The following is a 56483-nucleotide window of genomic DNA, read 5'->3' on the forward strand; positions in this document are numbered from 1 at the left end:
TGCTGCGCGGGGGCCGGGCGGGTGGCGGGGGCGGCGGGCGGCCGGCGGGGGGCGGGCGGGGGGCGCGGGGCGCGCGGGGGGGGGCCCCCCGCGCGCCGGGGGGGGCGGGGGGGCCCCCACGGCGCGGACGACGGCCGGGGTCAGCCGGCCAGCACGTCCGCGAGGGCGCGGAAGACGAGGGCGGTGGACGTGGCCCCCGGGTCCTGGTGGCCGGTGCTGCGTTCGCCCAGGTAGGAGGCCCGGCCCTTGCGGGCCCGGAGCGGGACGGTGTCGAGGGCGCCCCGCTCGGCGGCGTCGGCGGCCGCGGCGGCGGCCACGGGCAGGGCGGCACCGGTGGCGGCCGAGTCGCGGAACGCGGCGACGGCCGGGGTCCAGGCGTCCACGATGGTCTTGTCCCCGGGCTCGGCCTTGCCGAGGGCGCGGACGGCGTCCAGGCCGGCCGCCAGGGCCTCGGCGACCTCGGCCGGGCCGGCCGGACCGGGCAGGGCGGCGCCGATCGCGCGGAAGGCCTTGCCGTACAGCGGGCCGGAGGCGCCGCCGACCTTGGAGATCAGGGTGGTGCCGGTCTTGGTGAGGACGGCGCCGGGGCCGGCCTGCGGGAGGCCGTCGAGGGCGGTGAGGACGGCCGTGAAGCCGCGCCGCAGGTTGCTGCCGTGGTCGCCGTCGCCGATCGCGGAGTCCAGCTCGGTGAGCCGGGGCTCCTCCTTCCCGACGGCCGCCGCGACCGCGCGGATCCAGGCCTCGGCCAGCGGGGCGTCCAACAGCGGGGTGCCGGTCGGCGGGGTCCCGGTCGGCGCGGCGCCGGTCGGCTGGGTGTCGGAGTCCATCGCGATTCCTCCTCAGGCCCGCTTGAGGGCGGGGGTGTCGACCGGGGCGTCCCAGAGTTCCAGCAGCTGCGTGTCGGCCTTGGTGAGGGTGAGCGAGAAGCCCGCCATGTCGAGACTGGTGACGTAGTTGCCGACCAGGCTGCGGGCCACCGTGATGCCGCGCTCGGCGAGCCGGGCGGCGACCTCGCCGTAGACCACGTACAGCTCCAGCAGCGGGGTCGCGCCCAGGCCGTTGAGCAGGGCGATCACCTCGTCGCCCGGGGTCAGGTGGTGGTCGGTCAGGATGGTGTCGACCACCTCGGCGGCCAGCTCGCGGGCCGGACGGAGCTTCTCGCGGCGCCGGCCCGGCTCGCCGTGGATGCCGACGCCGACCTCGATCTCGTCCTCGGGAAGGTCGAAGCCGGGCTTTCCGGCGGCCGGGACGGTGGCGGCGGTGAGCGCGATCGCGAAGGAGCGGGAGGCGGCGTTGACCCGCTCGCCCAGCGCGGCCACCTCGTCCAGCGGGGCGCCGCGCTCGGCCAGCGCGCCGGCGGTCTTCTCGACCAGGACGGTCGCGCCGGTGCCCCGGCGGCCGGCCGTCCAGGTGGAGTCCTCGACCGCGACGTCGTCGTTGACCAGGACGGTGCGGACCTCCAGGCCCTCCTCGGCCGCGAGTTCGGCGGCGAGCTCGAAGTTCATCACGTCGCCGGTGTAGTTCTTCACGACGAAGACGACGCCGGCGCCGCTCTCCACGGCCTTGGCGGCGGCCAGCATCTGGTCCGGCACGGGCGAGGTGAACACCTCGCCGGGGCAGGCGGCGTCGAGCATGCCGGGGCCCACGAACCCGCCGTGCAGCGGCTCGTGACCGGACCCTCCACCGGAGATCAGCGCGACCTTGGGGCCGGCCGGGCGGACGGCCCGGGCGATCACCCGGTTGGGGATGTCCACCGTCAGCTCGGGGTGGGCGGCGGCGACTCCGGCCAGGGCGTCCTCCAGGACGCTCTCCGGGGTGTTGATCAGCTTCTTCAACGCTCTTCGCTCCCTTGGTGGCCCGGACGGGGACGCTGCGGCCGCGGAGGCCGCCGGACCCGACGCTACGCCAGACGGGGGTGCCCGGCACGGGGTGCGACACGCGCGATTCCGGTCACTCTCCCGGAGTAGTGGGACGGGACCGTAGGGTCGTCGGCATGAGCGGAAACGTGGGCATTGTTCTGGTCTCGCACAGCGCCCGGCTCGCCGAGGGGCTGCGCGAGCTGCTCGGCGAACTCGCCTCGGACGGCGTGCGAGTGGTGGTCGCGGCCGGGACGGAGGACGGCGGGCTCGGCACCAGCTACGACCTGATCGCCGGGGCGGTCGCGCGGGCGGACGGCGGGGCGGGCGTCGTGGTGCTGCCGGACCTCGGCAGCTCGGTGCTGACCGCCGTCACGGTGCTGGAGGACGAGCCGCGCCCGGGCGTGCGGCTGGTGGACGCGCCGTTCGTCGAGGGCGCGGTGGCCGCCGCCGTCACCGCCTCGACCGGGGCGGGCCTGGCCGAGGTGGTCGCGGCGGCCGAGGACGCGCGCTCCTTCCGGAAGCTGTAGGGCCCGTCGTCGCCCCGCAGGCGCGAGTTTGACGACGGGCCCCCGGAGCCCCGCCGTCACTTGGCGTCGCCGTAGCAGTCCACCACCGCCGTGGTGAGCGGGAAGCGCACCGGGGTGTCGCCGAAGACCAGCCGGCGGGCCTCGTCGGCGGCCTCGGTGACGGCGGCGGCCACCTCGTCGGCGAGGTTGGCCGGGGTGTGCACCACCACCTCGTCGTGCTGGAAGAACACCAGGTGCGGGCGGTCCGCCGGGCCCGCCGCGGGCAGCTCGGCGAGCCGCCGGCGCAGCGCCGCGAGCAGGGCGAGGGCCCAGTCGGCGGCGCTGGCCTGGATGACGAAGTTGCGGGTGAAGCGGCCGCGGGCGCGGGCGGTGCGCCCGCCGGCCTCGCCCGCCGTGTCGGCCTCGGTGAGGTCGAGGAAGTCGGCGGAGGCCGGCGGGCAGACCCGGCCGAGCCGGGAGGCGACCAGGCCGCCGTCCTCGCCGGTGCGGGCGGCGGCCTCGACGTAGCCCATCGCGGCCGGGTACTGGCGGCGCAGGGTGTTCAGCAGCGGGAGGATGTCGCCGCTGGTCTGCCCGTACATGGCGCCGAGCAGGCCGAGCTTGGCCTTCTCCCGGTCCCCCTGGAAGGCGCTGGCGGCGAGCGCCTCGTACAGGTCGCCGCCCGCCGCGGTGCGGGCCAGTCCGGCGTCCTGGGAGAGCGCGGCGAGCACCCGGGGCTCCAGCTGGGCGGCGTCGGCGACCACCAGCAGCCAGCCCGGGTCGGCGACGACGGCGCGGCGCAGGATGCGCGGGATCTGCAGGGCGCCGCCGCCGCGGCTGGCCCAGCGGCCGGAGACCACGCCGCCGACCACGTACTCGGGCCGGAACCGGCCGCCGCGGGCCCAGGCGTCCTGCCAGGCCCAGCCGTGCGCGACGTGGATCCGGGCGAGCTCCTTGTAGCGGATCAGCAGCCGGGCGGCCGGGTGGTCGATGCCCTTGAGCTCCCAGGAGCGGGTGGAGGCGAGCTGGATGCCCGCCTCGGAGAAGGCGCGCAGCACCTGGGTGTGCGAGTCGGGGTTGAACGGCTTGGCGCCGAGGGCCTGCTGGAGCTCGACCGAGAGCTCGGCGAGCAGCCGGGGCTGGGTGCCGGGGACGGCCGGGCGGGGGCCGAGCAGCTCGGTCAGCAGCCGGTCGTGGATGTCGGCGCGCCAGGGCAGGCCGTCGTGCGCCATCTCGGCGGCGGCCAGGGCGCCGGCCGACTCGGCGGCGACCAGCAGCCGGAACCGCTGCCGGGCGGCCGGGTCGGCGATGGCGGCGATCCGGCGCTGCTGCTCGGCGTGGACGGCGACCACGGCGGCCAGCGGGTCGGCGCCGGGCGGCAGTTGCAGCCGGTCGGGGGCGAAGAGGGTGTCCTGGCCGCCGTCGGCCTCGGCCAGGCCGGGCTCGGCCAGGTCCGCCGGGACGGGCAGGCCGTGCAGCCGGGCCCAGGCGGCGCCGAGCGAGCGCGGGGCGCCGAACCGGCCCTCGTGCGTCAGCAGCAGCGCCTCGACCAGCCGCAGGTCGTGGCAGCGGGCGAGCCGCTCGGGCAGGCGCGGCAGCAGCGGGGCGTACCCGGAGTCGGCGGCGGCCCACACCCAGCGCGGCCCGGGCGCGCTGCCGCTCCCGGCGGCCTCCCGGGCGGCGACGGCGGCGGCGAGGTCGCGGACGGCCTCGGGCGGGCCGAGCGGTGCTCCGGCGTCGTCCAGCGGCTGGAGCCGGCCGCCGGGGCCGTGCGGGTCGGGCGCGAGGGCCGTCCTGGGTGCCACGGGGGCTGCTCCTCTCCGGCGCGCGGTCGGGCGTGCGGGGTCGGGCACGGATGTGCGGGCTTACGGGTGTGCTGACCCGACGGTAACGGGTGGGTACGACAACGGGTGGAGGGGCGCATGGGCAGGGTGGGTGGCACGGCGTAGGGTCGGCGAAATGACCGACAACCCGTTCTTCCGGGCCAGCACACTGGCCTACGAACTTCCCCCCTTCGCCGAGATCCGGGAAGAGCACTACCTGCCCGCCTACCTGCGCGGCACGGCCGAGCAGTTGGCCGAGATCGCGGCGATCACCGCGGACCGGGGTGTGCCGACCTTCGAGAACACCCTGGTCGCGCTGGAGCGCTCCGGGGAGTTGCTGGGCCGGGTGGACGCGGTGTTCCGCAACCAGTCCTCGTCGGACACCACGGACCTGCTGGACGCGGTGGAGGCCGAGGTGAGCCCGCTGCTCGCCGCCCACCACGACGCGATCCACCTGGACCGCGCGCTGTTCGCCCGGATCGAGGAGCTGTACGGGCGCCGCGACGAGCTCGGCCTGGACCCGGAGTCGCTGCGGCTGCTGGAGCGCCGGTACCGGAACTTCGAGCGCTCCGGCGCCCGGCTGGGCGATGCCGAGCAGGCCCGGCTGCGCGAGCTGAACGCCGAACTCGCCGCGCTCGGCACCACGTTCCAGCAGAACGTGAACGCCGCCACCCGGGCCGCCGCGCTGGTCGTGGACTCCGCGGCGGAGCTGGCCGGGCTGTCCGAGGGCGCGATCGCCGGCGCCGCGGAGAACGCCCGGGTGCTCGGTCACGACGGCAGGTACGTGCTGAGCCTGAAGAGCCCCTCCGGGCAGCCCGAACTGGCCCAGCTCGCCGACCGCTCGGTCCGCGAGCGGCTGCTGGCCGCCTCGCTCGGCCGGGGCATCGCGGACAACGGTCCGCTGGCGATCCGGATGGCCGCGCTGCGCGCCGAGCGGGCCGAGCTGCTGGGGCACCCGAGCCACGCCGCGTACGTGGTGGCGGACGAGACGGCCGGCACGGTCGGGGCGGTCTCCGCGCTGCTGGCCCGCCTGGTGGAGCCGGCCGTGGCCAACGCCCGCCGGGAGGCCGCCGAACTGGCCAGGGCGGCGGCCGAGGACGGGATCGCGGAGATCGCCGCGCACGACTGGGCGTACTACTCGGAGCGGGTCCGGCAGAGCTCGTTCCAGGTGGACGCGGCGGTGCTGCGCCCGTACTTCGAACTGGAGCGGGTGCTGCGCGACGGCGTGTTCTTCGCGGCCGGGCTGGCGTACGGGGTGACCTTCACCGAGCGGCCGGACCTCACGGCCCACCACCCGGACGCGCGGGTCTTCGAGGTGTTCGAGGAGGACGGCACCCCGCTGGGCCTGTTCATCGGCGACTTCCACGCCCGGGCGTCCAAGCGCGGCGGCGCCTGGATGGACGCGCTGGTCCCGCAGTCCGGGCTGGCCGGGCGGCGGCCGGTGGTGCTGAACAACCTCAACATCCCGCGCCCGGCGCCCGGCGAGCCGGTGCTGATGTCCTGGGACGAGGTGCGCACGCTCTTCCACGAGTTCGGGCACGCGCTGCACGGGCTGTTCTCGGACGTGCGCTACCCGCTGTTCTCGGGCACCTCGGTGCCGCGCGACTTCGTCGAGTTCCCCTCGCAGGTCAACGAGATGTGGATGGTCCGCCCCGAGGTGCTGGCCAACTACGCCCGCCACCACGAGACCGGGGAGGCGCTGCCGGCCGCGCTGGTCGAGCGGATGACGGCGGCCGAGGGCTTCGGGCAGGGCTTCCGCACCGTGGAGTACCTGGCGGCCACGCTGCTGGACTGGGCCTGGCACACCCTGCCGAGGGGCGAGGAGGTCGCGGACGCCGAGGAGTTCGAGGCGCGGGCGCTCGCCGCGGCCGGGATCGCGGTGGACGCGGTCCCGCCGCGCTACCGGACGGCGTACTTCCAGCACATCTTCGCCAGCGGCTACAGCGCGGCGTACTACGCCTACATCTGGTCCGAGGTGCTGGACGCCGACACCGTGCAGTGGTTCGAGGGCAACGGGCGCTCGGTGCGGGAGAGCGGCGAGGTGTTCCGGCGCGAGCTGCTGGCGCGCGGCTTCAGCCGTGACCCGCTGGAGTCGTTCCGCGCGGTCGTCGGCCGGGCTCCGGAGACCGGGCCGCTGCTGGCCCGCCGGGGGCTGGCCTGACCGGGGTCACCGCGGGCCGAGGGTGACCGTCACCGGGGTGCCCGGGCGGGCGTGCGGGAGCCGGACGCCGACGGTTCCGGCCCGCCCGTCCGCCGGCTGCTCGACCTCGACGCGGGCCCCGGCGGGGGAGACGGTGACCCGGACGCCGTGCGGGAACGCGGCCGGGGGGAGCAGGACCTCGCTGCTGTGCCCGGTGCCGTCGGCGGTCCAGCGGACGGTGCCGCCGCCGTCGGCGCGGACCTCGGTGCGCACGCCGGTGCCGGCGACGGCGGCCGGGTACGGGCCGAAGGCGGGCTCGGCGCCGGGGGCGGGGTGCCCGGCCGGGTCGAGCGCGCAGTAGCCGCCGGTGCCCCGGCACCAGTACCACATGGTCCAGCCCTCGGCGAAGCCGTCCATCGCGGCGACCTGCCGGCGGACCAGCTGCCGGTTGCCCGGCCTGCGGGAGTCCGGCGGGCCCCACTCGCCGACCAGGACCGGCAGCCGGTGGGCGGCCGGGTAGGCGGTGATCGCGGCGGCGTACCGCTCGACGAACCCGCCGGACGGGTCCCAGTCGGCGCCGTTCTCCACGGCGGTGTCGTAGAAGTGCGGCGCGTACCCGAGCCGGGGCGCGCCGGGGCGGGGGTCGGCGAAGCCGGGCAGCCGGGTCGGCACGCCCTGGCCGACCAGGACGGTGGGCTCCACGAACAGCCAGGACCGGGAGTCGGCCCGGCGCACGGCCGCGATCAGGCGGCGGTACATGTCGGCGAGCCTGCCCTGTTCCAGGGCGGCGGAGGCGGCGGCCAGCACGGCCGGGTCGCTCGGGTCGCCGTCCACCGGGCCGAACGGCTCGTTGAACAGGTCGTAGCCCAGCAGTGAGCGGTGGCCGCGTAGTTCGCGGGCGAGCCGGGTGTAGAAGTCGGCCTGCCAGGCGCGCAGGTCGGGGTCGTCGTAGAGGTGGCGGAAGGCGGCCTGCACGGCGGGCTGGAAGTAGCCGGCGAACCAGTCGGCCGGGTCGGGGGTGAAGGGCAGCCCGTCGTCCCGGGTGGCCCAGGGCGGGATGCCGTTGGTGCCGCCGCCGAACCGCGGCCCGTAGACGTCCTGGTGGAAGTCGACCAGGACGAGCAGGCCCAGCCGGTCGGCCCGGTCCAGGAGCCCTCGCAGGCGGCCCAGTTCGGCGGGGTCGAGGCGGCCGCGTTCGGGCTCCAGCCTGGTCCAGGAGACCGGCAGCCGGACGAGCGTGAAGCCCTGGGCGGCGACGGACGTGAGGTCGGCCCCGGTGGCCTCGGCGTACTTGTCGAGGTTGAAGCCGCGCAGCCCGAGGCGGCGGCCCTGGGCGTCGGTGAGGGCGGTGCGGCCGTCCGGGCCGGTGGCCGTGCCGGTGGGGAAGCGGTCGGTGGCGGGGCGGTCGCCGGCGGGGCGCGCGGCGGGGTCGCCGTGGGCCGGGGCGGCGGTCAGCGCGGCGGTGGCGGCGAGCAGCAGGGCAACGGCGGTGCGGCGCAGGCGCATCGGGGACCTCGCACGGCGGGGGGTGGGGGCCCGATGATGCCCGGGCAGCCGCCCGCCGCACAAGGGTCGTGCGCGGAAGGGGAGTTCGGCCCGCCCGGGGCCGGCTGGGGGTGGTGCCGGCCGGGGATGCTCGGGGCCGGCCGGGGGCGGCTCCGGCCGGGGAGGTGTCAGCCGGCCGCCGGGGCCGGGGGCTCGGCGGGGGCGGTCGCCGTCGCGGCGGTCGGCAGGTCGGCGGCGGCGGCCAGCCGGCCCCAGAGCAGGTCGGCCAGGGCCTGCACCATCCGGGTGCGCGAGCAGGGCCTGGTCTCCAGCCACCAGTCCCCGGCGGCCAGCACCATGCCGGTGATGCCCCGCCCCCAGGCCTCAGCGAGCAGGTCGCGGTCGGCGCCGAGGTCGACCTGGCTCTGTACGGCGCGGGTGATCTCCTCGGCGATCTGCCGCAGCGCGGGGGCGAGCGCGTTGCCGGCGCCGCCCGGGTCGCCCGGTTCGGGGTGGGTGAGCAGCCGGTAGACCTGGGGGCGGGCCTCGATGCCGGCGAGGTAGGTGTCGAGTACGTGCTCGACCCGGTCGCGACGTTCCAGCGGTTCGGCGAGGGCGGCCCGGACGGCGGCGAGCAGCCCGCCGGTGTGGCGTTCGGTGAGGGCGCCGATGAGGCCGTTCCGGTCGCCGAAGTGCCGGTAGAGGATCGGCTTGGTGATGCCGGCCTCGGCGGCGATGGCGTTCATGCTGGCGCCCGGGCCCTCGCGCTGGATGACCCGGTCGGCGGCGTTGAGCAGCTGCTCGCGGCGGGGCTCTCGGGACATGCGCTGCTCCTCGGATCCTGGGGGCGGTCTGGGTGCCGGCGCCGTTCGGGGCGTTGACACCGGTTACCAATCAGTAGCAGACTCCGACGATGTTACCCGAGGTAACACCCCGGTCGGCCCCACACGTCTTCGGAGGCAAGCACCCATGAGCAGCACGTTCTCGCTGGACCCGGGCGCGGACCAGCTCGCCGTACGCGACTGGCTGCACGGCTTCGCCGCCGACGTGATGCGCCCGGCCGCCGCCGAGTGGGACGAGCGCGAGGAGACCCCCTGGCCGATCATCCAGGAGGCCGCCAAACTGGGCATCTACTCCCTGGACTTCTACGCCCAGCAGTACTTCGACCCCTCCGGCGTCGGCATCCCGATCGCCATGGAGGAACTGTTCTGGGGCGACGCGGGCCTCGGTCTGGCGATCGTCGGCACCACCCTGGCCGCCGTCGCGGTGCTCGCCAACGGCACCGACGAGCAGATCGGCACCTGGACCCCGCAGATGTTCGGCACCCCGGACGACCTCAAGGTGGCGGCCTTCTGCTCCTCCGAGCCCGACGCCGGCTCCGACGTCTCCGCGCTGCGCACCCGGGCGGTGTACGACGCGGCCAAGGACGAGTGGGTGCTCACCGGCACCAAGACCTGGGCCACCAACGGCGGGATCGCCGCCGTCCACGTCGTGGTCGCCACCGTCGACCCGGAGCTGGGGGCGAAGGGGCAGGCCTCCTTCGTCGTCCCGCCGGGCACGCCCGGGCTCAGCCAGGGCCAGAAGTTCAAGAAGCACGGCATCCGGGCCTCGCACACCGCCGAGGTGGTGCTGGACGGCGTCCGGGTGCCCGGCAGCTGCCTGCTCGGCGGCAAGGAGAAGCTGGACGAGCGGCTGGCCCGCGCCCGCGAGGGCGTCAAGCGCCCGGGCGGCCGGGGCAACGCGGCGATGGCCACCTTCGAGGCCTCCCGCCCGGCCGTCGGCGCGCAGGCGATCGGCATCGCCCGGGCCGCGTACGAGGTGGCGCTGGACTACGCGCGGACGCGCGAGCAGTTCGGCCGCCCGATCATCGACAACCAGGGCGTGGCCTTCCAGCTCGCCGACATGCGGACCCGGATCGACGCGGCCCGGCTGCTGGTGTGGCGGGCGTCCTGGATGGCGGTCAACAACCGGCCGTTCACGGCGGCCGAGGGCTCGATGTCCAAGCTGTACGCGGGTGAGACGGCGAAGTACGTCACCGCGCAGGCGATGCAGATCCTCGGCGGCAACGGCTTCACCCGGGAGTACCCGGTGGAGCGGATGCACCGGGACAGCGCGATCTACTCGATCTTCGAGGGGACCAGCGAGATCCAGCGGCTGGTGATCGCCCGGGCGATCTCGGGGGTGCCGATCCGCTGACGGTCCGCCGGCGGTCCGGGCCGGGAAGGCCGCCCGTGCGGTCGGCCGATCGTACCGGCGCCGGGCTCAGAACCGCGCCGGGCGTCCCGCCAGGAAGGCGGCCAGGCCCTCGTGGACGTCCGGGGCCTCCCGGGAGCGGCGCTCCCAGGGGGCCAGCGCCTCCGCCGTCCGCTCGGGAGGGACGGCCAGGGCGGCCTTCACGGCGCCGATGGTCTGCGGTGAGCGGCGGGTCAGCACCCGGGCGAAGTCCAGGGCGGCGGCGTCCAGTTCGGCGTCCGGCAGGACCCGTTCGGCGAGCCCCAGCGGCAGCGCGTCCCGGCCGGGCACCAACTCGCCCGAGAACAGCAGGTACTTGGCGCGGGCCGGGCCGACCAGCCGGGCCAGCCGCAGGGTCGGCACCGCCGGGTAGACCACGCCGAGCTTGGCCGGGGTGATCCCCAGCCGGGCGTCCTCGGCGACGAAGCGCAGGTCGCAGGCGACGGCCAGCTGGCAGCCGCCGCCGACGCAGGCGCCGTGCACCACCGCGATCGTCGGGTGCGGGAAGGCCGCCAGCGCCTCCTCGGCGGCGACGTTGACCGCGTGGTAGGCGTCCGCGCGCTCCGGATCGCCGTAGACCTCGGCGAGTTCGGCGATGTCCGCGCCCGCGCTGAAGGTGTTCCCGGCGCCGGTGAGCAGTAGGGCGCGAACGCCCTCGTGCCCGGCGAGCAGCTCCAGCACCTCGGGCAGCGCCTGCCAGATCGCCAGGGTCACCGCGTTGCGGCGGTGCGGGCGGTCGAACTCCAGCACCGCGACGCCGTCCCCGCCGACGTACGCGTGGAGGCCGTCGACCCGCGGGGGCAGGGCGGAGCGGTCCCGTGTGAGCAGCGGTCGGTCCATGCGCACCTCCGGTCGTGGTGCGCACACTCTCTCAGGCGGCGTCGCCGCAGTAGTCCCCGAGGCCCCGTTCGACCAGGGCGAAGGCGCGGCGGGCGGCGTCGAGCGCGGAGGGCAGGGCGTCCTCGGCGCGTTCGCCGGACAGCATCCGGCGGTGGTTTCCGGCGATCAGCGTCAGCCGGACGGACAGCAGTTGGGCGGCGGCGACCTCGGCGGTCAGTCCGTCGTGGGCCGGGTCCTGGGCGAGCAGTTCGGCGGCCAGCAGGGGTTGTGCCTGCTGGTCGAAGCCGGCGGCGGCGCGCAGTGCCAGCGCCGGGGTGCGGTGGATCAGCCGGATCACGTCGAGGATCACCGGGTCGTCGTTCAGGCCGGTGGCCGGGTCGTGGCCGTGCAGCGCCAGGAGGAACTGCTCGCGCAGCGCGGTCACCGCCGAGGTGCCGGCGGGGCGCTCGCGGACGATCCGGGCCGGTTCGTCGAGGTGCTGCTCCATCGGGCCCATGACCAGGTCTTCCTTGCTGGGGAAGTAGTTGAAGACGGTCATCTTGGAGACCTCGGAGGCAGCCGCGATCTCGGCCACCGACACCTGGTCGAAGCCCCGTTCGGCGAACAGGCCGATGGCGGTGCGCCAGATCCGGCCGCCGGTCCGGATCTTCTTGCGCTCGCGCAGCGGGAGCGCGTCGAGGTCGACGTCGGGGCCGAAGTCCGGAAGGGGGTGCATCGCCATGGAGGGACTGTACCAGGATCAAAGGTTGACCGGGCTGAAAGATATGCCGGGATGAAGAATTGACCGAGTCTAAAAATCCTGCCATGGTGAGGACGTGCCGCCGGACGCCCCGCTCCGGTGCGAACTCCACCGACCCTGGGGGGAATTGACGATGGAACGCGCCACCCCGACCGCACCCGCAGCCGTACCCGAACCCGCAGCCGTACCCGCACCCGCTCCCGTGCCCGAAGCCCCGACCGCCCCCGACGGGGCGCTGATGACGCAGGCCCAGCGCGGGCTGGCGATGCTGCTCTGCCTGGTCACGATCGTGCTGGCGGTGCTCGACTCCAACATCGTCTCGGCGGCCACCGTGCCGATCGTCCGCGACCTCGACCCCGTGCACGGCGTCGACCGGTTGCCCTGGCTGATCAGCGCCTTCGCCCTGGCCGCCACCGCGCTGCTGCCGCTCTACGGCAGGCTCTGCGACCTGTACGGCGCCAAGCGGGTGCTGCTCGGCGCCCTCGGCGCCTTCCTGCTCGGCTCGGGGCTGTGCGGTGCCGCGCAGTCGATGGGGCAGCTGATCGCCTTCCGGGCCGTCCAGGGCATCGGCGGCGGCGGGCTGATGAGCGTCACCCTGGTGGTCATCGCCCACCTCAGGGACCCGGAGCCCGGCGGAAAGGGCGGCGGCAAGGGCGGTGGCAGGGGCGGTGGCAAGGGCGGCGCGGTGGGCGGGATCGTCGCGGGCCTCGGCATGGCGGTCGGCCCGCTGGTCGGGGCGCTGTTCACCGACCACCTGGGCTGGCGCTGGATCTTCTACGTCAACCTGCCGTTCGGCCTGCTGGTGCTGGCCGGCATCGCCCTGGTGGTCAAGCTGCCCCCGGCGGCCGGGCGCCGGAGCCTGGACTTCCCCGGCGCGGCCCTGGCCGCCGCCTTCGCCACCGCTCTGCTGCTGCTCACCGAGTGGGGCGGCAAGGACTACGCCTGGACCTCCCCGGTGATCCTCGGGCTCGGCTCCGCCGTCCTGGCCTCGCTCGGCCTCTTCCTGTGGCGCCAGGCCACCGCCGCCGAACCGATCCTGCCGCTGTCGCTGTTCCGGATCCCGGTGGTGCGGCTCGGCTTCGCCATCCAGGGCCTGGTCGGGATGGCCATGACCGGCTCGATCGTCTACGTGATGCTCTACCTCCAGATCGCCCGTGGGATCGCCCCGACCACGGCCGGCCTCTACCTGGTCCCGATGGCCGCCGGGATGACCGCGGCCGGCCTGCTGGTCGGCCGGCTGGCCGAGCGCGGCCACCCGGTCCGGACCTTCCTGGTGGCCGGCGCCGGCTGCGCCGCGCTCGCCCTCGTCCTGCTCGGGCTCGGCGGGCCGGACACCGGGCTGTGGGCGGTGGCGGCCGAACTCGCCCTGCTGGGCTGCGGACTGGGCCAGCTGATCGGGCAGCTGATCACCGCCGTGCAGGAGGCCGCGCCCCGGCACCAGCTCGGTGTCGCGACCACCGGGGCGCGGTTCTTCCAGACCCTCGGCGGCGCGCTCGGCGCGGCCCTGTTCGGCACCGTCCTCGCCCGGGTCTACGAGGCGGCCGAGCCGGGACGGGCGCTCGGCGCGGTGCGCACGCTCACCGGCGCGGCCCGCGAGCACGCGCTGGGCAGCTTCACCGACGCGGTGGACGTGGTGTTCCTGGCGGCCGGCGGGGTGCTGGCACTGGTCCTGCTGCTCGCGCTGCGGCTGCGGCCGGCCGGGGACGGCCCGGCCGGACCGGCGGAGGAGCAACAGGTGGGCGAGCGGCCGGCGGAGGGTCAGCCGGTGCTCGCGGCCTGAACGCCCGGCGGCGCGGGGTCCGGCGGACCGTGGGGGAGTCCACCGGGCACCGCGCCGTCCGGAGCCCTCGCCGCCGGGCGCCGGCCCCGCGCCGTCCGGGCATCGGCCCCGCGCCGTCGGGGGCCGGTGCCGCCGGGGCCTCAGGCCTCGGCGCTCCAGTCGTGGGCCAGGATCGCCCAGATCTCCTTGTCGTAGCGGACCCCGTTGTAGAGGTACCACTCGCGCAGCACACCGTCCCGCGTCATGCCGACCCGCTCGGCGACGGCGCGGCTGCGGGCGTTGACGGAGGTGCACCACCACTCGGCGCGGTGCAGGCCCCGGGTGACGAAGGCGTAGTCGAGCAGCCGCTGCACGGCGGCGGTGATCAGGCCGCCGCCCTCGCCGGCCGGCTCGGTCCAGGCGCCGATCTCGCAGACGCCGGACACGGTGTCGAAGCTCACGAACATCACGCCGCCGACCAGCGTGCCGTCCAGCCAGATGCCGTAGATCCGCTTCCGGTCGGCGGCCTGGCCGTCGTTGTAGCGCTGGAGGGTGGCGCGGGCGGAGTCCAGGTCGGTGGAGAAGGTGGCCCACGGGATCCACGGGTCGGTGTGGGCGCGGGCGCGGTCGATGTGGGCCAGGAACTCGGGGGCCTGCCAGGGCTCCAGCGGGCGCAGTTCGGCGTGGTCGGTGAGCGGTACGGCAAACACGGGCGGGCCTTTCACGGAGGGTGCGCTGGCTGGTCGGACTCATTCATAACAAACGTTTGGTATGTACGATAGCCCCATGACGCCGGCCCGTGGAGACCATGACGCCCGCCGCTCGGACGTGTCCGAGGGGGTGTGGCGGGTGCTCTCCAGTCGGGGCTTCGAGGGGCTGACCCTGCGCGCGGTGGCCGCCGAACTTGGCGCCTCCACCGGGATGTTGACGCACTACTTCCCGAACAAGCGGGCGTTGCTGAGCCATGCCCTGGAGGAGTTGGACCGCCGCTCGGTCGCCCGGCCCCGGCGCACCGAGCCCGCCGACGGCAGTCCGCCGCCGCCCGCCGGGCTGCCCAGGCTGCGGGCGGTGCTGCTCGACGTCCTGCCGCTGGACGGGGAGGCCGCCGCCGACAACCGGATCTGGGTCGGCTCCTGGGACCACGCCCTGGCCGATCCGGAGCTCTCGGCCGCGCACGCGGGCCGCTACGCCCGCTCGCGGGTGGCGCTCACGGAGCTCGTCGCGGACGCCCAGCGGCTCGGGCAGCTCCCGGCGCAGTCCGATCCGGCCGAACTCGCGGCCGGGGCGCAGGCCTTCGTGCTCGGACTGGTGGTGCAGGCGCTGTTCGCCCCGGAGGAGTTCCCGCCGGATCGGCAGGTCGCACTGCTGGACGCCCATCTGGCCGGGCTGGCGGGCTGACCGGACGCCGGAAGACCGCCGGAATGGTCCCGGGTGGGGGATTCGCCCGGGATTTCCGTTGATCGGGCCGCCTGGCGGAATTGTCCGGAGCCGCGCGATTGCCGGAACCCGGCGGCAATGGCCGGGGCGGCTATTCGCAGCGGTCATGACACGCATTGTCACGGGATATGCGCGGTGGGTGTTTGGCATTACCCGGTGGACCGGTGCGACTACGCATGGTGGCGATTGCCGCGGTGGCCTGCGCGAATTGCAGGGAGGTGCCCCCAGCAGGATTCGAACCTGCGACCTACCGCTTAGAAGGCGGGTGCTCTATCCGCTGAGCTATGGGGGCGGGACGGGCGGCGCCCGGATGGGCGTGACCGTGGCCGGGATCGGGCGACGAGCGCCGGGGCGCGCGTTGTCCGGCCCCGTACCTGAGGGTGGGGGTGGGGGTCGGTGGGCCCTGGCCCTGTCGGGGACAGGATAAGGGTGTCCAGTTCCCCGGTCGGGTGTGACGACACCGTCGTTGGTGTGTCGGTTCGGTGGAGCGGTCCGATAATCGCAGGTGAAGGCCGTGCGTGCAGCGGTCTGGGAGTGTTCGGCGCCGGACGTTGTGCAGTCGTTACGGGGCTGCCTCCTCACCCGTTATGGATTCGACACGGAGAATGTGCCGCCGACGGCGCGGGTGGGGGGCGGTAATCGCGCTTGCGCCGGTCGGATGACGTGCGCGGACGGTCCCCGCGGAGTGTTCCGGCGCGCGCCGGCGAGGGCGCCGATCAGCGGGTTTGTTGTCATGCCCGCGAAGAGAGCGGGGCGAAGTGCTCCCGGAAGGCCGAAATTCACCCCTGCGAGTGACAACTCTTCCACCGGCCCGAGTTATCCACAGGATTTCGGAAGTCGCCGGCCCGGATTTCTCCGGAAGTGCACACTCCAGTCGCACCGCTCGATTCCGTACGGTGCATCGGCGAGAACGGAGGGTGTGCCGTGAACGAGTCGTACGTGACGGTGGTCGGCAATGTCGCGACGGAGGTGGGCTACCGGGAAACCGCCGGCGGGGTGCCGATGGCGGACTTCCGACTCGGCTGCACCGAGCGGCGCTACGACCGGCAGCGCGAGTGCTGGGTGGACGGCGGGACGCAGTGGGTGACGGTGACGGCCTGGCGGGCGCTGGCGGTGAACCTGATCGGTTCGCTGTCCAAGGGCGATCCGGTGCTGGTGAGCGGTCGGCTGCGGGTGCGGGAGTGGTTGGACGGCGAGGTGCGGCGCAGCCGGGCCGAGATCGACGCCCGATCGGTCGGACACGACCTCACCCGTGGTACCTCGGCCTTCCGTTGGGCGGCGGGGGTGCGCGGGCGGTCGCCGGGCGGTCCGGGGCCGGCCGGGGCGGAGGCCGGTGGCGAGGCCGGCGGGGAGACGGTGCCGGAGTGGATCGTGAGCGCGCTGGAGGCGCGCAGGGCTGTCGCGGCGGCCCCGGCGGCCCCGGCGGCGCTCCCCGTGCCGGCCGCGGCGCCCGGTCCGCGGGCGCTGCCGCCGGGTGCGCGGCCGGTGGCGGGCGGTCCGGGCGGGCCCGGCGAGATGGCCGGGAGCGGACGGGGAGGTGACGGGCCGGAAGCGCTCGGTTGATCGGTCGGTGTCCTTCTCTGTCGACAAATATGTTGATCGAGAACGTTGTTGCACCCGCACGTGCAATCCCGGCCTGATAACGGAAAAGATACGGCGGGTTTCTGGCCCACCGTCAGCTTGTGTGGAACCTGAGGGGGTTGATAACGATCCAGATACGGAATCGTCCTGATTTCGCATGGGGGTTTCGGGGCCTCTGGGGGTCAATAGGATTCGTCTGGTTCATACCCGCAGCAGTGCCATCAGGGGGCACGCGCGGCACAGCAAGTCGGCGGGCTGCCCATCGGTGCGGCCTGACCCGGAGGGATCCCAGATGTTCCAGAGGCAGGGGCGGAATCTGTCCCGGATAACCACTGTCATGCTCACGACCGGCTTGACGCTGGGCGGAGGCCTGTTCGCGGCCGGTGCGGCGGTCGCGGCGGACACCCCGGGTGCGGGTGTGACCGCTGTGGTGCAGCCCACCATGCTCGGCGAGAAGATCGAGGTCGACGGGGGCACCGTCGACGGCGGCCTCTTCACCCTCAAGACCGCCGACGGCGAGCTCCAGACGTACTGCATCGACTTCGGCTTCCCGGTCGACATCCGGAAGAAGATCCAGTACCAGGAGTCCGACTGGGCCTCCAGCTCCCTCGGCGACAAGAACAAGGTCGAGGCGGCCGCCAAGATCCGCTGGATCCTGGAGAACTCCTACCCCCAGGTCAAGGACCTCGCGGCGCTCGCCAAGACCGCCGGCGCGGGCAGCCTGACGGCGGAGGACGCCGCCGCGGGCACCCAGGCCGCGATCTGGAAGTTCTCGGACAACAAGAACGCCGTCCCGCACAGCGACAGCGCCAAGAAGCTGCGCGACTACCTGACGGGCGCCGCCAACAAGGGCATCGCCGCCGAGCCCAAGCCGTCGCTGAGCCTCAGCCCGGACTCGGTCTCCGGCAAGTCCGGTGCCAAGCTCGGCCCGTTCACCCTCAACTCCAGCGCCTCCGAGGTGAAGCTCGCCGTCAGCGGCGACGCCGCCGACAAGGTCAAGCTGCTGGACAAGGACGGCAAGCCGGTCGGCGCGAGCCTGGCCGGTCCGATCGCCAAGGACACCCCGCTGTTCCTGGACGTCCCGGCCGGCACCCCGGACGGTTCGGTCGCCCTCAACGCCAGCGCCAGCACCGTGGTGCCCAGCGGCCGGGTCTTCCTCAGCAAGGGCTACACCCGCGACGAGCACAGCCAGACCATGATCCTGGCCGGCTCCACCAAGCTCAACGTCGCCGCGGCGGCCAAGGCCACCTGGAAGCAGGGCAAGGGCGCGCTGATCGACAGCACCGCCAAGGTCGAGTGCGCCAGCGGCGGCGTGCGCGTCTCCGTCACCAACGGTGGCGACGAGGCCGGCGCCGTCACGGTCGGCAAGCAGCAGCTGACCGTCCAGCCGGGCAAGACCGAGAGCGTGCTGGTGCAGGTCGCCGAGAAGACCGGTTACAAGATCACCGTGACCGGCCCGAACGGCTACAGCCGTGACTTCGAGGGCGTGCTGGACTGCAAGACCGGCACCGGCACCCCGACCTCGGGCCCGACCACCCCGGCCGCGACCACCCCCGCGACCGGCACCCCGTCGGGCACCCCCTCGGGCACCCCGAGCGCCGGCGCCGGCCAGCCGACCCCGAGCAGCACCAGCGCCGCCCCCGGCACCGGTGGCCTGGCCCAGACCGGTGCCAATGACTCGACCCCGATCCTCGCCGCCGTCGCCGGTGGCCTGGTCGTGGCCGGTGGCGCCGCCGTCTTCGTCCTGCGCCGCCGCGGCCGCCACGGCCGCACCACCGCCTGACCCGTCTGAGCACCGGGCCGGGAGGCGCTGACCTCCTGAGACCCTGAGCCAGCGGAACCGGCCCGGTTCCCCGCACCAGCTGCGGGGGCCGGGCCGTCGCTGCTTCCCGGGCGCGGCCGTCCCGGATACCCCGGTGGGGGTCGCCGGGCGGTTCGGGACCCCCGGCCGGGTGCGGCACAATGGAAGGCTGAAACCCGAATTACTCCCGACGACGCCGGAGCGATCTCACGTGGCGGAATACATCTACACGATGCGCAAGGTGCGCAAGGCTCACGGAGACAAGGTCATCCTTGACGACGTGACGCTCAGCTTCCTCCCCGGAGCGAAGATCGGCGTCGTGGGCCCCAACGGCGCCGGTAAGTCCACCGTGCTGAAGATGATGGCCGGCCTGGAGCACCCCTCCAACGGCGACGCCTTCCTCTCGCCCGGCTTCACCGTCGGCATGCTCCTCCAGGAGCCGCCGCTGGACGAGACCAAGACGGTCCTGGAGAACGTCCAGGACGGCGTCAAGGAGATCAAGGGCAAGCTCGACCGCTTCAACGAGATCGCCGAGCTGATGGCGACCGACTACTCGGACGCGCTGCTCGACGAGATGGGCAAGCTCCAGGAGGAGCTGGACCACGCCGAGGCCTGGGACCTGGACGCCCAGCTGGAGCAGGCCATGGACGCCCTGGGCTGCCCGCCCGGCGACTGGGCCGTCACCAAGCTCTCCGGTGGCGAGAAGCGCCGCGTCGCGCTCTGCAAGCTGCTGCTGGAGGCCCCCGACCTGCTGCTGCTCGACGAGCCCACCAACCACCTGGACGCCGAGTCGGTGAACTGGCTGGAGCAGCACCTGGCCAAGTACAAGGGCACCGTCGTGGCCGTCACCCACGACCGGTACTTCCTGGACAACGTGGCCGGCTGGATCCTGGAGCTCGACCGCGGCCGCGCCATCGGCTACGAGGGCAACTACTCCACGTACCTGGAGAGCAAGCAGTCCCGCCTCAAGGTCGAGGGCCAGAAGGACGCCAAGCGCGCCAAGCGCCTCCGGGAAGAGCTGGAGTGGGTCCGCTCCAACGCCAAGGGCCGCCAGGCGAAGTCCAAGGCGCGTCTGGCCCGCTACGAGGAGATGGCGGCCGAGGCCGACAAGATGCGGAAGCTGGACTTCGAGGAGATCCAGATCCCGCCGGGCCCGCGTCTGGGCAGCGTCGTCATCGAGGTCGAGAACCTCAACAAGGCCTTCGGCGAGAAGGTCCTGATCGACGACCTCAGCTTCACCCTGCCGCGCAACGGCATCGTCGGCATCATCGGCCCGAACGGCGCCGGCAAGACCACCCTGTTCAAGATGCTCCAGGACCTGGAGACCCCGGACAGCGGCGTGGTCAAGGTCGGCGAGACGGTCAAGATCAGCTACGTCGACCAGAGCCGCGCCAACATCGACCCGAAGAAGACCCTCTGGGAGGTCGTCTCCGACGGTCTGGACTGGATCAACGTCGGCCAGGTCGAGATGCCGTCCCGCGCCTACGTGTCGGCGTTCGGCTTCAAGGGCCCGGACCAGCAGAAGCCGGCCGGCGTGCTCTCCGGCGGTGAGCGCAACCGCCTGAACCTGGCGCTGACCCTCAAGCAGGGCGGCAACCTGCTGCTCCTCGACGAGCCCACCAACGACCTCGACGTCGAGACGCTCTCCTCGCTGGAGAACGCCCTGCTGGAGTTCCCCGGCTGCGCCGTGGTCATCTCCCACGACCGCTGGTTCCTGGACCGGGTGGCCACCCACATCCTCGCCTACGAGGGCGAGAGCAAGTGGTTCTGGTTCGAGGGCAACTTCGAGTCCTACGAGAAGAACAAGATCGAGCGGCTGGGCGCCGACGCCGCCCGTCCGCACCGGGCCACCTACAAGAAGCTGACCCGAGGCTGACATCCAGCCGTCACAACGGCCCGGCAGACTGCCCTCCGGGGCGGTCCGCCGGGCCGCGGCCCGTCGCCACCACCCGTCGCCACCGCCCGCCGGCCCCGAGGCCGGGGAGCGGTACGGCGGGGCGGGGTGACCGGACACCGAGGAGAACACCCGTGGCTCGCCACATCTACGCCTGCCCGCTGCGCTGGTCCGACATGGACGCCTTCGGGCACGTCAACAACGTGGTCTTCCTGCGCTACCTGGAGGAGGCCCGGATCGACTTCATGTTCACCCAGGCCGCCGCGGCCGGCGCCGGGGAGTTCGCGGGCGGCTCGGTGGTGGCGCGCCACGAGATCGACTACAAGCGCCCGCTGGTGCACCGCCCGGAGCCGGTCACCATCGAGACCTGGGTGACGAAGATCGGCGGCGCCTCGCTGACCGTCTCGTACGAGATCAAGGACGTCGCCCCGGACGGCGGCGACATCGTGTACGTCCGGGCGTCCACCGTGGTCGTCCCCTACGACCTGGCCGAGGGCCGGCCGCGCCGGATCTCGCCGGTGGAGCGGGAGTTCCTGGGCCGCTTCATGGACGAGGAGCCCGTGGCCGTCGCCGTCTGAGCGCGCCCCGGCCCCACGAGGCCCCGGCCCCCACGAGGCCCCGGCGACCCGATGGCCCCGACCACCCGATGTGACCCGATGATTCGAGCTGAGCTGCGTTGACCGTCACCGCCCGTCTCGCCCTGACCGACGCCGGGGAGGCCGCCGACCTCTCCGCCTTCCTGCTGCGCCTGCTGCGCTTCGACAAGGCGGCGGCCGTCCGGTTGCAGGCGGTGGGCCCGGGGCCGGAGGACGGCGTGCTGGCGGTCTTCGGACGGCTGCCGCTGGGCGGTTCGGGCGCGCTGGCGGTGCGGACCGCGCGGCTGGGCGGCCTGGACGAGCCGGTGGACCTGACCGTCTCGGCGGGTCAGCTGCTGGACGGCGTGGACGCCGGGGCGGGCACCGTCGGGCTGCCCGCGCCGGTGACCGGTCCGGCCTGGGCCGGGCTGCTGCCGCCGCGCACCGGCTGGCGGCCGGCCGGGGCCCCGCCGGTGGCCGAGGTGTACCCCGAACTCATGGCCGGGGTGCGGGAGTTCCGCGAGCGCAGCGAGGCCGTCCCGGCCCACCACCGGACCCGTGCGGTGCTGGACGCGCTGGCGGACGAGATCTGGTCCCGGCCGGTGTCCGCGCTGCCCGGGCTGCCGCTGCGCGCGGTGCACGCCGCGTACGTGATGGGCTTCCTGAAGCCCGGCGCCCCGCTGACCGTGCACCGGGCGGGCGGCTGGCTGCGGTTGAGCGCCCCGGCGGGCTCGGTGGCGGTGCGGACCTCGGCCGCGCCCGGCGCGGGGCTCGGGCTCAGCCCGCTGGGGTAGCCGGGCCCGGGCCGGGGCGCCTCAGGCCCCCGGCGCCGGTCAGCCCTCGGTGTTGATCATCGAGGCGGCGGCGTACACCAGGTAGTCCAGCAGCTGCCGCTCGTGGTCGGCCGGCAGCTCCAGGCTCGCGACGGCCGCCCGCATGTGCGTCAGCCAGGCGTCGTGGGCCGCGCGGTCGACCTTGAACGGCGCGTGCCGCATCCGCAGCCGCGGGTGGCCGCGCCGGTCGCTGTAGGTGCGCGGGCCGCCCCAGTACTGCATCAGGAACAGCGCCATGCGCTCCTCGGCCGGGCCGAGGTCCTCCTCGGGGTACATCGGCCGCAGCAACTCGTCCTCGGCGATGCCCTCGTAGAACCGGTGGGCCAGGCGCCGGAAGGTCGTCTCACCGCCGACCTGGTCGTAGAAGGTCTCCTCGCTCAACGTGCCCCGCCGGATCTCTCTCACCCGACCATGGTCGCAGACGCCGACGGGGTCGTACACCGGGACCAAAGGCGTACGACCCCGGGGGATCGGTCGACGGCGGGACCGGCCGTCGGCGGTGGGAGGTCAGGAACCCTCCCGCCGGACGGTCAGGCGTCCTCCCACTTGAACAGCCGCCAGGAGATCCCGGTCAGCACGGCCGCGAACAGCAGCAGGCCGCCCATGGTCGGCAGCGCGTCCATGACGCCGCCGCCGCGGGTGAGCACCGACTGGGCGGAGCTGACCAGGTAGTGCAGCGGCATGACCTCGGAGACGGTCTTCAGCCAGCCCGGAGCGCCGTCCAGCGGGAAGAACGAGCCGGACAGGAAGGACATCGGCAGCACGATGATCTGCGAGATGCCGTTGGCCGCCTCCTCGGTCTTGGCGACCGAGCCGGCCAGCAGGCCGATCGACATGAAGGCGAGCGTCGCGCAGGCCACCAGCGGGATGATCAGCCACCAGTCGCCGGTGAGCTTGAGCCCGAAGAAGCCCGTGGCGACCACCAGGAAGACGGTGGTCTGGAGCAGCGCGGTCAGCAGCGAGACGACGATCCTGGAACTGACCACCGCGCCCGCGCTGATCGGCGCCAGCCGTAGCCGGCGCAGCACCTTGGACTTGCGCCAGTTGACCAGGGTCAGCGCGGCGCCGAACACCGCGCCGGTGGCGACCGCCCAGCCGAGCAGGCCGGGGGTGAGGAACTGGATCGGCTTGAGCGACTTGTCCTCGACCTGCTGGGCGTCCAGCACGTAGGCCGGCTTCTGGCCGGTGGCCGCCTGGTTGGCGCCCTGGACCACCGAGTCGAGGATGCCCTGGAGCGCGCCGGCGCGGACCGCGTCGGCGGCCGTGTAGCGCAGCTCGACGGTGCCGTCCGGGCCCTGCTTGATCAGCGCGTCGAAGTCGCCCTTGCGGACCTTCTCCAGGGTGGCGGCCTCGTCGTCGGTCCTGGTGATGGTGAGGACCTTGTCCAGTCCGGCCCGCTGGTCGCCCTGGATCGAGTCGAACAGCTTCACCGCGCCGACCTGCGCCACCTTGGCGTGCGGGCTTCCGGAGCCCTTGGTGACGCTGCCGAAGAAGACCAGGAACACCAGCGGGAAGAGCAGGATGAAGAAGGTCGCGGTGCGGTCCCGCTTCATGCCGAGCAGCATCGCGCGCGACAGGCTCCAGAACGCGCTGACCCGCTCCCGTTCGCCGGTGGCGCCGGCCGGGCCGCCCCGCCGGGCGGGCCCCTTCGGCTCGGTGGGGGTGGTGGCGGTCATGCGCGGAACTCCCGTCCGGTCAGCTGGAGGAAGACGTCCTCCAGGGTGGCGCCGCGCACTTCGAGGCCGCGCAGCGCGTTCTGCTCGGCCAGGACGCTGAGCACCGGGGCCGGAAGGCGGGTGGAGACGGAGAGCGAGACGGTGTCGTCCTCCAGGTTGGCGATGTCGGCGCCGGCCGCGGTCAGCAGCTCGCGGGCCCGGTCGAGCGGCAGCTGGCCGGAGGCCACGCTGATCCGGACGGTGTCGTCGATCTCGCGGATCAGCGCCGCCGGGGCGCCGGTGTGCAGGATCTTGCCGTGGTCCATGATCGAGACCCGGTCGCAGAGCACCTCGGCCTCGTCCAGGTAGTGCGTGGTGAGCACGACCGTGCGGCCCTCGGCGTTGATGTCGCGCAGGAGGTCCCAGAGGTTGCGCCGGGCCTGCGGGTCGAGGCCGGTGGTGGGTTCGTCCAGGAAGACGAGCTCCGGGTCGTGGGCCAGGGCGCAGGCGATCGACAGGCGCTGGGCCTGGCCGCCGGACATCTGGTCGGTCAGGGTGGCGGCCTTGTCGGCCAGGCCGACCCGCTCCAGCATCGCGTCGGCCCGCTTGGGGCCGACCCCGTAGAACGACGCGAAGGTGCGGATGGTCTCCCGGGCCGTCAGTTTCCGGAAGAAAGCGGAGGCCTGGAACTGCACGCCGATTCGCGGCAGCAGTTTCGGATTGCGCGGCCAGGGTGCCATCCCCAGCAGCTCGACCCGGCCCTCGTCCGGTTTCCGGACGCCTTCCAGGATCTCCATGGTGGTGGTCTTCCCGGCGCCGTTGGGGCCCAGGATCCCGTAGAACTCGCCGGCCTCGACGGTGAGGGACACCCCGTCGACGGCCTGCACATCCCCGTACCGCTGACGGATGCCGTCGGCGGATATAGCTGCAGTCATGTGCCCTGAGCCTAGGGCTTCAAGGGGGCCCCTGTGTACGCCCGGGACCGGAATTTGCAGCTTCTTTGAGGATTCCGGCACAAGGGCCGGGCCGGGCGAAAGTCGAATTCCGCCCGGCCCGGCCCGAGTTGTCCGTCAATCGGCGACGACGCCCGTTCCGGGAATCGTCCGACGCTTTTTCAGGAACCTCACGCCCGGTGCACCGTGATGGTCGTCCAGGCGCCGACGTGGATCCGGTCGCCGTCGTTCAGCGGCACCGCGGTGTGCGGGGCGATCGGCTCCGCGCCGCCGTTCACGGTGGTGCCGTTGGTCGAGTCCTGGTCCACCAGCACCCAGCTGCCGTCGGCCTGTTCGGCGAGCAGCGCGTGCTGGTGCGAGGCGCCCGGGTCCTCCGGCGGGACGGACAGGTCGATCTCCGGCACGGTGCCGCGGTGCTGGCTGCGCCGCCCGATCCGCAGCTGGCCGCGGCCGGTCAGCGGGATCCGGCGCTCGGGGCAGTACGGCGGGAAGAACAGGCCGGCCGCCTCGGGGCCGCTGCGGGCCATCATGTCGGTGAAGTAGTCCCGGTCGGCCGCGACCACGGCGATCCAGTTGGTCCGCACCGGCTCGGCCGGGGCGGCCTGCTGCGGCGGTTGCTGCTGCTGCGGCGGGGCGAGGTGGAAGGAGGTGCCGAAGTCGCCGCCGCGGTTGTTCGGACCGGGGCCGGCCGGCTGGGCGTACACCGGGCCGGAGTCCTCGCGCACCGGGGCCTCGGGGAACGCCGCCTCGGAGGCGGGCGCGTCGGGCCCGTTGCCGGTCGCGGCGGGCGGGTAGCCGTAGGTGTGCGGCTGCGCCGGGGCCTGTTGTTGCTGCGGGACGGGCGGCGCGACGGCCTGCCGGGCGGCCGGGGGCTGCTCGGCGGGCGCCTGGCCGTACGGGCCCGGCTGGGGGTGGCCCTGCTGCGGTGCCTGGTGCTGGGGCGCCTGGTACTGGGGGTCCGAGTGCTGCGGTGCCTGGTGCTGGGGCGCCTGGTGCTGCGGTGCCGAGTGCTGGGGCACCTGCTGCTGCGGGGTGCCGCCGTACGCCGCCGGGATGTTCAGCGGCTGCGCCGGGGCCTGGCGCCGCGAGGGGGTGGAGAGGTCGTAGTCGTAGCCGCACTCCTCGCAGAACCGTCCGGTCTGCGGGCTGCGGCAGATCGGGCAGACGGCCAGGCCCTCGGTGAGGCCCTGCTGCGCCCCGGGCGGCGGGAAGGCCCCCGGCGGGGGGACGGCGCCGGGCGGGGGCGGGTAGGCCCCCGGCGGCGGGTAGCCGGCGCCCGGCGGCATCGGCGGCGGGGGCGGCGGCGAGCCGAAGTGCGCGCCGCCGTGCTCCGGGTACCCGGCGGGTGCGCCGTGCGCGGGGCCGCCGGGCGCGCCCGGGTAGCCCCCGTGCGCGCCGGGGGCCGGGGCCGGCGGGGTCATCGGGAAGCCGCAGAAGTCGCACCAGTCCTCGGCCTGCGACTCGTGGCCCCTCGGGCAGATCGGCATCAGGTCCCCCTCGTTTCGGGCCGGCTCGGTGCGGTGTCGGGCCGGGGTGCCGGCCCGGTCACGTCTTCAGCGGTCACTTCTTCACACGTACCGTCTTGGTCGACCGGGTCTCGAGGGTCATCGAGTCGGCCTCGCTCACGTTCTTACGGAACCGAACCGTACCCTCCTTCGGGTCCACCACGTCCACCACCTTCTGCAGCAGCTTGTAGGTGCCGTCGTTCCCGGTCGCGTGCGCGATCCGGACGGCGGCGCCCAGCTTGGCGGTGGCGGTGTCGAGGTCCCCGGCGCGGTGGGCCTCCAGGCCCTCCTGGATGGAGGAGGCGAGCTCGGCCTGCCCGGTGTAGTGGGCGACCTGGGGGCTGATCCGGGTGGAGGAGGCCAGGTCGTCGGTCCAGACGGCCTTCACCAGGCCCTGGGTGAGGACCTCCGGGGTGCCGCCGCCGACCTGCGGGGGCAGCACCAGGCTGATCCGGGCGGCGAGCATCTCGCTGCCGATGGAGGCGGACGGGACCTCGACGCAGACGTGGTAGTCGCGGCTCTCGTCGCCCCAGGAGCCGGTGGGGTAGTCGCCGGCCCGGGGCCCGGCCTCGGCCCGGCGGCCGCTCAGGTCCTCGACCGCGGGGGCGACCTGCTTGACGAACTTCACGGTGGCGTTGGCCGGGGTCCAGATCCGCAGCGCGACGTCGGCGACCTGCTTGCCCATGGCGCCGGTCATCATCGTGCGGAAGTCCTCGGCCAGGCCGGAGGGTTCGGCGACGATGTCGACGGTGCCGAGCAGCGCGGAGGAGATCGTGCGCAGCTCGTCGATCCGCCAGTCGGTGCCGACGCCCCGGCAGTCGGCGGTGAAGTGGCCGGTGACCCGTTCGATGTTGCGGGCCAGGTCCTCCGCCGACTCGTGCTCGTTGTTGCCGTCGGTGAGCAGGATGGTGTGCCGGATGGCGATGTCGCGGCGGGTGAGGAAGAGCTTGTCGGCCTTGGCCAGCCAGGTGCCCATCGCGGTGCCGCCGGCCGCGGTGAGGCGGCGCAGCGAGTCCTTGGCCCGTTCGCGGGTGGCGGCGGAGGCGGTGGCGAGGGTGCCGTCGCCGGGGTAGATGTCGCGGGCCTCGTGGGTGCCGGCGACGACGGCGAAGGCGGTGCCGTCGCGCAGCGCGTCGATGGCGGCGGCGGTGGCCTCCCGGGCGCCGTTGATCTTGGTCTTGGGGTAGTCCATCGAGCCCGAGCAGTCCACCAGGATCACCACGGCCGCGGCGGACTCGGCCCCGGTGGACCCGGCGTCGGCGATCCCGAGCGGTCGGCCGCCGGAGGTGCCGCCGCCGGTCGCGGTGACGGTGACGATGGCGTTGACCTCGCGGGCGCCGTCGGCCAGGAACTCGTTCTGGAAGATATCCACGTCGAACCTGGGCAGGTTCGGCTTCGCCAGTGTTGCCATGGGGCGGTCGGCTCCCGTCGGGTGAGGGGGTGGATGCGGTCAGGGGCGGTCCGCCGGCCGGGCCGGCGGACCGTGGCGCACCGGCGTCCGGTGGGCGCCCGGTCGTCCCGGGCGCCGGACCGGTCGGGCCGGTCAGGACGGTCGGGACGGTCGGGCCGGTCAGGACGTCGGCGGGTGCGGCGGCTGCGGCGGGACGGGCGGTGCGGGCGGTGCGGTCGGCGGGACGGCCGGGGGCGCGGGCGGGGCCGGCGGGGCGGGGGGCAGCGGGGCGGCGGCGGAGCCGATCACCGGGAGGTCCGGCAGGGTCGGCTCGTAGTCCTCGTCGTCCTCCGGGGCCGGCCGGGCGGCCGGGGCCCGCCGTTCCAGGACCCGCAGGTCCAGGGCGGTGGGCGTCTGGTCGGGGTCGTCGGCCGGGACGGCCGGCGGCGGGTCGATCGGCAGCACGGCGACGGTGATGTTGTCGTGGCCGCCGGCGGCGACCGCGAACTTCACCAGGGTCTGCGCGGTGGCGAGCGGCTCGGTGCGGGCGTCCGGCCGGACGTAGTACGCCAGGTCGGTGGCCGCCTCGGCGTAGTTCCACAGGCCGTCGGTGCAGACCAGCAGGACGCCGGGGACGTGCGGGGTGAAGTCGAGGGTGTGCGGCACGACCTCCTCGGCGTCGGCACCGAGCCAGCCGGTGATCGCGTGGGCGCGCGGGTCGGCGTACGCCTCGGCCTCGCTCATCAGCCCGGCCTCGACCATCCGGGCCGCCCAGGAGTCGTCCTGGGTGAGCCGGAAGGGTTCGGCGCCGGCCCGGTCGTCCGGGATCCAGTACGCGCGGGTGTCGCCGACCCAGCCGATGGTGACCCGGCCGCCCGCCGCTATCGCGCTGACGAAGGTGCAGGCGGGCGCGTTGAGGTCGGGCCGGGCGGGGCCGGCGCCGTCGGTGGCGAGGCGGGCGACGGCCTCGGCGGCGTCGGCGATGGCCCGGCGCATCGCCTGCCCGTGGTCCCGGCCGGCCTCCAGGGAGGTCAGCAGGGACTCGGAGGCGGCGTCGACGGCGGTCTCCGAGGCCTCGTCCGGGCGCTCGGAGGAGGAGACGCCGTCGCAGACCACGGCGACCACGACCGGTTCGCCGCCGGGCAGCGAGGTCGCGGCGACGGTGAAGCAGTCCTCGTTGCGGTGGTGGCGCACGCCGCGGTCACTGACCCCGGCGACGCCCGCGAGCGCCTTCTCCATGTGGTCGCGCGGGCGCGGCTGGGCGCCGCCGCAGCCCTCGCAGTAGCCGTCCGGGGTGACCTGCGGCTGCCCGCAGTGCACGCAGACCGGCCCGCGCTGCGGCGGTACGGCCCCGCCCCGGGCGGCGGCCCAGCCGGTGGGCATCGCGCCGGGGGCGGCCCGGCCGTCCCGGCCGGCCCCGCAGGAGCCGCAGTAGGCGTCCTCCGGTTCCATCGGCTCGGCACAGTTCGGGCACTCGGTCTGCTGCGGCATCGGTTACACCCACGTCCTGGGACGGGCGCGGTTGGCCCGTTCCACCATCTCGATCCTGGTCTCGGCCCGGTCGGCCAACCGGGCGAGTACCCGGTAGGACTGTTCCAGGGCGAAGCGCAGTTCCCGCTCCTGTGCGGGACGTCCGAGGACCACCAGGTCGGCGGTGTGCCCGGAGCCGGCCCGTCCGGCGCCGACCCAGCCGAGGGCCGCGCCGAGCACCTCGACGGAGAGCTCCTCGCGGCGGCGGTCGTCCAGCTTGAGCGCGGTCAGCTGCGCGGAGCCGGCGCCGAGGTCGGCGGCCAGTTCGTCGGTGGCGGGCCGCTCGCGCAGCCGGGCGCGGACGGCGGCGATCCGGGCGGCGGTGTACTGGCTGGAGGTGGCCGGGACGGACTCCAGGACGCGGACCGCGCCGGCCCGGTCGTCCTCGGCCAGCCGGACCCGGGCCAGCCCGAAGGCGGCGCTCAGGTAGGCCTGGTCGGTGGCCCACACCAGCCGGTAGAACTCGGCCGCGTCGCCGCCGTCGCCGATCAGTTCGGCGCAGGCGGCCAGGGCCAGCTTGGGCGCGGCCTCGCCGGGGAAGGCGTCGTAGACGGCGTCGAAGGACTCGGCGGCGGCGCGCAGGGAGGCTACTCGCCCGCTCGCCTCCGGGCGCGCGGGGGCCGACCCGCTCCCTTCGGCTCGGGGAGCGCCCCCGGAGCCGTTGTCGGAGGCCCCGACGAGGGCGGTCAGGCCTCGGTACCAGACCACCCGCCAGTCGTCGGGGTGGTCCTGCTCCAGTTCGTCGAGGCGGGTCACGGCCTCGCGGTGGCGGCCGAGTTCGAGCAGGGCGCGCAGTTCGCGCAGCCGGCTCTCGGTCGAGGCGGCGGGGGCGCCGCCGAGCGCGACGAGCGCCTCCTCGGGGTCCGGGGAGAGCAGGGTGGCGAGGAAGCCGGCGTTGGGGTCGCCCGGGTCCACCCGGGGGATGGGCAGGGCGAGCGCGGCGGCGGCCGGGTCCAGGTCGGTCACCCGGAGCTGCCCGGCCTGTTCGGTGGGCAGGACCAGTTCGGTGTCCACGACGCGCAGCTCGGGCCCGAAGAGGGTGGAGGGCGCGGGGTAGGGCCGGTCGTTGCGCAGGGCCAGGATCTCCCGCAGTACGCCGGTGAGCTGGTCGGCCATCTCCTCGGCGGAGGCGAAGCGGCGGGCCGGGTCCGGGTCGGTGGCGCGGACCAGCAGGCGGTAGTACGACTCGTACCGGGCGAAGACCTCGACGTCCTCCGGGCCGGGCAGCGAGTCGCGGTAGGTGGTGCTGTAGCCCTGGAAGTCGAAGGTGAGCACCGCGAGGGTGCGGGCCACGGTGTACAGGTCGGAGGCGGGGGAGGGGCCGTCGGTGGCGATCTCCGGGGCCTGGTAGCCGACGGTGCCGTAGATCGGGCCGTCGTCGTCGAGGCGGCGGACGGCGCCCATGTCGATGATCTTGAGCGTGTCGCCGCTCTGGATCGCGTTGTCGATCTTGAAGTCGCAGTACACCAGGCCGCGGCCGTGCAGGTAGCCCAGGGCCGGCAGCGCCTCCAGCGCGTACGCGATCGCCTGCTCGACCGGCAGCGGCTCGCGCCGGCCGTCCGGGGTGCGGCGCTCGTTGGCGATGTCCTTGAGCGACTTGCCGCCGACGTACTCCATCACGATGTAGCCGTCGGTGGCGCCGGTGCGCAGGTCCGGGTGCTCGGCGAAGTTGATGATCCGGACGATGCTCGGGTGGTCCACCTCGGCCAGGAAGCGCCGCTCGGCGACGGCCACCGCCAGCGCGTCCTCGTCCCCGGTGTCCAGCAGGCCCTTGAGCACCACCCACTTGTCGTCGAGCCGCCGGTCCACCGCCAGGTAGATCCAGCCCAGCCCGCCGTGCGCCAGGCAGCCCACCACCTCGTACTGCCCGCCGACCAGGTCCCCCCGGCGCAGCTTGGGCGTGAACGAGTACGGCGTGCCGCACTTGGTGCAGAAGCCGTCCGGGCGGCCCGGCCGGCCGTTCTTCTCCCGGCCCACCGGGGTCTCGCACTTGGAGCAGAACCGCTTGCGCTCGGGCACCTCGGGGTTGTCCAGCACCGCCTGGGCCGGGTCGGCCGTCTCGACGGTCGGCACGGTGACCAGGCCCGCGCCCAGCCGGTTGCGGGTGCCGGCGCTGGAGCTGCCCCGGGTGGAGCGCGCCGAGACGGAGCGGCTGCTGCCGGTGCGGGTCGAGCGGTGCGAGCGGGAGCGGCCGGACATCGAGCGGGCCGAGCCGGTGCGGGTCGAGCGGACCGAGCCGCTGCGGCCGGAGTCCGGGACGGCCCGGGCGGAGGGCAGGTAGGGCTGGGTGGTGCCGGTGTCGCCGCCGGGCGGGGTCAGGCCGCACTCGTCGCAGTAGCCGTCCGCGTCGACGGTGCCGGTGCAGTCGCGCGGGCAGGGCGAGCCCGGACCGGCGGCGGCCGGTGCCGCCGTGGCGCCCGCCGTGCCTGCCGCCCCCGTCGTGCCCGTCGCCCCCGTCGTGCCCGTCGTGGGCGGTGCGGCGGCGGCCGGGGCGAGCCCGCACTCGTCGCAGTAGCCGTCCGCGTCGATCCTGCCGTCGCCGGAGCACTCCGGCCGTACGCACGTCCCGCCCATCAACCTCAGCCCCCCTGAACCTGTCCGTCGACCGGCGTCTGGCCGGTCGTCTCCTGCCCCTGCGCGGCCTCGGTCTGGGCCGGCCGCAGCGACTGCTGGAACCGGGCCACCGCGGCGGCCGCCGCCCGCAGGTCGCACGGCGCGCTCCACAGCAGCCAGCGCGCCTTCTCGTACCGCTCGATCACTTCCGGGTCCTCGGAGACCCGCAGCCGGGCCGCCATCGCCTTGTAGGCGTCCAGCCGGCCGCGCAGCTCGGCCCGGACGGCCAGCGGCTGGGTCACCTCGGTGAGCGACTGCCGGGCCCGGGTCAGCTCCTTGGCGGCGGCGTCCTCCAGCGTCTCCAGCAGCGGCGCCAGCCGGCCCCACTGCCCGCTCTGGCGCAGGTCCAGCGCCGCGACGATCCGCTCGCGCAGCGCCGAGGCGGGCCCCGGCACCGCCGGGACGTCGCTGGACGCTATCTTCGCCAGCACCTCGCCGCGGGCCCGGCGGGCCTCGGCCAGCGTGGCGTCGGCCCGCTGGAGCAGGTCGCCGACGCCCTGGAGGCGCTCCTCGGCCTCGTCGCGCAGCCGCAGCAGGTCCTCCAGCTCCAGCCGGACGCCGTCCAGCGCCCGCCCGGCCCGGTCGAACCGCTCGGTGTCCACCACCCCGGCCGGCCCGGCGAAGGCCGAGCCCTCCGGCACCGTGCCGCGCTGGGCGGGCACCCGGGCCGGGCGCCACAGCGCCAGCGGGTCCCCGTGCACCTCGGTGCGCAGCCCGGTGAGGTCCTGCTCGATCCCGGCCAGGTCGTCGTCCAGCGGGTGGCTGCCGGGGCGCACGCCGAGCGAGCCGGCCAGCGTCCGCACCCGGTGCAGTTCGGCCAGCAGCAGGTCGATCCGGGCGGGCAGCGCCGACCAGACCGCGTCGGCGGCGCTGACCACCTCCAGCACGGTGGCGTACCAGGAGTTCATCCGGGCCATCAGCGCGTCCAGGCTGATCCGCTCGACCAGCTTGGCGGGCGCGCCGAGCAGTTGCGGCCCGTCCGGCACCGCGCCGCCCGGGACGGTCACCGCGTCGCCGGTCAACAGCTCGCTCAGCTCGGCGAGTTCGGGCCCGCCGGGCTTGGCCTTGCGGGCCCGTACGGCGCGCGCCGAGGCCAGCGCCTCGGAGTAGCGGTCGAACAGCGCCCAGAGCAGCGGCAGTCCCTTCCCGGCGACCGACCAGCGCTCCAGGGTGCGGCCGGCCAGCTCGGCGCCGTCCAGCAGCCGCAGGCCCGGATGGTCCTGCAGCGCGAGCAGCGCCGACTCGACCGCGTCCCGCTCGGCGCCGAGGCGCGCGAGGGCGCGGTCCACCTCCTCCCGGCTCAGTACCGGGCCAGCCGATGCCGCCACCGCGGTGTCCTTCCTTCCTCGCGTGCGATCCCGACGTCCGTGACGCGCGATCCCACGACATCCCCCGTGTCCACCACCGGTCTCCCCGCGGTGATCGTCCCGAACCCTAGCCGGTGGCCCTCCGGGCGCGACGGGCGCGGGGCGTCAAGACGCCGTCAACGGCCCGTCGGCGGTCCGGCCCCCGCCCCCCGGCGGGCGCCGGCGCCGTCACTCGGCGGGCCAGTACAGGGCGGGGTCCTTGGAGCCGTCCGGCAGGAACGGCTGGACCCACTGCTCGAAGGAGTGCTCCCAGCCCGCGTTCTTGTCCCGGTAGAAGTCGCCGATCACCTGGTTGACCCGGGCGATCAGGTCGGGGCGGTCCTGCCGCATCGCGACGCCGACCTCCTCGGGCTGCTCGAAGCCGTCCACCAGCCGGACCGTCTGGTCCTGGGCGCTCTGCCCGGCCGCCAGCTCGTCGTCGGTCATGGTCGCGTCGACCTGGCCGAGCTGCATCCGGACCAGGCAGTCCAGCTGGTTGTCGACCCGGAGGATCTGCTGGCCCGGCCGCTTGGACAGCACGGTCTCGGCCACCGAGCCGGTCGCGGCGCACACCGTCTTGCCGGTGAGCGCGCCGCCGATGTCGGTGGCCTGGGAGGAGTGCGGCACCAGGACCCGCTGCTTGATGTTGAAGTACCCGTGCGAGAAGGCGATGCTCGGCTGGTCGCAGCGGACCGTCATGGTGCGGATGACCAGGTCGACCCCGCTGCCGTCGGTGGCGGTGAGCGCCGGGATCCGGTCGGCGGTCGCCACCGGCTTGAGCTTCACCTTCTTGTCGTCGCCCATGATGTCCCGGCCGATCCGCCGGGCGAGGTCGATGTCGAAGCCTTCGAGTTCGCCGGTCCTCGGGTTGCGGGCGCCCCAGCGGTAGCTGTTCTGGTCCACCCCGATGATCAGGGTGCCCTTGGCCTTGATGGCCTTCACCGAGGCGCCGTCCACGGTGCTCGGCGCCACCGGGGTCGGCTTGCAGGCGCCGTCCTGCTCCTGCCCGGCCGCGGCGGCGGCCTGCGGGAGGCCGGTGACGGCCTGCGCGGCGCCGGCGGCGGGCGCGGCGCCCGACGGGCCGCTGCCGCCGAGTACGGCGGCCGCGGCGGTCAGCAGGGCCAGTGCCGCGGCGGGCCTGGTACGGGCGGTTCTCCTGCGCATCTGTCCGTTCCCCCTCACCGGTACTCGGCCAGTCGCCGGCCCAGGCCGCCCAGTGCGGCGGCCGCGGCCGCCAGACCGAGCAGCGCGGCGCCGACGGCGGTGTTCCGGAGGTCGTTGTGGGTGCCGCGGGCGGCCTTCAGGAAGGTGTCCTGCTCGATCCCGGCGGCCTGGGCGAGCGCCTGGTCGACGGCGTGGAAGGTGGCGTCGGAGGTCGGCGCGCCGCCGTCGGCCGACACCGTCGCGTCCAGCGCGCCCTGGTAGTCGGAGTCCTTGACCTCCTTGGCCCGGGCGGCGTCGTGCTGCCCGTGCCAGACGTCGTACTGCCGGGCGGCCTGGAGGAGCGAGGGCCGGGCCGCCGAGGGGGCGGCCGTGAGGGCTGTCGGCAGCGAGCCCGTCCGCCGCTCCATCGGAGCGCCGGTGTCGTCCTTGCCGACCAGGCTCGTGGTGGTGTCGTCCCACTGCTTGACGTACTTGGCGGTCGAGCCGCGCGCGACGTAGTGCAGGTTCTCGGCCAGCCGGGCCTTCAGCACGTCCACCCGGGCGGTGTTGAGGGCCCGCAGCGGGGCACCGCCCTCCTTGTCGGCGCGCACCAGCGCGGCCGAGGTGGTCAGCCCGGTGACGGCGAGCCAGAGCCCGCCGGCCAGGACGGCGGCGGTGGCGCCGAGCAGGCCGGGGTTGAACACCCGGTTGGTGCGGCGGAACAGGGTCACCTGCACCCAGACCAGGGCGGCGAGGGTGACCGCCGCCAGGCCGTAGGCCGCCCAGGGGGTGGACTTGGCGTCGGCGTAGTCCTTGGCCAGCGCCTCGTTCTCGATCCGGGTCAGTTCGACGGCGGCCGGCAGCAGGCCGTTCTGCATCTGCTCGGAGGCGTACCGCAGGTAGGCGCCGCCGAGCGGGATGCCCAGCCGGTCGTTCGCCCGGGCGGTGTCCACCAGGCCGGCGTAGACCGGGAGTTGCTGGTTCAGTTTGCCGAGCTGCGTCCGGGCGGCGGGCGAGGTGGTCCGGGCGGAGGCCTCGGTGATCAGCTGGGCGGCCGTCTTCAGGTCGTCCGTGTAGTCGGTGCGGACCTTCTGCGGCTCGTTCCCGGCGAGCAGGAACCCGGTCGTCGCGGTGGTGGCGGCGTCGGCCAGGCGGCGGTGGATCTCGGCGGCGTCCCGGCTGAGCGGCTGGCCGTACGACACCACCCGGTCGGCGGCCTGCGCCCTGGCCGTCAACTGCCAGGCGGTGAGCGCGCCGAACGCCACCGTCAGCACCGCGAGCACCACGCCGGCCAGCCGCAGCCGGCCGGGCGCCGTCCGGGTGGCCTGCGCGAGCCGGCCCCGGACCCCGCCGACGACAGCGACGGCGCCGGCCCGGGGGCGCCGGGCGGGCACCCCGCCGGGCCCGGCCGCCGGGGGCGCGGCCGGGCGCGGGAGCACCGCCGTGCCGGGTGCCCCCGGTGCTTTCTGTGCTCCCGGTGTTCCCGGTGCGGCCGGCACGGCCGGTGCTCCCGGCGGCTGGTTCGGCCGTGCCGGGACCGCGGCGCCCGGTGCGCCGTTGCCTACTGGTCTTGCCACCCGCCTCATCCTCCCCTGGGGCCGGACCCGTCCCGGGCCCGGCCGATGGCAGCAGTATGGCCGCGACTCCCCCCGGCCACACCCGACTTGCGCCGGTCTTGAGCATGTCGTGCACGGTTCCCGTCCGCCCCCGTACGGCCGGGGCGCGCGGCGCGGTGCCGGGCGCGGGCGCGCGGTCCGCACCCCCCGTGCCGCCGTTCGTGCCGTCGCCCGTTCCGCCGTTCGCACCGCCGCCCGTACAGCAGGGGCGGTGAACCGTCCGACGCGGGCCGCACCCTACGCGGTTCCGCCGACAATGCGGAGCGCGGGGGTCCGTTCGTGGGCGCGCGCTCCCGGGTGCGGCACCCCCTCCCTCCGTACGATGGACACATGCGCCTGCTTGGAACGATCTCGCCCGACCGTCCGCTGCTCGTCGTCGCCGTCCGCGAGGAGGCGGCCCACCTGGACGACCGACTGCCCGTGCTGCTCACCGGGATAGGGAAGGTCAACGCGGCCGCCGCCCTGGCCGCCGTCCTCGCCCAGGGCGAGAAGCCCTCCGAGGTGGTCAACCTGGGGACGGCCGGTGCGCTGCGCCCCGGCTGGGAGGGCACCCACCACGTGGTCCAGGTGATCCAGCACGACCTCGACACCGCCGCCTTGCAGGCGCTCACCGGGCGGCAGTACGGCGCCCCGCTGGTGATCGGCAAGGGCGACGGCCCGGTGCTCGCCACCGGTGACCTGTTCGTCTCCGACGCGGACGCCCGCGACCGGCTCGCCCGGCACGCCGACCTGGTCGACATGGAGGGCTACGCCGTGGCCACCGTCGCCCACCGGGCCGGGGTGCCGGTGCGGCTGGTCAAGCACGTCAGCGACGAGGCCGGCGACGGCGCGGGGCACACCTGGCGGGAGTCGGTCGACGACTGCGCCCGGCACCTCGCCGACTGGGTGCTCGCACAGGGCTGGTGAGCGGCCGTCAGGGGCGGAAAACCGGCAGGCCGGCGACGGCCGGCGACGGCCGGCGACGGCTAGGGTGGCGCGGTGACCGAGAACACCGACAGCAAGCTCACCGACACCCGCCCGCCGACCCTCAACGCGGACGAGCCGACCACCCTGCTCGCCTTCCTCGGCTACCTGCGCTCGGCGGTGATCGCCAAGGTGGAGGGGCTCTCCGACGAGGACGCCCGGCGCCCCGGCGTGCCCTCCGGCACCAGCCTCCTGTGGCTGGTGCGGCACCTGACCGTGGTCGAGCACAACTGGTTCGAGTGGGCGTACGGGGGAGTGGGCGAGCGGCCGCGCTCGACGGACGACGACCTGGACGGCGCGACCGTCGCCGCCGAGGTCGCCGCGTACCGGGAGGCGATCGTCCGGTCCGACGCGGTGGCGGCGGACGCCCCGGACCTCGACCGGCCGGGCGCGCGCTCGCTGCGGCCGGACGCCGTCGAGGGCCCGTCGCTGCGCTGGGTGCTGGTCCACATGATCGAGGAGACCGGGCGGCACGCCGGTCACGCGGACATCATCCGCGAGCAGCTGGACGGCGCGGTCGGGCGCTGACCGCCCGGGCCGGGACGCGTGACCCGCCGGGTCACGCGTCCCCGCCGGGCCACGCGGTCACGTCGGCGTACGGGTCATGCGTCCCGGAAGTCCGAGAGGTCCAGCGCGGCCAGCCGCTCGGGGTCGGTGAGCACGTCGATCGAGACGATCGCGCCGTCCACGACCGCGAACGCCATGACCGACAGCGCGCGGCCGTTGTCGCCGATGACCACGGCGCCGGCCGTGCCGTTGACCAGCGCCGGGCGGGCGAACGGCGACAGCGTGCCCCACAGGACGGCCTGGCCGGCCACCACGGAGGCGCCCGAGAGCACCACGGTGTGCCGCGCCATCGCCGTCCCGCCGTCCGAGCGCAGCACCACGTCCGGGTCGAGCACCGCGACCAGCGCGTCCAGGTCGCCGTTGCGGGCGGCGGCGAAGAAGGCGTCCACGACCAGGCGCCGGCGGCCGGGGTCGGGGTCCGGCGCGGGCGCCTGCTTCTGCACCTTGCGGCGGGCCCGGCTGGCCAGCTGGCGGGTCGCGGCGGCCGTCCGTTCGATCAGCGGGGCGATCTCGTCGAACGGCACCGAGAACAGGTCGTGCAGCACGAAGGCGACCCGCTCGCCCGGCGACAGCGACTCCATCACCACCATCAGCGCCAGCCCGACCGAGTCCGCGAGCAGGACCTCCTGCTCCGGGTCCGCCACGTCCTCGCGCCGCAGCAGCGGGTCCGGTATGCGCGGCGGGCGCGGCTCGTCGCCCGGCCCGGCGGGCTCCAGCGGTTCGTCGCGGCGCAGGGCGCGGGCGCGCAGCAGGTTCAGGCAGAGCCGGGAGACCACCGTGGTGAGCCAGCCGCCGAGGTTCTCCACCCGCGCGGTGTCGGCGCGGTCGTACCGCAGCCAGGCCTCCTGGACGGCGTCCTCGGCCTCGCTGAGCGAGCCGAGCATCCGGTAGGCGACCGCGCGCAGGTGCGGGCGGTGCTCCTCGAAGAGCGCGGTCCGGGCAGATTTGTCGTCCACCGTGTCGTCCACGTGTCACATTCCTTCGTCGCCGGGGGTCAGGGCTGCAGGAGCCACCCAACAACGGCTGCGGCGGGGAGATCAACTCCCCGCCCGGGACGCATCGGAGACGACCGTGACCAAGAACCCCGCGACCGGGAAGCCCGCCACCCCGAGGCCGGCCACCGCGAACCCCGTGACGGAGGACGCCGCCGCCGACGACCCCGCCGCCGGGAGCCCCGTCCTGGTGACCGGCGGCACCGGCACCCTCGGCCGGCAGGTCGTGCCGCTGCTGCGCGCGGTCGGGCGGCCGGTGCGGGTCCTGAGCCGGCGGGAACGCGCCGCCGCCGACGGCGTGGAGTACGTGCGCGGCGACCTGCTCGGCGACCCGGCCGAGGCCGCCGCCCGGCTGGACGCGGCCCTGGCCGGCGTGGACACCGTGCTGCACCTCGCGGGCGGCCCCAAGGGCGACGACGCCGCCACCCGGCTGCTGGTCGCCGCCGCCCGGCGGGCCGGGGTGCGGCACCTGGTGTACATCTCGGTGATCGGCGCGGACCGGATCCCGCTCGGCTACTTCCGGGCCAAGCACGCCGCCGAGGAGGCGGTGGCCGGCTCGGGCCTGCCGTACACGCTCCTGCGGGCCGCGCAGTTCCACGACCTGGCGCTCACGGTGGTCGAGAAGATGGCGCGGCTGCCGGTCGTCCCGGTGCCCGGCGGGGTCCGCTGGCAGCCCGTGGACGTCCGGGAGGTCGCCGCCCGGCTGGTGGAGGCGGCGTTGGACGGGCCGGCCGGGGTGCTGCCCGAGCTGGCCGGCCCGACGGTGTACGGCATGGGCGAGCTGACGGACCGGTACCTGGAGGCCCGTGGCCGCAGTCGCCGCCGGCTGCCGGTCCGGGTGCCCGGCAGGATCGGGCGCGCGTACCGGGCGGGGGAGAACCTGGCCGGTACGGGGGCGGAGCACGGGCGGCGGACCTGGGAGGAGTTCCTGGCGGAGCGGTCGGCGGCGTGAGCCCCGCCGGGCGCGGGGGCGGGCACGGGGGCGGGCGCGGGGGCGGGCACCAGGGGGGCGGCTCCGGCGCCGGGGGCGGTGTCGGCGGTGCGCCGTAGGGTGGCCGCCATGTCCCTCCTCGACGCGATCCGCGCCAACCCCGCCGCCGCCGACTTCCTGGCCTGGCCGGGCGACTTCGACCTGGAGCACTACCCGCACGTGGAGGAGGTCGAGCTCGCCTCCGGCGCCGCCCTGGAGCCGGTGGCCAAGGACGGCGCGGGCGGCACCTTCTTCCTGTGCGGCGAGGGCGGCGAGGAGCGGCCCGTCCTGTACGCCGACTCGGAGGGCGGCGCGGCCCTGCTCGCCGTCGGGCTGCCGGAGCTGGTCCGGCTGCTGCTGACCGTGCCGTGGTGGCGGGACTGCCCGAGGCTGACGGCGGCGGAGAGCGCGGCGGCGGCCGAGGAGTACCTGGAGGACGAGCCCGGCCTCTACGCCGACCGGGACGCGGCCGCCGCCGCACTCGGCCTCGAACTCCCCTCCGTGGAGGAGGCGTTGGCGCGGCTGCGGGAGGTCGCGTGCGGCCTCGGGGCGTCGTTCGTGCTGCTCAACGCCGAGGAGGGCACCGAGTACGACCCGCTGTTCATCGCGTAGCGGTGGTCCGGCCGGTAGCGGTGGTCCGGCCCGTGGCGGTGGTCCGGCCCGTGGCGGTGATCCGGCCCGTACCGCCGGTTCAGGACGCGGCGTCGAGGACCTGCCGCGTCGTCACCACCTTGGCGAACCGGGCCGCGTGCAGGACGGTGGCGGTGGCGCGGGAGAGTTCGGCGGCGGTGAGGGTGGTGCCGTCGGGGCCGGTCATGTCGAAGCCGTGCATGGCGTCGGTGGGGAAGATCGCGTCGTAGCCGAGGTTGCCGGCCATCCGGGCGGTGGTCTCGTTGCACACGTTGGTGATGATCCCGGTGACCACCAGCTGGCGGGCGCCGCGTTCCTGGAGCCAGGCGTGCAGGTCGGGGGTGCCGTAGAAGGCGCTGTTGACGGTCTTGGTGATGTGCAGCGCCGGGGTGGCCTCGGCGACGAAGTCCTTCAGCGCGTACCCCGGCGTGCCCTCGACCAGCGGCCCGACCGGGGAGGCGTGCTGCACGGTGACGATCGGGCGGCCGGTGGACTGCCAGGCGCTGATCAGCTCGGCGATCCGCTGCTCGGCCTGCGGGTTGTCGCGGGGGCCCCAGAAGTCGTAGTCCTCGAAGCCCTTCTGGACGTCGATCACGATGAGGACGGCGTCGGAGTCGAGGGTGAGCGGGGCGTCGAAGGCGTCGGTGTTCGTCATGCGTCCATCGTGCTCGTCCGGCGGCCGGGGCCGTGAGGGGCAGGGATGCCACCCATCGATAGATTCCTGCCATGCGAACCGTGGGTTGCCTGATCTTCGACGGTGTCCGGGCCTTCGACTACGCCGTGATCGGCGAGGTGTGGGCCGACCGCGCCGACCGCGCCGACCGCGCCGACCGCGCCGCCCGGCCCGGAGCGCCCGCCTTCGACCTGCGGGTCTGCGGCCCGGAGGGCGCCCGGGTCCGGCTGGGCGGCGGGCTGGAACGCGTCCCCGACCACGGTACGGCGGCCCTGGCCGACTGCGACCTGGTGGTGGTCCCCGGCGTGGAGGACCCGGGCGCGGCCCGCGATCCCGCCGTCTTGGCCGCCCTGCGGGACGTCGCCGCCGCAGGCGTCCCGATCGCCTCGCTGTGCGCGGGCGCCTTCGTGCTCGCCGAAGCCGGCCTGCTCGACGGCCGGGAGGCCACCACCCACTGGGCGCTCGCCCCCGAACTCGCCCGCCGCTACCCGGCGGTGGCGGTACGCCCGGAGGTGCTGTTCACCGGCGGCGACGGCCTGTGGACCTCGGCCGGCGTCGCGGCGGGCATCGACCTCTGCCTGCACCTCGTCCGCACGGCGCACGGCCAGCAGGCCGCCGCCGCGATCGCCCGCGCCATGGTGACCGCGCCCTACCGGGCGGGCGGCCAGGCCCAGTTCATCCCCACCCCGGTCCCGGAGCGCACCGCCGACGACCCCCTCGCCCGGCTCCGCGCCGAAGTCCTCGCCTCCCTCGACGCCCCCTGGACCGTCTCCCGGATGGCCGCCGCCGCCCTGATGTCCGAACGCTCCTTCGCCCGCCACTTCGCCGCCACCACCGGCACCACCCCGACCCGCTGGCTCCTCGACCAGCGCGTCCTCACCGCCCAGCGCCTCCTGGAGGAGACCGACCTGCCCGTCGACACCGTCGCCACCCACTGCGGCTTCACCTCGGCGGTCGCCCTCCGCCCGGTCTTCACCGCGAGGGTCGGCGTCGCCCCGAGGGAGTACCGCCGCACCTTCCGCGGCCGGGAAGAGGGTTAGGAACCGGCCGCCGTCGGCGAGGGCGAGGACGAGGACGAGGACGATTCGGACGGAGGGATCAGGCAGGGCGTCCGGACGGCGAGGGACATCCGGTGGTGTCCCTCCGTGCTGTCGACGTCCATGACGTACCGGCTGTCGGGGTGCCGGGCGGAGAATGCGGCGATGGGCTGGGCGGAGGGGTTGCCGCCGGGGATCTCCCGGTACTCGGTGACCTTGAGTCCTTCGCCGGTGAGCAGGTCACGGACCTTGCGGAGGACGTCGTTCTGCTGGTCGTCCGGAACATCGGCGTGCACGCCGTAGTCGAGCGTGTAGCGGCCGTCGGGCGCGTGCTCGCCGTTTCTGCCGGTGCACGGGGTGAACCCGAAGATCTCCGGTTCCTCGTTGATCCGGGCTCCGGCGGCCTGGGCCACGTGCGCGATGATCTGCCGTGCCCAGTCCAACGATTCCTGCTGGGACTTGACGGGCAGCGGGTCGTCCTTGCCGTCGTACTTTCCGCCGCCGGGGCTGGACATGCAGGCTCCAAGAGTAGTGGTGAGCAGTGCGGTGGCGATGAGGCGGCTCAGCCGCGTCACGGCGGTCCGCGCAGGGTGGGACGAGGTGGTCATCGGTTCCGTTCCGGCGCTTGTCAGTGGGGGATCGAGCCCCAGAGCGGGTCTTCCTTCGGCCCGGTGGTCGGCGGTACTCCGGCGATGATCTTCCCGATGTTCTTCAGGCTTTCGGAGTTGTCGGTCCAATATCCGCCGTGGCCCGAGGTGTCGACCTTGATGTTGTTCCCCCCGAAACCGGCGATGTGGGGTGCGGCACCCAGCACCGTGCCGCCGGCGATACGTATGGGATCGTCGGTTGCCGCTCCGATCCAGACGTGGTCGGGGTCGATGTTCAACTGCTCGGCGGTGAAGACGCCCACGCCCATGCCCGGACTGCCGAGGGCGAGGATGTCGTCGGCGTGCAGACCGCCCCCGCCTTTGGCGGCCTCGCCGACGGCGAAGGTCCCGTAGCTGTGTGCCATCCAGGTGAGGTGGGTCTTCGGTTCACCGTGGGCCACACGGAGTCCGTTCGAGAATCTCCGCATGTCCTCCGCGCCGTCGATGCCGCGCATGGGGTTCGAGGCCTCCGGAATGCTCTCCGGGGTGTCGTACCCGAGGTAGGAGATCACGGAGACGGTCTGGCCGGCACCGGATTGCCTCTCCGCGGTGCGCTGGAATTGCCGGACGCGGTTGATCTGGTCCGGCACGCCGGGGAGTTCGGTGCCGGTGCCCGGGACCCATACGGCGGTGTGGGAGGCCTTGTCGGGGTTGCCCGTGGCGACGATCGCGCGTCCGTCACCTCCGTACGCCTCCGGGTCGATGGCGAGGAGGAACATCTGCTTCGTCTCCCTCCCGTCGTTGGCGCTCTCCTCCAGCTTCGTCCTGATCTCCCGCAGCGTCTTCTTGCGCTTGTCGTACGCCTCCTGGTCGAGACCGAACACGGATGCCGAGCCTGCCTCCAGGGCGTCGATCTTCTGGTCCAGGACGAGCCGGTTGGCCCTGTCACGGGCTTCGGCGGGGATGCCGTCGAGGTTTCCCACCTGGGCCGCGTTGAGCGTGAGGTACGTTTCCTGCTGCTCGGGGGTGAGTCCGTTCCACCACGCGGCGTTCTTGGCAGGGTCCTTGCCGTCGGGGATGTACGGGTCGACCAGGTCGAGCTCCCGCATGATGCCGGCGACGGCGTTCTTCGCGCTGAGCAGGGAGCCCGCCGCCCGGGACGGGTCCAGGGTGTTGGCGCTGAGCGAGACGAGGGCACTGTGGCCCTGGTCGCTCGCCGTCTGGGCGGCCTTCAGGGCGGCGTTGACGCGGTCCTGGAAGCCTTTCATCTCCGAGCCGAGCAGTTGCCGGGCCTTCTGAGCCTCTGGGTCGTTCGCTTCTCCTCTGCCGGGTGGCGGCATGGAGATGACGCCTTCGGCGGACACGGTCAGGCCGGCGTCGACCGCTCGGTTCACGGCGTTGGTCAGGTTGGTCTGTGCCTGGTACATCCGGTCGGCGACGGTGTTGAGCACCAGGGCCGCTGCCTCCGACTCCATCCTGACGATCTCCATCTGGACTTCCGTCGTCACCATGTACGGCTGAGCGGCCTTGGCGTCGGCGCCCTCCCAGCTCGGGCCGTGCGGCCCGTTGGCCTGCAGCGGACCGTTGACCTGGTTGCGGTGGCGCTGCCCGGTGGTGTCCATGGCGTGGCCGAGCGCCTTCCAGGCCTTCGCGGCGTCGCGCAGACCGTGCGGGTCGAACTTCACCAGAAGTTCGTAGACACCGGTCATTTCGCGCCCTGCTGCGGCGCGGCCCACCCGTCGGCGACAGCCTGGTCGTGGCGCTCATGGGCGGATGCGTTGGCGTTGAGGTTGGTCGCGGTGTCCACCAGGCGTTGCCGCAGGTCGCCGAGCAGCTTGGCCCAGCCCGTTCCCAACTGCCCCAGCCCGCCGGAGACGGACCAGCCGGTGAGCTGGGTCGAGACGGTGGTGCTGGTGGTGAGAGCGGCCTGGACGGGCTTGTCCAACTCCTCGCTCAGCGTCTTGGCGATGCCTGCGGAGGCCCGCAAGTCGGCCGGTTGGATCACTATTTTGCCGGACGTGTCTTTGTCGCCCATGTGGATTCCCCTCCCCGGAGGCGGATGCATGCGTTGCCCCTGCCGGCAGAACGCTAGGCGGATACAGGGTGCTCCGCATCCGTAGAAATACTCAGATGATATTTGAGGCGCCGTCAGGTGTTCGTCGGATCGGGGGAGGGCTGTCGTGCGCCCCAGGCGGCGGGTTCGGCGAGGGGGTTTGGGTTGGACGTACGTCTTGGACGTATGTCTTGCACGAGTGTCTAACTCATGGATATGGTCGTCTCATCAACCGCTTCGCGAGGGGGAAACCGAGATGACCGGCGTTGTGCGTGGGGAACTGGCCGTCGACGGCCGGCGGCTGTCCTACCTGGACTTCGGTGGTGACGGGCGGCCGTTGGTGGCGTTGCACGGGCACCTGTCGGAGGGGGCCGTGTGGGGGCGGCTGGCCGAGGAGTTGGCCGGGGAGTGGCGGGTGATCGCGCCGGACCAGCGGGGGCAGGGGGAGTCGGAGCGGGCCGCGGAGTACACGCGGGAGGGCTACCTGGCGGACATCGAGGCGCTGTTGGACCACCTGGGAGTGGAGAAGGCGGTGCTGCTGGGGCACTCGCTCGGGGGGATCAACGCGTACCAGTTCGCGGCCCGGCACCCCGGGCGGGTCGAAGCGGTCGTCGGCATCGAGGCGCCGGTGGTGCTCGGGCTGGAGGGGCCGAACCCGCTGGCCTTCCTGCTCGGGCTGCCGTACCGGGCGCCCACCCGGGACGGGCTGATCGCCGGACTCGGGCCCGCCGCGCCCTACTTCGCGGACCGGCTGCGGCAGGACGCGGACGGCGGCTGGCGGCTGCCGTTCCACCCGAAGGACATGTACGACTCGGAGGAGCTGGTCCACGGCGACCACTGGGCCGACTGGACGGCGACCCGCTGCCCCGCCCTGCTGGTGCGCGGCACCGAGGGCGTGATCCCGGCCGGGCAGGCGGCGGAGATCGTCGCCCGACGGCCCGGGACGGCCGCGGTGGAGCTGGCCGGAGACCACCTGCTGCCGGTCACGGCAGCCGATGAACTGGCGGCTGTGGTACGGGAGTTCCTGGCGACGCTGTAGCCCGGGGGAGTGGTGCCTGCCGCAGGCCGTGCCGTTGGTCCGCGTACGCCTGGAGGGAGCGCACGCCCGTGGCGCCGCGCCGTTCGGCCTCGATGCCCTGGACGGCGGCGGCCAGGGACCGGACCGTGCTGAGGCAGGGGACGCCCCGGGCCGTCGCGGCGGCGCGCAGGTCCCGGCCGTCGTCCGGGCCGCCCTCCGGATCCCCGTGCGGGGTGGCGACGACGAGGTCGAACTCGCCCGCCAGGATCCGGTCGGCCGCGCCTAGCCTGCGGACGGTGCCGACCGGGACCCCGTGGCGCCGCAGGACGTCCGCCGTTCCGGCGATGGCCAGGATCTCGAAGCCGGTGTCGGCGAGCACCTTCAGCGGGAACACCATCGCCCGCTTGTCCCGGTCGGCGACCGACACCAAGGCCCGCCCCTTGGCCGGGAGCCGGGGGCGGACGGCGGCCTGCGCCTTCGCGTAGGCCGCGCCGAACCCGGCGTCGATGCCCATCGCCCCGCCGGTGGTGGGTGCCTCCGGGGAGGGCGGGGCCGTCGCCCTGACCGCGATGGGCGTGTCCGGCGGCAGGGCGCCGCCGTCGCCGGTGGCGGGCAGTGTCCCATCGGCGCGGAGCTCGGCGATGGTGGCCCCCAGTATGGTCCGGGCGGCGGCCCGGGCCAGCGGCACGCCGGTGGCCTTCGACACGAAGGGCACGGTGCGGCCCGCCCCCGGGCGCACCTCCCGTACGTGCAGCTGACCGGCGGCCAGGGCGAACCGGACGCCGACCAGCCCGCGGACCCCGATCCGGGCGGCCGCCGCCTCGGTGGCCTCGCGGATCCGGGTCAGGTCGGCGCGGCCGAGGGTGACGGGCGGCAGTGTGCACGCGGAGTCGCCGGAGCGGGTGCGCGCGTCCTCCACGTGTTCCATGACGCCGCCGAGGTAGACCTCGGTGCCGTCGTAGAGGGCGTCGACGTCGACCACCGTCGCATCGTCAGGGATGTCAGGGATATTGGGAATGTCGGGGAGGAGAGGGGTGCCCAGGACCGGCACCCCGGCTTCGGCGAGCCGGTCGGCCAGGCCCGGCGGGGTCCCGTCACCCGGGTGCACCAGCACTCCGGCGAGCTCTCCGGCCGCCTGTTCGGCCGCCGCCACTTCGAGCAGGTCCTCGATGGTGAGCGGCTCGCAGTACACACGGTGGCCGCCGTGGATGTCGCTGGACGCGGTCGCCGGGCCGCAGTCGACGAGGACCGGGTCGTAGCCGGCGGCGGCGAGCGCGGACACCGTGTGGGCGCGGACGTCGTCGGACTCGCCGCCGAGGACGATGACCTTCGGGCCGGCGCCTCCGACGGGCGCGGCTGCGGGTGCGGGTGCCTCGCCGAAGCTGGAGTAGCTGGAGTAGCGGCAGCGGGTGCGGGCGGTGAACCCGGCGGCGGAGGCGGCGGCGCCGGGGTGCGCGGGGCGGATGCCCAGGGCCCGGCGCAGCTCCCGTACGGCCTCCTCCGACAGCCCGCGCAGTCGGCCGATCTGGGCGTCCGACAGGCCGTGCCGCTTGGCCAGCCGCAGGGTCTGCGGGAGGACGGCGCCGCGCTCCCCGGCGACCAGCCGGGCGACCTGTTCGATGCGTGCGATCCGGTGCAGGAACCAGGGGTCGATGCCGGTGGCGGCGGCCAGTTCGTCGACGGTGGCGCCGGCCCGGACGGCCTGGTGCACCCGGGTGATCCGGCCGGCGGCGGGTCCGGCCCCGGCGGCGACGAGCGCGTCCTTGTCGCCGACGGGCCCGGTCCAGTCGAAGGGGCCGTCCCCGCTGCCGGGCGAGCGCAGTGCCTTGTTGAGGGCTTCGGTGAAGGACCGGCCGATCGCCACCGCCCCTCCCGGCGCGGGGCCCCTGACGACCACGTGGTCCGGGTGCGGTGCGTGGTCGTCCGAGGGTTGCGAGCCGGTCCGCTCGCGGAGTTCGCGCAGGCTGTATCCGAGGGCGAGCCCGGTCGCGATCCGGGCGAGCGGGAGGCCGGTGGCCCGGGCGGCGAGTGCGGCGGACGGGGTCGCGCCGGGCGTCAGCGCGACCGTGGCCGTCCGGCCGGTGCGCGGGTCGAGTGCGAAGCGGACGGTGCAGCCGCCGGCGATGCCGAGTCCGGCGGTCAGCGCCGTGGCGGTGTCGCGCAGGTGCCGGTGCTGCGCTGCGGTGAGCGTCATGGCCGGGGCGACCGCGATGGAGTCGCCCGGGTGGGCGCCGGTCGGATGGGTACCGTCCGGGTGGGTGATCGGGTCCAGGTGTTCGGTCGTGCAGACGACGGCCGCCTCGTCGTGGCGGTCGCGCAGCAGCTCCAGTTCGATCGACTTCCAGCCGAGGAGGGCTTCCTCCAGCAGCACTTCGTCGGCGGTGCCCGGGCTCAGTGCGGCGGCGGCCAGGGCGGACAGCTCCTGCCGGTCGCGCGCGAGGCGCGGGCCGGGGCCCGCCGTGGGGTGGCCGGGCCACACGAGGACCGGGTAGCCCAGGTCCTGCGCCGCCGTCAGGCACTGCTGCGGGGAGCGGCAGGTCAGGCCGCGGGCCGGTGCGGCGCCGCCGCGCCGGGCGAGCCGCCGGAAGCGGCGCCGGTCGCGGCCGGCCCGGACGGTGTCGAGGCCGGTGCCGAGCAGTTCGACGCCGTAGCGGGTGAGCACCCCGGACTCGTGCAGGGCGAGGGCGATGTCCAGGGCGGTCCGGCCGCCGGTCGTGGGCAGCAGGGCGTCCGGGCGCTCCTTGGCGATGACCTTCTCGACGGTCTCGGCGGTCACCGGTTCCAGGTAGGTGGCGTCGGCCAGGTCGGGGTCGGTGATGACGGTCGCCGGGTCGCTCTCGACGACCGTGACCCGGAGTCCCTCCTCCTTGAGCACCCGGCATGCCTGGGTTCCGGCGGAGTCCGGTCCGGCGGCGCGGTCGGGGGCGGCCGGACCGGAACCGATCACCAGGACCGACTCCGGTCGACTGTGCCGAGGCATCACGGGTCACACCTCCCTCTCTCGTTCCGGGCGGACGACTTCCGGGCGGGCGGGTTCAGGTACGGACGGGTTCAGGCACGGACGGCCTCAGCCGCAGACCGCGTCGGGCGGGGCCGCGTCAGGTGCGGACCGGCGCGTCCCCGGTGACCGGCTGCCCGTCGGGGGCCGTCCAGCGCCTGCCGTTCTCCCAGTAGGCCTGGACCTCGTCCAGCGAGCGGCCCTTGGTCTCCGGTGCCAGCGCGTACACGAAGAGCCAGGACAGGACGGTGATGCCGAGCAGGATGACGAAGGTCAGCATCCCGCCGGCGGCGTCGAGCAGGCCGAGGAAGAACTGGGCGACGAACAGGTTCGTGGTGAGGTTCGTCAGCAGCATCGCCGTCGCTCCGGCGCCGCGCAGGTGGTCCGGGAAGCCTTCGGCGGCGAAGATCCACACCACCGCCCCGAAGCCGATGTTGAAGCCGACGATGAAGACGACGAGGCCGAGGAAGCCGATGGCCGCCGGTGTGTCGGCGGCGAACATGAGCACCATCAGTGCCTGTCCCAGGGCCATCAGGGCGGTGCCGGTGAGCAGGGCGGGCCGTCGGCCGAAGCGGCCGGCCCCGTCGATGGTGAGGGCGCAGAGCAGCGCGGCTGCCGCGCCGGCGAGTTGGACCAGGCCGGGCAGGACGAGCAGGCCGAAGTCGTCGGCGTAGCCCATGTGCTGGAAGATCCGGGGGCTGAAGAACACCACCGCGTTGATGCCGGTGGCCTGGACGAAGAAGCCCAGGACGACGACGAAGACCGTCAGCGTCCGGTACCGGGGGCCGAGCATGGTGCGCAGGGTGCCCGGTCGGCGCGGGGCCCCGGTGTCCGGGCGGGCGAGCCGTTCCCGCCGGAGCTGGTGCCACTGCTCGGTTTCCGGGAGCCGGGTGAGCTGGACGGTGCTGGCGAGGGCGAGGACGCCGGGGATGGCGAGCATCAGCCGCCACTGCCCGCTGTCCGTCAGGAGGTAGCCGCAGAGGTAGCCGAGCGCGCACCCGAGGGACGTCGCCACCTGGTAGAGGACGGCGATGCGGCCGCGTGTGCCGGTGGAGGCGGATTCGGCGATGAAGACGGGCATCGCCACGATCGCGACGCCCATCATGGTGCCCTGGACGAGCCGGCTGGCGTCCAGCCACACCACGTTCTGCGCCGTGACGGCGAGCGCGGTGGCGGCCACGTACAGCAGGGCCAGCCAGATCAGGGTGGCGCGGCGGCCGAGCGTGCCGACGAGCCGGCTGCCGAGCATGACGCCGGCGATCCAGCCGGCGGAGGTGGCGGCGTACAGCGAGCCCTGCTGGGCGGTGCTGAGCTTGAAGTGGTCGGTGACCAGCAGCAGCGCGCCGGCCATGGCGCTGGCGTCGTACCCGCCGGTCACTCCTTTGAGGACGGCCAGGAGGCCGACCTTGGCGTCCTGGCCCGGCCGGGTGTCGTGGCCCGGCCGGGTGTCCTGTCCGGTGGCGGCGGCTGGGGTGGCGTTCACGAGGGGTCGGTCCCTTTCGTGGGCGGGGCCGCGGGCCACTGCCCGCCGCCGTCCCCGTCGGTCGCCGCTCGCGCCGCGTCCAGCAGGAGGGGGTGCATGTCGGCGGTGGCGAGGCAGACCTCGAAGACCCGGTCCGCCTGGTCGAGGGGGCGGGTGAGGTCGAGGGGCCGCCCCTGGAGGTCGGTGCAGACGGCGCCGCGCTCCTGGAGGACGCAGACGGCGGCGGCCACGTCCCAGATCCGGCAGCCGCGGTGGACGAACGCGGCGTACGCGCCGTCGGCCACCATGCAGATGTCGAAGACGCTGTTGCTCATCCGGATGCCGAGGCAGGCGGACCCGAGGGCGGCGACGAACCGGCCTTCGGCGGCCATCTGTTCGGCCGGGCCCTTGTCCATCCCGTAGGCCACCAGGGAGCGGTCGGGGTCGCCGGCGGGGAGCGGTCCGAGCGGCTGCCCGTTCCGGGTGGCGCCCCGGCCGGTCTGGGCGACGTAGACGCTGCCGAACGCGGGCAGTGCCAGTCCGCCCGCGATCGCCCCGCGGGGGCCGACCAGCGCCACCATCACCCCGAACAGGGGGCTGCCGGCGGCGTAGTTGCTGGTGCCGTCGAGCGGGTCGACGACCCAGGTGAGGTCCTGGCCGTCCGGGCCGCCAGGGGTCGCGCCGCTCTCCTCCTCCAGGATGGCGTGCCCGGGGTACCGGTCCGCGATCCGCTCGGTGAGGAGGGCGCTGAGGGCGAGGTCGGCCTCGGTGACGATCTGGTTCAGGTCGGCGGGCTTGACCGTGCCCCGGTCGGTGCCGCGCATCCGGACGGCGAGGTCGGACGCCTCGCGCAGGGCGGAGCCGATGAACGGGGTGTAGTCGGTGGACGGGCTGTGGTCGGTGGACGGGGTGTGGTCGGCGGGCCGGGTGCGGCCGCCGGTCCGGGCCGGCGGGTTCATCGCGGGCCCTCCAGGTACCGGGCGAGGATGGGCCGTTCGGGGGCGATCACGGTGTCCGGGATCTCGTCGGGGGCGAAGAGGCGCCAGGCGCTGTTCTCCGTGGTGTCCAGGTCGACCACGGCGCCCGGGGGCAGTTCGGCGGTGTAGGCGGCGGTGACGTTGTGGATCTCGTCGCCGTGCGGGTAGCGGTAGTAGTACTCCGGTCCGGAGAAGACCCCGAGCAGGTGCAGTTCGCCGACCTCCAGGCCGGTCTCCTCCTTGAGTTCGCGCCGCCCGGTGTCCTCGAAGGACTCGCCGGGCTCCATGATGCCGCCGGGCAGTCCCCAGCCGCCGGTGTCGACCCGTTCGAGGAGCAGGATCCGGCCGGCCGGGTCGGTCACCACGACCGAGGTCCCGGGGAGGATGAGAGGCCGGGTGCCCACCAGCTTGCGCAGCTCTGCCACGTAGTCGTTCATGATGCGGTACCACCACTTCTGTGCCGGGCCGGATCGTCGGCCGGTCGTTGCCCGTTCGGTCTGCCGGGGATCGGTGCGCCGGGAGTCGGTCTGCCGACCGTCGGTGTGCCGGGGATCGGTCTGTCGGCCGGCGGTCGGCCGGCGGTCGGGGTGCCGGCTGGACGGCATGACGACCGCTCAGCCGGACGCGTGGAGCTCGGTGACAAGATCGCAGATCCCGTCGACGAGTTCCGCGGGCATGTGGGAGTAGAGCGGCAGCGTGATCATGCTCGACGCCAGTTCCTCGGTGACGGTGAGGTCCGGTCCGGCCGGGACGTCCAGGTAGGCGGTCTGCTGGTGCAGCGCGGGGCTGAAGTACTTGCGGGAGCTGACGTTCTCCCGGTGCAGGCGTTCGGCCAGCGTGTCGCGGTCCATGCCGAACCGTTCGGCGTCGACCCGGATCCCGAGGTCCTTGTAGGAGCTGACCGCGCCCGCGGGCAGCTGCTGGAACTCCAGGCCGGGCAGGGCGCCCAGGCGGGAGCGGTAGCGCTCCACCAGGGACCTGCGGACGTCCAGCCAGCGCGGCAGGGTCCTGAGCCCGTGGGTGCCCATGAGCCCGGCGATCTCGGTCATCCGGCCGCTGAGCCCGACGAGGCGGCTGTCGTAGTCGCCGGGGTTCCCGTACTCCCGGGCGGTCCGCAGCTTCGCGGCCAGCGCGGTGTCGTTGGTGGCGATCAGGCCGCCCTCGCCGGTGCTGAGGGTCTTCGTCGGGCTGAGGCTGAAGACCTCGGCCACGCCCTTGCCGCCGACCATGGTCCCGTCGGGGTAGCGGCTGCCGAAGCCGTGCGCGGCGTCGAAGACGAGCGGGACGCCCCGGGTGTCGCACAGTTCCTGGAGCCGGTCGGCGTCGCAGGGGGCTCCGAAGGTGTGCATGCCCATCACCCCGGCCACGTCCGGGAGTTGCGGGGCCAAGGCCTCCGGGTCGACGGTCCAGGTCCGGGGGTCGGACTCGGCGAACCGTACGCCGTGGCCGGCCCAGCGGGCGGCGTGGCCGGACGCCATGAACGTGAAGCTCGGGACGGCGATGTCGCCGGTCAGGTCCAGGCAGCGCAGTACGAGCATCAGGCCGGTGGTGCAGTTGCTCACGGCGACGGTCCGGGCGACGCCGAGGTAGTCGGCGGCGGCCTCCTCGAAGGCGCGGACGTGCCGGCCGTTGGTGAGCATGCCGGACCGGAGGACCTCCCGGAAGGCGAGCTCCAGTTCGGCGTCGACCTCGACGGTGGGGCGCACCAGGGGGACGAGTTCGGGGAAGCGTGGTGGGCGGACGGTGCTCAGCGGGATCTGTGTCATGGGAGGGCTCCTCAGGGCCTGGTCGTCGACGGCGTCCGGTCGGCGCGTCCGGTCGGCGCGCCTCGGCAGCGCACTTCAGCGGCGCGCCCGGGTAGCGCGTCCGGTCGGCGCGCCTCGGCAGCGCGTCCGGTCAGAGCGCCCGCGTCGGGATGTGCTTCGCGCGCTGGGCGAGCGCGATCTGGTGGTTGCTGTACCGGGCGGCGCCGAAGTCGGTGAACTCGCCCCGGCCCATGGCGTCGCGGATGTGCCGCACCGTGTCGACCACCCGCAGGCTCGGGCGGAAGCCCAGTTCCCGGGCGATGGGGTCGAAGTTCACCCGGTAGTTGCGCGGGTCGGTCTGCTCCTTGCGGACCTCCACGCTGGTGCCGGGGACCTCCTCGGCGATCAGGGCGCCGACCGCGTCCATGCGGTGGTTCTCCTCGCGGGAGCCGCAGTTGTGGACGCTGGACCCGGTCCGCCGGTCGTCGCCGAGGACGAGCTGCACGGCCGCCGCCGCGTCCTCGACGTGCAGGAACGGCCGCCACTGGGTGCCGCCGTACACGGTGACGGCCCCGCCCGACACGGCGTGCGCCGTCATGACGTTGACGGCGAGGTCGAACCGCATGCGGGGCGAGAGGCCGTGGACGGTGGCGAAGCGCAGCAGCCGGGAGGAGAGCCGGTCGTGCGGCAGCGAGAACAGGTAGTGCTCGGCCATCACCTTGGACTCGGCGTAGACGGACTGGGGTGCCAGCGGCGACCAGGCGTCGACCTCGGTGTCGCCGGTGACCCCGTAGTTGCTGCAGGTCGACGCGAAGACCAGGGACCGTACGTCCGCCCGCCGGCAGGCCTCGGCGACCTGGATGGTGCCCCGGTAGTTGACCTCCCAGGCGGTGTCGGTGTCGACGCCGCAGGCGGGGTCGCCGACGATGGCGGCCAGGTGGACGACCGCGTCCACGCCGTCGAGGGCCTTCTCCCAGGAGCCGGTGTCGCGGACGTCCCCGTCGACGTGGGTGATGCCGGGCAGGTCCGGTTCCGGGCCGCCGACCAGGCCGTTGTCGACCACGACCACGTCCGCTCCGGACCGGGCGAGTCTGCGGGCCAGCACCGAGCCGATGTACCCGCGCCCCCCTGTGATCAGGTACTTCTTCATCGCTCGTTCTCTCCTCGCTCTGCCCGTCCGCGCTCCCGGGGGGAGGCCGCGGCCGCCGGGCGCGCACGGTCGAAGGTGGTTGTCGGGGGCCGGTCCGCCGGGGTCGGGCTGCCGGGCGGGGTCGGGCGGAGGGGCGCGCTCACGGCCCCGCCAGCCTGGCGTCGGCCACCACGATCTGGCCCAGCGAGATGCCGCCGTCGTTGGTCGGCACCTGCTGCTGGCAGTACGTGTCGAATCCGGCCTCGCGCAGTTCCACCAGGCAGTTGACCAGCAGGAACTCGTTGAGGAAGACGCCGCCGGACAGGACGAGCTGCCGGGTGCCGACGTCGCCGAGCGCCAGACAGCGCTCGACCACCATGTCGACCACGGCCGAGTGGAAGCGGCGGCTGACGGTGGCGGTGTCCAGGCCGGCGGCCAGGTCGGCGGCGATCGCCCGGACCATCGGCCGGGGGTCGATCTCGGTCACGCCGTCCCGCTGCGCCGCGCCGAAGCGGTAGCGCTGCCCGGGCGCGGCCATGGTGAAGTCCCGCCCGAGCAGGCCCTCCAGCTCGATCGGGCCCTGCGCCTCGTACTCGGCGTGGGTGGTGATGGCGAGCAGGGCGGCCACGGCGTCGAACAGCCGGCCCATGCTGGAGGCGGGCGGCGCGTTGACGCCGCGCCTGGCCATGGTGGCGAAGACGTGGCGCTGCCGGTCGTCGAGGGTCTCCAGGACGGGGAACGCCGCGACCGCCGCGGCCGGGTCGTCGAACGCGTCGAACGCGTCCAGGGCGAGGGCGAAGCCGGTCCTGATCGGTTCGGTGACGGCCCGGTCGCCGCCGAGCAGCGGCAGGGTCCGCAGGTGGGCGACCCGGTCGACCTCGCGCAGGTCGCCGACCAGGATCTCGCCGCCCCAGATGGTGCCGTCGAGGCCGTAGCCGGTGCCGTCGAAGACGACGCCGATGGTCCGGCCGGTGAGCCGGTTCTCCGCCATGCAGGAGGCCATGTGCGCGTGGTGGTGCTGCACCGGGACGACCTGGTCGAAGGCGTCGCCCTGCTTGTCGGAGGCGTAGCGGGTGGCGCGGAACTGCGGGTGCAGGTCGACGGCGGCGTGCCGGGGGTGCAGGTCGTGCAGGTCGGCGAGGTGCCGGACGGCCGCCTGGTGCGCCCCGAAGGTCTCGTCGTTCTTGATGTCGCCGATGTGCTGGCTGACGTAGACCCGGGAGCCGCTGCTCAGCGCCACCGTGGTCTTCAGTTCGGCCCCGTAGGCCACCAGCGGGGCCAGCTCGGTGCCCACCTCGACGGGGTACGGCGCGTAGCCGCGGGCCCGGCGGACGAAGCTGACCAGCGGCTCGGCGAGCCGGGTGTGCTCGGAGTAGCGCACGATCGAGTCGTCGACCCGGACCTCGATGCCGCGGTCGTTGTAGAGGATCAGGTCGGCGACGTCGAGGAGTTGGTCCAGCGCGTCCTCGTTGCGGTACACGATGGGGTAGCCGGAGATGTTCCCGCTGGTCATGACGAGGGCGTCCAGGCCGGGCCGGTCGACCAGCAGGTGGTGCAGCGGCGCGGAGGGGAGCATCACCCCGAGGTTGGGGTTGCGGGGGGCGACCTGTTCGGGCAGGCCCCGGCCGCGCTTGCGGAGCAGCACGATCGGGCGGGCCGGTGACAGCAGCAGGTCGGCCTCGGGCGGGCGGATCCCGGCGAATGACGCGGCGGTGTCCAGGTCGCGGGCCATCACCGCGAACGGCTTGGAGTCGCGCCGTTTGCGGGTCCGCAGCCGGGCGACGGCCTCGGCGTTGCGGGCGTCCACGGCGAGGTGGAACCCGCCGATGCTCTTGACCGCGACGATCAGGCCCTCGGCGAGCGCGTCCACCGCGCCGGTGAGCGCGGCCTCGCCTTCGGCGGCGGCCGTTCCGCCCCCGGCGGCCGTTCCGCTCCCGGCCGCCGTCCCGCCCGGCCCGGCCAGCAGCAGCCGGGGGCCGCAGTCGGGGCAGGCGTTGGGCTGGGCGTGGTAGCGCCGGTCCAGCGGGTCCCGGTACTCGGCGGCGCAGGGCGGGCACATGGTGAAGACGGCCATGGTGGTCGCCGCCCGGTCGTAGGGCAGGTCCCGGATGATGGAGTAGCGCGGGCCGCAGTTGGTGCAGTTGATGAACGGGTAGCCGTGGCGCCGGTCGGCGGGGTCGCGCAGTTCGGCGAGGCAGTCGGCGCAGACGTAGGAGTCGGCGGGGACGATGGTGCTGCGGACGCCGCCGTGCAGGCTCTCCCGGATGGTGAAGCCCTCCTGCGGCGCCGTGTCCCCGGGCAGCCGCTCGACCCGGACGTCCGTCACCCGGGCCTGCGGCGGCGCCTCGGCGCTGAGGCCCTCGGTGAACCGGCGCATCGGGCCGGCGCGGCCGGCGACCTCGATCAGCACGCCCTCCGGGTCGTTGAGGACCCAGCCCGTCAGGTCGTGCCTCAGGGCGAGCTTGTAGACGAAGGGCCGGTAGCCCACGCCCTGGACCACGCCGCGGACGCGGATGCGCCGCCGCTCGGTCGCTTCGCTGTTCGTCGTCATCTCCGCGTGCCCCCGTTCAGCACAGCCGCGGCAGTTCGGAGCCTTCGAGCTCCTCGACCACGGAGTCCCGGCCGTCGGGGCCGCGCATCAGGACGACGGGCTCGGGGTCCTGGGTGACCTCGCCGATGGTGACGGCCTCCGCGCCGTACTTGTGCGAGCGCAGCGCCGCCAGCACCTCCTCCTCGGCGGAGGGGTCGACGAACAGGCAGAGGCACCCCTCGTTGGCGGAGTGGATCGCGTTGATGCCCAGCATGTCGGTGGCCATCACGGTCTCGAACTGGATGGGGAGGCGGTCCTGTTCGACCCGGATGGTGAGCCCGGACGAGCCGGCGTACTCGTGCAGGACGGCGGCCAGGCCGCCCCGGGTGACGTCGCGGACGGAGTGCACCGAGCCCTCGGCGACGGTGGACAGCAGCCCGTCCAGCAGCCCGTTCAGCGGCGCGCAGTCGCTGAGCACGCGCTGTTCGAAGCCCAGCCCCTCGCGGATCGACAGCAGGTGGACGGTGTGGTTGCCGATCGGCCCGCTGAGGATGACCCGGTCGCCGGCCCGCACGTCGCGCATGCGCAGCGGCTCGCGTTCGAAGACGCCGACGCCCGCGGTGTTGATGTAGATCTGGTCGGCCTCGCCCTTGCGGACGACCTTGGTGTCGCCGCAGACGATCTGGACCCCGGCCTCGCGGGCCACGTCCCGGATCGAGGTGAGCACCTGGACCAGGCGGGGGATCGGCAGGCCGGTCTCCAGGATGATCCCGAGGGTGAGGTAGAGCGGGCGCGAGCCGACCACGGCGAGGTCGTTGACGGTGCCGCAGACCGAGATCTTGCCGATGTCGCCGTTGCCGAAGAACGGCGGGTCCACCACGAACGAGTCCGTGGTCA

47 protein-coding genes and 1 tRNA gene (1 of these 48 only partly in view) are annotated in these 56483 nt (G+C 74.3%); 16 read left to right on the forward strand and 32 right to left on the reverse strand.

Translation table 11 applies throughout. From position 1 onward, the window contains the following. Nucleotides 1–140: 140 nt before the first annotated feature. Nucleotides 141–764 carry a dihydroxyacetone kinase subunit DhaL gene (gene dhaL / locus ACFQ6N_RS20520; RefSeq protein ID WP_380650873.1) on the reverse strand — a complete coding sequence of 208 codons (624 nt, stop codon included), beginning with the start codon at nt 762–764 and terminating at the stop codon, nt 141–143. A gap of 75 nt (nt 765–839) precedes the next feature. After that, nucleotides 840–1835 (reverse strand): dihydroxyacetone kinase subunit DhaK, encoded by a 996-nt coding sequence (gene dhaK / locus ACFQ6N_RS20525; protein WP_380650726.1) that lies wholly within the window; start codon nt 1833–1835, stop codon nt 840–842. Between the two features lie 158 nt (nt 1836–1993). On the opposite strand from dhaK, the gene dhaM reads away from it, so the two are divergent. Then, complete coding sequence (gene dhaM / locus ACFQ6N_RS20530; RefSeq protein ID WP_380650728.1) at nt 1994–2386, forward strand: dihydroxyacetone kinase phosphoryl donor subunit DhaM; 393 nt, start codon at nt 1994–1996, stop codon at nt 2384–2386. Nucleotides 2387–2442: 56 nt separating this feature from the next. Here the strand turns inward: dhaM and ACFQ6N_RS20535 are convergent, their stop codons facing one another. Next, nucleotides 2443–4170 (reverse strand): bifunctional 3'-5' exonuclease/DNA polymerase, encoded by a 1728-nt coding sequence (locus tag ACFQ6N_RS20535; RefSeq protein ID WP_380650730.1) that lies wholly within the window; start codon nt 4168–4170, stop codon nt 2443–2445. A 154-nt stretch (nt 4171–4324) separates the two neighbouring features. Here ACFQ6N_RS20535 and ACFQ6N_RS20540 point away from each other — a divergent pair, with 154 nt between their 5' ends. Further along, nucleotides 4325–6349, forward strand: a complete 2025-nt coding sequence (locus ACFQ6N_RS20540) for a M3 family metallopeptidase (protein WP_380650732.1) — start codon at nt 4325–4327, stop codon at nt 6347–6349. Between the two features lie 6 nt (nt 6350–6355). On the opposite strand, the gene ACFQ6N_RS20545 is transcribed toward ACFQ6N_RS20540, so the two are convergent. After that, nucleotides 6356–7834 carry a cellulase family glycosylhydrolase gene (locus tag ACFQ6N_RS20545; RefSeq protein ID WP_380650734.1) on the reverse strand — a complete coding sequence of 493 codons (1479 nt, stop codon included), beginning with the start codon at nt 7832–7834 and terminating at the stop codon, nt 6356–6358. A 167-nt stretch (nt 7835–8001) separates the two neighbouring features. Next, nucleotides 8002–8637: a TetR family transcriptional regulator gene (locus tag ACFQ6N_RS20550; protein ID WP_380650736.1), complete on the reverse strand. Its 636-nt coding sequence runs from the start codon at nt 8635–8637 to the stop codon at nt 8002–8004. Between the two features lie 145 nt (nt 8638–8782). Between ACFQ6N_RS20550 and ACFQ6N_RS20555 the strand changes: the two genes are divergently transcribed. Beyond that, on the forward strand, nt 8783–10009 hold the full coding sequence (locus ACFQ6N_RS20555; protein WP_380650738.1) for an acyl-CoA dehydrogenase family protein: 1227 nt from the start codon (nt 8783–8785) through the stop codon (nt 10007–10009). 66 nt (nt 10010–10075) lie between these two features. Here ACFQ6N_RS20555 and ACFQ6N_RS20560 read toward each other — a convergent pair whose 3' ends face one another. Together ACFQ6N_RS20560 and ACFQ6N_RS20565 are read right to left on the reverse strand one after the other, a co-directional pair. Beyond that, the gene (locus tag ACFQ6N_RS20560; RefSeq protein ID WP_380650740.1) at nt 10076–10885 is read right to left on the reverse strand and encodes an enoyl-CoA hydratase/isomerase family protein; all 810 of its coding nucleotides are present in this window, start codon (nt 10883–10885) and stop codon (nt 10076–10078) included. Between the two features lie 31 nt (nt 10886–10916). After that, nucleotides 10917–11606: a TetR/AcrR family transcriptional regulator gene (locus ACFQ6N_RS20565; protein WP_380650742.1), complete on the reverse strand. Its 690-nt coding sequence runs from the start codon at nt 11604–11606 to the stop codon at nt 10917–10919. A 256-nt stretch (nt 11607–11862) separates the two neighbouring features. Between ACFQ6N_RS20565 and ACFQ6N_RS20570 the strand changes: the two genes are divergently transcribed. Beyond that, a complete protein-coding gene (locus ACFQ6N_RS20570; RefSeq protein WP_380650875.1) occupies nt 11863–13404 on the forward strand; it encodes an MFS transporter in 1542 nt (513 codons plus the stop codon). Nucleotides 13405–13544: 140 nt separating this feature from the next. Here ACFQ6N_RS20570 and ACFQ6N_RS20575 read toward each other — a convergent pair whose 3' ends face one another. Next, on the reverse strand, nt 13545–14093 hold the full coding sequence (locus ACFQ6N_RS20575; RefSeq protein WP_380650744.1) for a GNAT family N-acetyltransferase: 549 nt from the start codon (nt 14091–14093) through the stop codon (nt 13545–13547). Nucleotides 14094–14169: 76 nt separating this feature from the next. Here ACFQ6N_RS20575 and ACFQ6N_RS20580 point away from each other — a divergent pair, with 76 nt between their 5' ends. Beyond that, nucleotides 14170–14781, forward strand: a complete 612-nt coding sequence (locus ACFQ6N_RS20580; protein ID WP_380650746.1) for a TetR/AcrR family transcriptional regulator — start codon at nt 14170–14172, stop codon at nt 14779–14781. A 258-nt stretch (nt 14782–15039) separates the two neighbouring features. On the opposite strand, the gene ACFQ6N_RS20585 is transcribed toward ACFQ6N_RS20580, so the two are convergent. Continuing rightward, nucleotides 15040–15112 (reverse strand) — tRNA-Arg (locus ACFQ6N_RS20585). A gap of 632 nt (nt 15113–15744) precedes the next feature. On the opposite strand from ACFQ6N_RS20585, the gene ACFQ6N_RS20590 reads away from it, so the two are divergent. The 5 genes from ACFQ6N_RS20590 to ACFQ6N_RS20610 all read left to right on the forward strand — a co-directional run bounded on the left by ACFQ6N_RS20590 (nt 15745) and on the right by ACFQ6N_RS20610 (nt 21465). After that, entirely contained in the window at nt 15745–16383 is a 639-nt protein-coding gene (locus tag ACFQ6N_RS20590) for a single-stranded DNA-binding protein (protein WP_380650748.1), read from the forward strand. A 355-nt stretch (nt 16384–16738) separates the two neighbouring features. Continuing rightward, nucleotides 16739–18184 carry a Cys-Gln thioester bond-forming surface protein gene (locus tag ACFQ6N_RS20595; RefSeq protein WP_380650750.1) on the forward strand — a complete coding sequence of 482 codons (1446 nt, stop codon included), beginning with the start codon at nt 16739–16741 and terminating at the stop codon, nt 18182–18184. Nucleotides 18185–18413: 229 nt separating this feature from the next. Next, entirely contained in the window at nt 18414–20078 is a 1665-nt protein-coding gene (gene ettA, locus ACFQ6N_RS20600; protein WP_380650752.1) for an energy-dependent translational throttle protein EttA, read from the forward strand. A 152-nt stretch (nt 20079–20230) separates the two neighbouring features. Continuing rightward, nucleotides 20231–20674, forward strand: a complete 444-nt coding sequence (locus tag ACFQ6N_RS20605) for an acyl-CoA thioesterase (protein WP_380650754.1) — start codon at nt 20231–20233, stop codon at nt 20672–20674. A 98-nt stretch (nt 20675–20772) separates the two neighbouring features. Further along, nucleotides 20773–21465 carry a hypothetical protein gene (locus tag ACFQ6N_RS20610; RefSeq protein ID WP_380650756.1) on the forward strand — a complete coding sequence of 231 codons (693 nt, stop codon included), beginning with the start codon at nt 20773–20775 and terminating at the stop codon, nt 21463–21465. A gap of 39 nt (nt 21466–21504) precedes the next feature. Here the strand turns inward: ACFQ6N_RS20610 and ACFQ6N_RS20615 are convergent, their stop codons facing one another. The 10 genes from ACFQ6N_RS20615 to ACFQ6N_RS20660 form a co-directional block, all read right to left on the reverse strand. Next, nucleotides 21505–21909 (reverse strand): globin, encoded by a 405-nt coding sequence (locus tag ACFQ6N_RS20615; protein WP_380650758.1) that lies wholly within the window; start codon nt 21907–21909, stop codon nt 21505–21507. A 125-nt stretch (nt 21910–22034) separates the two neighbouring features. Continuing rightward, nucleotides 22035–23180, reverse strand: coding sequence for an ABC transporter permease (locus tag ACFQ6N_RS20620; RefSeq protein ID WP_380650760.1), 1146 nt, complete (start codon nt 23178–23180; stop codon nt 22035–22037). After that, the gene (locus tag ACFQ6N_RS20625) at nt 23177–24094 is read right to left on the reverse strand and encodes an ABC transporter ATP-binding protein (protein ID WP_380650762.1); all 918 of its coding nucleotides are present in this window, start codon (nt 24092–24094) and stop codon (nt 23177–23179) included. Before ACFQ6N_RS20625 ends, ACFQ6N_RS20620 begins: the two co-directional genes overlap by 4 nt. 188 nt (nt 24095–24282) lie before the next feature. Further along, nucleotides 24283–25599 carry an FHA domain-containing protein gene (locus ACFQ6N_RS20630; RefSeq protein ID WP_380650764.1) on the reverse strand — a complete coding sequence of 439 codons (1317 nt, stop codon included), beginning with the start codon at nt 25597–25599 and terminating at the stop codon, nt 24283–24285. 73 nt (nt 25600–25672) lie between these two features. Continuing rightward, nucleotides 25673–27028, reverse strand: a complete 1356-nt coding sequence (locus ACFQ6N_RS20635) for a VWA domain-containing protein (protein ID WP_380650766.1) — start codon at nt 27026–27028, stop codon at nt 25673–25675. Between the two features lie 159 nt (nt 27029–27187). Continuing rightward, entirely contained in the window at nt 27188–28498 is a 1311-nt protein-coding gene (locus ACFQ6N_RS20640; protein ID WP_380650768.1) for a protein phosphatase 2C domain-containing protein, read from the reverse strand. Nucleotides 28499–28501: 3 nt separating this feature from the next. Next, nucleotides 28502–31111, reverse strand: a complete 2610-nt coding sequence (locus ACFQ6N_RS20645; RefSeq protein ID WP_380650770.1) for a tetratricopeptide repeat protein — start codon at nt 31109–31111, stop codon at nt 28502–28504. Nucleotides 31112–31116: 5 nt separating this feature from the next. Beyond that, the gene (locus ACFQ6N_RS20650; RefSeq protein WP_380650772.1) at nt 31117–32478 is read right to left on the reverse strand and encodes a hypothetical protein; all 1362 of its coding nucleotides are present in this window, start codon (nt 32476–32478) and stop codon (nt 31117–31119) included. 207 nt (nt 32479–32685) lie between these two features. Continuing rightward, on the reverse strand, nt 32686–33660 hold the full coding sequence (locus ACFQ6N_RS20655) for a transporter substrate-binding domain-containing protein (RefSeq protein ID WP_380650774.1): 975 nt from the start codon (nt 33658–33660) through the stop codon (nt 32686–32688). Nucleotides 33661–33674: 14 nt separating this feature from the next. Then, nucleotides 33675–35138: a hypothetical protein gene (locus tag ACFQ6N_RS20660; protein ID WP_380650776.1), complete on the reverse strand. Its 1464-nt coding sequence runs from the start codon at nt 35136–35138 to the stop codon at nt 33675–33677. Nucleotides 35139–35585: 447 nt separating this feature from the next. On the opposite strand from ACFQ6N_RS20660, the gene ACFQ6N_RS20665 reads away from it, so the two are divergent. Both ACFQ6N_RS20665 and ACFQ6N_RS20670 read left to right on the forward strand, forming a co-directional pair. Next, entirely contained in the window at nt 35586–36161 is a 576-nt protein-coding gene (locus tag ACFQ6N_RS20665) for a nucleosidase (RefSeq protein WP_380650778.1), read from the forward strand. Between the two features lie 72 nt (nt 36162–36233). Further along, nucleotides 36234–36746, forward strand: a complete 513-nt coding sequence (locus ACFQ6N_RS20670) for a DinB family protein (RefSeq protein WP_380650780.1) — start codon at nt 36234–36236, stop codon at nt 36744–36746. A gap of 74 nt (nt 36747–36820) precedes the next feature. On the opposite strand, the gene ACFQ6N_RS20675 is transcribed toward ACFQ6N_RS20670, so the two are convergent. Continuing rightward, nucleotides 36821–37753, reverse strand: a complete 933-nt coding sequence (locus ACFQ6N_RS20675) for a sigma-70 family RNA polymerase sigma factor (RefSeq protein ID WP_380650782.1) — start codon at nt 37751–37753, stop codon at nt 36821–36823. A gap of 163 nt (nt 37754–37916) precedes the next feature. Here ACFQ6N_RS20675 and ACFQ6N_RS20680 point away from each other — a divergent pair, with 163 nt between their 5' ends. Further along, complete coding sequence (locus tag ACFQ6N_RS20680) at nt 37917–38729, forward strand: SDR family oxidoreductase (RefSeq protein ID WP_380650877.1); 813 nt, start codon at nt 37917–37919, stop codon at nt 38727–38729. Between the two features lie 108 nt (nt 38730–38837). Then, the gene (locus tag ACFQ6N_RS20685; RefSeq protein ID WP_380650784.1) at nt 38838–39359 is read left to right on the forward strand and encodes a hypothetical protein; all 522 of its coding nucleotides are present in this window, start codon (nt 38838–38840) and stop codon (nt 39357–39359) included. A 79-nt stretch (nt 39360–39438) separates the two neighbouring features. Here the strand turns inward: ACFQ6N_RS20685 and ACFQ6N_RS20690 are convergent, their stop codons facing one another. Further along, nucleotides 39439–40032: a cysteine hydrolase family protein gene (locus tag ACFQ6N_RS20690; RefSeq protein WP_380650786.1), complete on the reverse strand. Its 594-nt coding sequence runs from the start codon at nt 40030–40032 to the stop codon at nt 39439–39441. Between the two features lie 71 nt (nt 40033–40103). Between ACFQ6N_RS20690 and ACFQ6N_RS20695 the strand changes: the two genes are divergently transcribed. Continuing rightward, nucleotides 40104–41090: a GlxA family transcriptional regulator gene (locus tag ACFQ6N_RS20695; protein WP_380650788.1), complete on the forward strand. Its 987-nt coding sequence runs from the start codon at nt 40104–40106 to the stop codon at nt 41088–41090. On the opposite strand, the gene ACFQ6N_RS20700 is transcribed toward ACFQ6N_RS20695, so the two are convergent. Genes ACFQ6N_RS20700 through ACFQ6N_RS20710 form a run of 3 tightly spaced genes read right to left on the reverse strand, consistent with a single transcriptional unit; the run spans nt 41087 to nt 43709 of the window. Then, nucleotides 41087–41695 (reverse strand): hypothetical protein, encoded by a 609-nt coding sequence (locus ACFQ6N_RS20700; RefSeq protein ID WP_380650790.1) that lies wholly within the window; start codon nt 41693–41695, stop codon nt 41087–41089. The genes ACFQ6N_RS20695 and ACFQ6N_RS20700 overlap by 4 nt on opposite strands. 20 nt (nt 41696–41715) lie before the next feature. Further along, a complete protein-coding gene (locus ACFQ6N_RS20705; protein ID WP_380650792.1) occupies nt 41716–43383 on the reverse strand; it encodes an alpha/beta hydrolase in 1668 nt (555 codons plus the stop codon). After that, nucleotides 43380–43709, reverse strand: coding sequence for a hypothetical protein (locus ACFQ6N_RS20710; protein WP_380650794.1), 330 nt, complete (start codon nt 43707–43709; stop codon nt 43380–43382). Before ACFQ6N_RS20710 ends, ACFQ6N_RS20705 begins: the two co-directional genes overlap by 4 nt. A 274-nt stretch (nt 43710–43983) precedes the next feature. On the opposite strand from ACFQ6N_RS20710, the gene ACFQ6N_RS20715 reads away from it, so the two are divergent. After that, on the forward strand, nt 43984–44766 hold the full coding sequence (locus ACFQ6N_RS20715; protein ID WP_380650796.1) for an alpha/beta fold hydrolase: 783 nt from the start codon (nt 43984–43986) through the stop codon (nt 44764–44766). Here ACFQ6N_RS20715 and carB read toward each other — a convergent pair. From carB to hypE, 8 genes are all read right to left on the reverse strand, one after another. Beyond that, nucleotides 44711–47725 (reverse strand): carbamoyl phosphate synthase large subunit, encoded by a 3015-nt coding sequence (gene carB / locus ACFQ6N_RS20720; protein ID WP_380650798.1) that lies wholly within the window; start codon nt 47723–47725, stop codon nt 44711–44713. The genes ACFQ6N_RS20715 and carB overlap by 56 nt on opposite strands. Nucleotides 47726–47843: 118 nt before the next feature. Beyond that, nucleotides 47844–49226 carry an MFS transporter gene (locus ACFQ6N_RS20725; protein ID WP_380650800.1) on the reverse strand — a complete coding sequence of 461 codons (1383 nt, stop codon included), beginning with the start codon at nt 49224–49226 and terminating at the stop codon, nt 47844–47846. Beyond that, nucleotides 49223–50164 carry an inositol monophosphatase family protein gene (locus ACFQ6N_RS20730; protein WP_380650802.1) on the reverse strand — a complete coding sequence of 314 codons (942 nt, stop codon included), beginning with the start codon at nt 50162–50164 and terminating at the stop codon, nt 49223–49225. Before ACFQ6N_RS20730 ends, ACFQ6N_RS20725 begins: the two co-directional genes overlap by 4 nt. After that, nucleotides 50161–50619 (reverse strand): NUDIX hydrolase, encoded by a 459-nt coding sequence (locus tag ACFQ6N_RS20735; RefSeq protein WP_380650804.1) that lies wholly within the window; start codon nt 50617–50619, stop codon nt 50161–50163. Before ACFQ6N_RS20735 ends, ACFQ6N_RS20730 begins: the two co-directional genes overlap by 4 nt. A 177-nt stretch (nt 50620–50796) precedes the next feature. Continuing rightward, nucleotides 50797–51948 carry a DegT/DnrJ/EryC1/StrS family aminotransferase gene (locus ACFQ6N_RS20740; RefSeq protein WP_380650806.1) on the reverse strand — a complete coding sequence of 384 codons (1152 nt, stop codon included), beginning with the start codon at nt 51946–51948 and terminating at the stop codon, nt 50797–50799. A gap of 130 nt (nt 51949–52078) precedes the next feature. Next, nucleotides 52079–53077, reverse strand: coding sequence for an NAD-dependent epimerase/dehydratase family protein (locus ACFQ6N_RS20745; RefSeq protein ID WP_380650808.1), 999 nt, complete (start codon nt 53075–53077; stop codon nt 52079–52081). A 139-nt stretch (nt 53078–53216) separates the two neighbouring features. Next, entirely contained in the window at nt 53217–55607 is a 2391-nt protein-coding gene (gene hypF, locus ACFQ6N_RS20750) for a carbamoyltransferase HypF (RefSeq protein ID WP_380650810.1), read from the reverse strand. A gap of 16 nt (nt 55608–55623) precedes the next feature. Next, a protein-coding gene (gene hypE, locus ACFQ6N_RS20755; RefSeq protein WP_380650812.1) for a hydrogenase expression/formation protein HypE crosses the window boundary here: on the reverse strand, nt 55624–56483 show its 3' portion. It continues 166 nt past the right edge of the window; only the last 860 of its 1026 coding nucleotides appear in the window; its start codon lies off the right edge, out of view — the gene reads right to left on this strand; its stop codon occupies nt 55624–55626.

Origin of the sequence: Kitasatospora sp. NPDC056446, from assembly GCF_042796115.1 — a bacterium.
Taxonomy (GTDB): Bacteria; Actinomycetota; Actinomycetes; order Streptomycetales; family Streptomycetaceae; genus Kitasatospora.

Coding starts and splice junctions, on each gene's coding strand:
- dhaM (WP_380650728.1), top strand. CDS start 1,994: ATGAGCGGAAACGTGGGCATTGTTCTGGTCTCGCACAGCGCCCGGCTC.
- ACFQ6N_RS20540 (WP_380650732.1), top strand. CDS start 4,325: ATGACCGACAACCCGTTCTTCCGGGCCAGCACACTGGCCTACGAACTT.
- ACFQ6N_RS20545 (WP_380650734.1), bottom strand. CDS start 7,834: ATGCGCCTGCGCCGCACCGCCGTTGCCCTGCTGCTCGCCGCCACCGCC.
- ACFQ6N_RS20550 (WP_380650736.1), bottom strand. CDS start 8,637: ATGTCCCGAGAGCCCCGCCGCGAGCAGCTGCTCAACGCCGCCGACCGG.
- ACFQ6N_RS20555 (WP_380650738.1), top strand. CDS start 8,783: ATGAGCAGCACGTTCTCGCTGGACCCGGGCGCGGACCAGCTCGCCGTA.
- ACFQ6N_RS20560 (WP_380650740.1), bottom strand. CDS start 10,885: ATGGACCGACCGCTGCTCACACGGGACCGCTCCGCCCTGCCCCCGCGG.
- ACFQ6N_RS20565 (WP_380650742.1), bottom strand. CDS start 11,606: ATGGCGATGCACCCCCTTCCGGACTTCGGCCCCGACGTCGACCTCGAC.
- ACFQ6N_RS20570 (WP_380650875.1), top strand. CDS start 11,863: ATGACGCAGGCCCAGCGCGGGCTGGCGATGCTGCTCTGCCTGGTCACG.
- ACFQ6N_RS20580 (WP_380650746.1), top strand. CDS start 14,170: ATGACGCCGGCCCGTGGAGACCATGACGCCCGCCGCTCGGACGTGTCC.
- ACFQ6N_RS20595 (WP_380650750.1), top strand. CDS start 16,739: ATGCTCACGACCGGCTTGACGCTGGGCGGAGGCCTGTTCGCGGCCGGT.
- ACFQ6N_RS20620 (WP_380650760.1), bottom strand. CDS start 23,180: ATGACCGCCACCACCCCCACCGAGCCGAAGGGGCCCGCCCGGCGGGGC.
- ACFQ6N_RS20625 (WP_380650762.1), bottom strand. CDS start 24,094: ATGACTGCAGCTATATCCGCCGACGGCATCCGTCAGCGGTACGGGGAT.
- ACFQ6N_RS20630 (WP_380650764.1), bottom strand. CDS start 25,599: ATGCCGATCTGCCCGAGGGGCCACGAGTCGCAGGCCGAGGACTGGTGC.
- ACFQ6N_RS20635 (WP_380650766.1), bottom strand. CDS start 27,028: ATGGCAACACTGGCGAAGCCGAACCTGCCCAGGTTCGACGTGGATATC.
- ACFQ6N_RS20640 (WP_380650768.1), bottom strand. CDS start 28,498: ATGCCGCAGCAGACCGAGTGCCCGAACTGTGCCGAGCCGATGGAACCG.
- ACFQ6N_RS20645 (WP_380650770.1), bottom strand. CDS start 31,111: ATGGGCGGGACGTGCGTACGGCCGGAGTGCTCCGGCGACGGCAGGATC.
- ACFQ6N_RS20655 (WP_380650774.1), bottom strand. CDS start 33,660: ATGCGCAGGAGAACCGCCCGTACCAGGCCCGCCGCGGCACTGGCCCTG.
- ACFQ6N_RS20665 (WP_380650778.1), top strand. CDS start 35,586: ATGCGCCTGCTTGGAACGATCTCGCCCGACCGTCCGCTGCTCGTCGTC.
- ACFQ6N_RS20685 (WP_380650784.1), top strand. CDS start 38,838: ATGTCCCTCCTCGACGCGATCCGCGCCAACCCCGCCGCCGCCGACTTC.
- ACFQ6N_RS20690 (WP_380650786.1), bottom strand. CDS start 40,032: ATGACGAACACCGACGCCTTCGACGCCCCGCTCACCCTCGACTCCGAC.
- ACFQ6N_RS20695 (WP_380650788.1), top strand. CDS start 40,104: ATGCGAACCGTGGGTTGCCTGATCTTCGACGGTGTCCGGGCCTTCGAC.
- ACFQ6N_RS20700 (WP_380650790.1), bottom strand. CDS start 41,695: ATGACCACCTCGTCCCACCCTGCGCGGACCGCCGTGACGCGGCTGAGC.
- ACFQ6N_RS20705 (WP_380650792.1), bottom strand. CDS start 43,383: ATGACCGGTGTCTACGAACTTCTGGTGAAGTTCGACCCGCACGGTCTG.
- ACFQ6N_RS20710 (WP_380650794.1), bottom strand. CDS start 43,709: ATGGGCGACAAAGACACGTCCGGCAAAATAGTGATCCAACCGGCCGAC.
- ACFQ6N_RS20715 (WP_380650796.1), top strand. CDS start 43,984: ATGACCGGCGTTGTGCGTGGGGAACTGGCCGTCGACGGCCGGCGGCTG.
- carB (WP_380650798.1), bottom strand. CDS start 47,725: ATGCCTCGGCACAGTCGACCGGAGTCGGTCCTGGTGATCGGTTCCGGT.
- ACFQ6N_RS20730 (WP_380650802.1), bottom strand. CDS start 50,164: ATGAACCCGCCGGCCCGGACCGGCGGCCGCACCCGGCCCGCCGACCAC.
- ACFQ6N_RS20735 (WP_380650804.1), bottom strand. CDS start 50,619: ATGAACGACTACGTGGCAGAGCTGCGCAAGCTGGTGGGCACCCGGCCT.
- ACFQ6N_RS20740 (WP_380650806.1), bottom strand. CDS start 51,948: ATGACACAGATCCCGCTGAGCACCGTCCGCCCACCACGCTTCCCCGAA.
- ACFQ6N_RS20745 (WP_380650808.1), bottom strand. CDS start 53,077: ATGAAGAAGTACCTGATCACAGGGGGGCGCGGGTACATCGGCTCGGTG.
- hypF (WP_380650810.1), bottom strand. CDS start 55,607: ATGACGACGAACAGCGAAGCGACCGAGCGGCGGCGCATCCGCGTCCGC.